54 protein-coding genes, 4 pseudogenes and 1 other annotated feature (1 of these 59 running past the window's edge) are annotated in these 55,221 nt (G+C 58.3%); of the genes and pseudogenes, 33 read left to right on the top strand and 25 right to left on the bottom strand.

Going from position 1 to position 55,221, the window contains the following annotated elements; all coding sequences use genetic code 11:
- The 3 genes from BLJAPNOD_RS25830 to BLJAPNOD_RS25820 form a co-directional block, all read right to left on the bottom strand.
- Window positions 1–1,896, bottom strand: the 5' portion of a protein-coding gene (locus tag BLJAPNOD_RS25830; RefSeq protein ID WP_115421949.1) for an efflux RND transporter permease subunit. It extends 1,281 nt beyond the left edge of the window; only the first 1,896 of its 3,177 coding nucleotides appear in the window; its start codon is at window positions 1,894–1,896; its stop codon lies off the left edge, out of view.
- Window positions 1,893–3,155, bottom strand: coding sequence for an efflux RND transporter periplasmic adaptor subunit (locus BLJAPNOD_RS25825; protein ID WP_115421948.1), 1,263 nt, complete (start codon window positions 3,153–3,155; stop codon window positions 1,893–1,895). The genes BLJAPNOD_RS25830 and BLJAPNOD_RS25825 overlap by 4 nt, the downstream gene beginning before the upstream one ends.
- Window positions 3,156–3,613: 458 nt before the next feature.
- Window positions 3,614–4,009, bottom strand: a complete 396-nt coding sequence (locus BLJAPNOD_RS25820) for a metalloregulator ArsR/SmtB family transcription factor (RefSeq protein WP_115421947.1) — start codon at window positions 4,007–4,009, stop codon at window positions 3,614–3,616.
- A gap of 322 nt (window positions 4,010–4,331) precedes the next feature.
- On the opposite strand from BLJAPNOD_RS25820, the gene BLJAPNOD_RS25815 reads away from it, so the two are divergent.
- The 3 genes from BLJAPNOD_RS25815 (at window position 4,332) to BLJAPNOD_RS35690 (ending at window position 6,104) form a co-directional block, all read left to right on the top strand.
- Window positions 4,332–4,598: a glutaredoxin family protein gene (locus BLJAPNOD_RS25815; RefSeq protein WP_115421946.1), complete on the top strand. Its 267-nt coding sequence runs from the start codon at window positions 4,332–4,334 to the stop codon at window positions 4,596–4,598.
- A 13-nt stretch (window positions 4,599–4,611) separates the two neighbouring features.
- Window positions 4,612–5,643 carry a 2Fe-2S iron-sulfur cluster-binding protein gene (locus BLJAPNOD_RS25810; RefSeq protein ID WP_115421945.1) on the top strand — a complete coding sequence of 344 codons (1,032 nt, stop codon included), beginning with the start codon at window positions 4,612–4,614 and terminating at the stop codon, window positions 5,641–5,643.
- 191 nt (window positions 5,644–5,834) lie between these two features.
- Entirely contained in the window at window positions 5,835–6,104 is a 270-nt protein-coding gene (locus BLJAPNOD_RS35690; RefSeq protein ID WP_343215827.1) for an alkyl sulfatase dimerization domain-containing protein, read from the top strand.
- Window positions 6,105–6,337: 233 nt separating this feature from the next.
- On the opposite strand, the gene xth is transcribed toward BLJAPNOD_RS35690, so the two are convergent.
- Entirely contained in the window at window positions 6,338–7,108 is a 771-nt protein-coding gene (gene xth / locus BLJAPNOD_RS25800) for an exodeoxyribonuclease III (protein WP_077500292.1), read from the bottom strand.
- 258 nt (window positions 7,109–7,366) lie between these two features.
- Here xth and BLJAPNOD_RS25795 point away from each other — a divergent pair, with 258 nt between their 5' ends.
- Window positions 7,367–8,266 (top strand): Ku protein, encoded by a 900-nt coding sequence (locus BLJAPNOD_RS25795; RefSeq protein WP_115421944.1) that lies wholly within the window; start codon window positions 7,367–7,369, stop codon window positions 8,264–8,266.
- A 15-nt stretch (window positions 8,267–8,281) separates the two neighbouring features.
- Complete coding sequence (locus BLJAPNOD_RS25790) at window positions 8,282–9,088, top strand: Ku protein (protein ID WP_077500296.1); 807 nt, start codon at window positions 8,282–8,284, stop codon at window positions 9,086–9,088.
- 52 nt (window positions 9,089–9,140) lie between these two features.
- Here BLJAPNOD_RS25790 and ligD read toward each other — a convergent pair whose 3' ends face one another.
- Window positions 9,141–11,798, bottom strand: a complete 2,658-nt coding sequence (gene ligD, locus BLJAPNOD_RS25785; RefSeq protein ID WP_115421943.1) for a DNA ligase D — start codon at window positions 11,796–11,798, stop codon at window positions 9,141–9,143.
- Between the two features lie 349 nt (window positions 11,799–12,147).
- Between ligD and BLJAPNOD_RS25780 the strand changes: the two genes are divergently transcribed.
- From BLJAPNOD_RS25780 to BLJAPNOD_RS25765, 4 genes are all read left to right on the top strand, one after another.
- Window positions 12,148–13,242: a YihY/virulence factor BrkB family protein gene (locus BLJAPNOD_RS25780; RefSeq protein ID WP_077500300.1), complete on the top strand. Its 1,095-nt coding sequence runs from the start codon at window positions 12,148–12,150 to the stop codon at window positions 13,240–13,242.
- Between the two features lie 339 nt (window positions 13,243–13,581).
- A complete protein-coding gene (locus BLJAPNOD_RS25775; protein WP_115421942.1) occupies window positions 13,582–13,851 on the top strand; it encodes a hypothetical protein in 270 nt (89 codons plus the stop codon).
- A gap of 80 nt (window positions 13,852–13,931) precedes the next feature.
- On the top strand, window positions 13,932–14,129 hold the full coding sequence (locus BLJAPNOD_RS25770) for a hypothetical protein (protein ID WP_115421941.1): 198 nt from the start codon (window positions 13,932–13,934) through the stop codon (window positions 14,127–14,129).
- Between the two features lie 530 nt (window positions 14,130–14,659).
- A complete protein-coding gene (locus BLJAPNOD_RS25765; RefSeq protein WP_077500305.1) occupies window positions 14,660–14,911 on the top strand; it encodes a hypothetical protein in 252 nt (83 codons plus the stop codon).
- 342 nt (window positions 14,912–15,253) lie between these two features.
- On the opposite strand, the gene BLJAPNOD_RS25760 is transcribed toward BLJAPNOD_RS25765, so the two are convergent.
- Complete coding sequence (locus BLJAPNOD_RS25760; protein ID WP_115421940.1) at window positions 15,254–16,783, bottom strand: cache domain-containing protein; 1,530 nt, start codon at window positions 16,781–16,783, stop codon at window positions 15,254–15,256.
- A gap of 406 nt (window positions 16,784–17,189) precedes the next feature.
- Between BLJAPNOD_RS25760 and BLJAPNOD_RS36135 the strand changes: the two are divergent.
- Both BLJAPNOD_RS36135 and BLJAPNOD_RS25750 read left to right on the top strand, forming a co-directional pair.
- Window positions 17,190–17,333 (top strand): annotated as a pseudogene (locus tag BLJAPNOD_RS36135) (sorbosone dehydrogenase family protein); the annotation flags it as partial.
- Between the two features lie 135 nt (window positions 17,334–17,468).
- A complete protein-coding gene (locus BLJAPNOD_RS25750) occupies window positions 17,469–17,921 on the top strand; it encodes a hypothetical protein (protein WP_077500424.1) in 453 nt (150 codons plus the stop codon).
- A gap of 35 nt (window positions 17,922–17,956) precedes the next feature.
- On the opposite strand, the gene BLJAPNOD_RS25745 is transcribed toward BLJAPNOD_RS25750, so the two are convergent.
- The 3 genes from BLJAPNOD_RS25745 to BLJAPNOD_RS25735 all read right to left on the bottom strand — a co-directional run bounded on the left by BLJAPNOD_RS25745 (window position 17,957) and on the right by BLJAPNOD_RS25735 (window position 20,757).
- Window positions 17,957–19,213 (bottom strand): DUF763 domain-containing protein, encoded by a 1,257-nt coding sequence (locus tag BLJAPNOD_RS25745; RefSeq protein WP_115421939.1) that lies wholly within the window; start codon window positions 19,211–19,213, stop codon window positions 17,957–17,959.
- Window positions 19,214–19,469: 256 nt separating this feature from the next.
- Window positions 19,470–20,051: a DNA-3-methyladenine glycosylase gene (locus BLJAPNOD_RS25740; RefSeq protein WP_115422086.1), complete on the bottom strand. Its 582-nt coding sequence runs from the start codon at window positions 20,049–20,051 to the stop codon at window positions 19,470–19,472.
- A gap of 400 nt (window positions 20,052–20,451) precedes the next feature.
- Window positions 20,452–20,757: a hypothetical protein gene (locus BLJAPNOD_RS25735; protein ID WP_115421938.1), complete on the bottom strand. Its 306-nt coding sequence runs from the start codon at window positions 20,755–20,757 to the stop codon at window positions 20,452–20,454.
- A gap of 405 nt (window positions 20,758–21,162) precedes the next feature.
- On the opposite strand from BLJAPNOD_RS25735, the gene BLJAPNOD_RS25730 reads away from it, so the two are divergent.
- Window positions 21,163–21,399 (top strand): hypothetical protein, encoded by a 237-nt coding sequence (locus BLJAPNOD_RS25730; RefSeq protein ID WP_077500313.1) that lies wholly within the window; start codon window positions 21,163–21,165, stop codon window positions 21,397–21,399.
- A 160-nt stretch (window positions 21,400–21,559) separates the two neighbouring features.
- On the opposite strand, the gene BLJAPNOD_RS25725 is transcribed toward BLJAPNOD_RS25730, so the two are convergent.
- Window positions 21,560–21,892: a hypothetical protein gene (locus BLJAPNOD_RS25725; RefSeq protein WP_115421937.1), complete on the bottom strand. Its 333-nt coding sequence runs from the start codon at window positions 21,890–21,892 to the stop codon at window positions 21,560–21,562.
- 195 nt (window positions 21,893–22,087) lie between these two features.
- Between BLJAPNOD_RS25725 and BLJAPNOD_RS25720 the strand changes: the two are divergent.
- Window positions 22,088–22,351: pseudogene (locus BLJAPNOD_RS25720) on the top strand (transposase); the annotation flags it as partial.
- Window positions 22,352–22,562: 211 nt separating this feature from the next.
- On the opposite strand, the gene BLJAPNOD_RS35680 reads toward BLJAPNOD_RS25720, so the two are convergent.
- Window positions 22,563–22,703, bottom strand: coding sequence for an ArdC family protein (locus BLJAPNOD_RS35680; RefSeq protein ID WP_256372339.1), 141 nt, complete (start codon window positions 22,701–22,703; stop codon window positions 22,563–22,565).
- 244 nt (window positions 22,704–22,947) lie between these two features.
- Between BLJAPNOD_RS35680 and BLJAPNOD_RS25710 the strand changes: the two genes are divergently transcribed.
- Window positions 22,948–23,454, top strand: coding sequence for a ferritin-like domain-containing protein (locus BLJAPNOD_RS25710; protein ID WP_115421936.1), 507 nt, complete (start codon window positions 22,948–22,950; stop codon window positions 23,452–23,454).
- Between the two features lie 119 nt (window positions 23,455–23,573).
- Window positions 23,574–25,721, top strand: a complete 2,148-nt coding sequence (gene catE / locus BLJAPNOD_RS25705; RefSeq protein ID WP_115421935.1) for a catalase C — start codon at window positions 23,574–23,576, stop codon at window positions 25,719–25,721.
- 261 nt (window positions 25,722–25,982) lie between these two features.
- Here the strand turns inward: catE and BLJAPNOD_RS25700 are convergent.
- Window positions 25,983–26,803 (bottom strand): annotated as a pseudogene (locus tag BLJAPNOD_RS25700) (IS3 family transposase); the annotation flags it as partial.
- Window positions 26,618–26,730, bottom strand: a sequence feature (AL1L pseudoknot). Its footprint overlaps the pseudogene before it by 113 nt.
- Window positions 26,804–26,884: 81 nt before the next feature.
- On the opposite strand from BLJAPNOD_RS25700, the gene BLJAPNOD_RS35460 reads away from it, so the two are divergent.
- Entirely contained in the window at window positions 26,885–27,028 is a 144-nt protein-coding gene (locus BLJAPNOD_RS35460) for a hypothetical protein (protein ID WP_158556175.1), read from the top strand.
- A gap of 631 nt (window positions 27,029–27,659) precedes the next feature.
- On the opposite strand, the gene BLJAPNOD_RS25695 is transcribed toward BLJAPNOD_RS35460, so the two are convergent.
- Both BLJAPNOD_RS25695 and BLJAPNOD_RS25690 read right to left on the bottom strand, forming a co-directional pair.
- Window positions 27,660–28,274, bottom strand: coding sequence for a hypothetical protein (locus tag BLJAPNOD_RS25695; RefSeq protein ID WP_115421934.1), 615 nt, complete (start codon window positions 28,272–28,274; stop codon window positions 27,660–27,662).
- A gap of 32 nt (window positions 28,275–28,306) precedes the next feature.
- On the bottom strand, window positions 28,307–28,621 hold the full coding sequence (locus tag BLJAPNOD_RS25690; RefSeq protein ID WP_115421933.1) for a PepSY domain-containing protein: 315 nt from the start codon (window positions 28,619–28,621) through the stop codon (window positions 28,307–28,309).
- Window positions 28,622–28,812: 191 nt separating this feature from the next.
- On the opposite strand from BLJAPNOD_RS25690, the gene BLJAPNOD_RS25685 reads away from it, so the two are divergent.
- The 4 genes from BLJAPNOD_RS25685 (at window position 28,813) to BLJAPNOD_RS25665 (ending at window position 31,185) form a co-directional block, all read left to right on the top strand.
- Window positions 28,813–29,058, top strand: a complete 246-nt coding sequence (locus BLJAPNOD_RS25685) for a DUF982 domain-containing protein (RefSeq protein ID WP_115421932.1) — start codon at window positions 28,813–28,815, stop codon at window positions 29,056–29,058.
- A gap of 331 nt (window positions 29,059–29,389) precedes the next feature.
- Window positions 29,390–30,025 carry a hypothetical protein gene (locus tag BLJAPNOD_RS25680; RefSeq protein ID WP_115422085.1) on the top strand — a complete coding sequence of 212 codons (636 nt, stop codon included), beginning with the start codon at window positions 29,390–29,392 and terminating at the stop codon, window positions 30,023–30,025.
- A 461-nt stretch (window positions 30,026–30,486) separates the two neighbouring features.
- Complete coding sequence (locus BLJAPNOD_RS25670) at window positions 30,487–30,690, top strand: hypothetical protein (RefSeq protein ID WP_115421930.1); 204 nt, start codon at window positions 30,487–30,489, stop codon at window positions 30,688–30,690.
- Between the two features lie 222 nt (window positions 30,691–30,912).
- Complete coding sequence (locus tag BLJAPNOD_RS25665; RefSeq protein ID WP_115421929.1) at window positions 30,913–31,185, top strand: hypothetical protein; 273 nt, start codon at window positions 30,913–30,915, stop codon at window positions 31,183–31,185.
- Window positions 31,186–31,781: 596 nt separating this feature from the next.
- Here BLJAPNOD_RS25665 and BLJAPNOD_RS25660 read toward each other — a convergent pair.
- Genes BLJAPNOD_RS25660 through coxB form a run of 5 tightly spaced genes read right to left on the bottom strand, consistent with a single transcriptional unit; the run spans window position 31,782 to window position 37,316 of the window.
- Window positions 31,782–32,831 carry a c-type cytochrome gene (locus tag BLJAPNOD_RS25660; RefSeq protein ID WP_115421928.1) on the bottom strand — a complete coding sequence of 350 codons (1,050 nt, stop codon included), beginning with the start codon at window positions 32,829–32,831 and terminating at the stop codon, window positions 31,782–31,784.
- Complete coding sequence (locus tag BLJAPNOD_RS25655; protein WP_115422084.1) at window positions 32,828–33,466, bottom strand: cytochrome c oxidase assembly protein; 639 nt, start codon at window positions 33,464–33,466, stop codon at window positions 32,828–32,830. The genes BLJAPNOD_RS25660 and BLJAPNOD_RS25655 overlap by 4 nt, the downstream gene beginning before the upstream one ends.
- A complete protein-coding gene (locus BLJAPNOD_RS25650) occupies window positions 33,463–33,840 on the bottom strand; it encodes a hypothetical protein (RefSeq protein ID WP_115421927.1) in 378 nt (125 codons plus the stop codon). Before BLJAPNOD_RS25650 ends, BLJAPNOD_RS25655 begins: the two co-directional genes overlap by 4 nt.
- A 6-nt stretch (window positions 33,841–33,846) precedes the next feature.
- Window positions 33,847–36,366: a cytochrome c oxidase subunit I gene (ctaD, locus tag BLJAPNOD_RS25645; protein WP_115421926.1), complete on the bottom strand. Its 2,520-nt coding sequence runs from the start codon at window positions 36,364–36,366 to the stop codon at window positions 33,847–33,849.
- The gene (gene coxB, locus BLJAPNOD_RS25640; protein WP_244611102.1) at window positions 36,363–37,316 is read right to left on the bottom strand and encodes a cytochrome c oxidase subunit II; all 954 of its coding nucleotides are present in this window, start codon (window positions 37,314–37,316) and stop codon (window positions 36,363–36,365) included. The genes ctaD and coxB overlap by 4 nt, the downstream gene beginning before the upstream one ends.
- Window positions 37,317–37,575: 259 nt before the next feature.
- Here coxB and BLJAPNOD_RS25635 point away from each other — a divergent pair, with 259 nt between their 5' ends.
- The 3 genes from BLJAPNOD_RS25635 to BLJAPNOD_RS25620 all read left to right on the top strand — a co-directional run bounded on the left by BLJAPNOD_RS25635 (window position 37,576) and on the right by BLJAPNOD_RS25620 (window position 40,119).
- Window positions 37,576–38,910: a sorbosone dehydrogenase family protein gene (locus BLJAPNOD_RS25635; protein WP_115421924.1), complete on the top strand. Its 1,335-nt coding sequence runs from the start codon at window positions 37,576–37,578 to the stop codon at window positions 38,908–38,910.
- A gap of 229 nt (window positions 38,911–39,139) precedes the next feature.
- Window positions 39,140–39,349 carry a hypothetical protein gene (locus BLJAPNOD_RS25630; protein ID WP_147294583.1) on the top strand — a complete coding sequence of 70 codons (210 nt, stop codon included), beginning with the start codon at window positions 39,140–39,142 and terminating at the stop codon, window positions 39,347–39,349.
- Between the two features lie 530 nt (window positions 39,350–39,879).
- Window positions 39,880–40,119 carry a hypothetical protein gene (locus tag BLJAPNOD_RS25620; RefSeq protein WP_115421921.1) on the top strand — a complete coding sequence of 80 codons (240 nt, stop codon included), beginning with the start codon at window positions 39,880–39,882 and terminating at the stop codon, window positions 40,117–40,119.
- A gap of 222 nt (window positions 40,120–40,341) precedes the next feature.
- Here the strand turns inward: BLJAPNOD_RS25620 and BLJAPNOD_RS25615 are convergent, their stop codons facing one another.
- On the bottom strand, window positions 40,342–40,677 hold the full coding sequence (locus tag BLJAPNOD_RS25615; RefSeq protein ID WP_244611101.1) for a helix-turn-helix transcriptional regulator: 336 nt from the start codon (window positions 40,675–40,677) through the stop codon (window positions 40,342–40,344).
- 131 nt (window positions 40,678–40,808) lie between these two features.
- Between BLJAPNOD_RS25615 and BLJAPNOD_RS25610 the strand changes: the two genes are divergently transcribed.
- Window positions 40,809–41,006 (top strand): hypothetical protein, encoded by a 198-nt coding sequence (locus BLJAPNOD_RS25610; protein WP_115421920.1) that lies wholly within the window; start codon window positions 40,809–40,811, stop codon window positions 41,004–41,006.
- A 65-nt stretch (window positions 41,007–41,071) separates the two neighbouring features.
- On the opposite strand, the gene BLJAPNOD_RS25605 is transcribed toward BLJAPNOD_RS25610, so the two are convergent.
- The 4 genes from BLJAPNOD_RS25605 to BLJAPNOD_RS25590 all read right to left on the bottom strand — a co-directional run bounded on the left by BLJAPNOD_RS25605 (window position 41,072) and on the right by BLJAPNOD_RS25590 (window position 46,159).
- Window positions 41,072–41,491, bottom strand: a complete 420-nt coding sequence (locus BLJAPNOD_RS25605) for a response regulator (protein WP_115421919.1) — start codon at window positions 41,489–41,491, stop codon at window positions 41,072–41,074.
- The gene (locus tag BLJAPNOD_RS25600; RefSeq protein WP_115421918.1) at window positions 41,488–42,615 is read right to left on the bottom strand and encodes a PAS domain-containing protein; all 1,128 of its coding nucleotides are present in this window, start codon (window positions 42,613–42,615) and stop codon (window positions 41,488–41,490) included. Before BLJAPNOD_RS25600 ends, BLJAPNOD_RS25605 begins: the two co-directional genes overlap by 4 nt.
- 249 nt (window positions 42,616–42,864) lie before the next feature.
- Window positions 42,865–44,637, bottom strand: coding sequence for a PAS domain S-box protein (locus tag BLJAPNOD_RS25595; protein ID WP_115421917.1), 1,773 nt, complete (start codon window positions 44,635–44,637; stop codon window positions 42,865–42,867).
- Window positions 44,638–45,361: 724 nt separating this feature from the next.
- Entirely contained in the window at window positions 45,362–46,159 is a 798-nt protein-coding gene (locus BLJAPNOD_RS25590; RefSeq protein WP_077505573.1) for an SDR family oxidoreductase, read from the bottom strand.
- Between the two features lie 117 nt (window positions 46,160–46,276).
- Here BLJAPNOD_RS25590 and BLJAPNOD_RS25585 point away from each other — a divergent pair, with 117 nt between their 5' ends.
- The 8 genes from BLJAPNOD_RS25585 (at window position 46,277) to BLJAPNOD_RS25545 (ending at window position 53,259) form a co-directional block, all read left to right on the top strand.
- On the top strand, window positions 46,277–47,224 hold the full coding sequence (locus BLJAPNOD_RS25585; protein ID WP_115421916.1) for a GlxA family transcriptional regulator: 948 nt from the start codon (window positions 46,277–46,279) through the stop codon (window positions 47,222–47,224).
- 259 nt (window positions 47,225–47,483) lie between these two features.
- A complete protein-coding gene (locus BLJAPNOD_RS25580; protein ID WP_115421915.1) occupies window positions 47,484–47,900 on the top strand; it encodes a VOC family protein in 417 nt (138 codons plus the stop codon).
- A 291-nt stretch (window positions 47,901–48,191) separates the two neighbouring features.
- On the top strand, window positions 48,192–48,593 hold the full coding sequence (locus BLJAPNOD_RS25575) for a cupin domain-containing protein (protein ID WP_115421914.1): 402 nt from the start codon (window positions 48,192–48,194) through the stop codon (window positions 48,591–48,593).
- Window positions 48,594–48,639: 46 nt separating this feature from the next.
- Entirely contained in the window at window positions 48,640–49,950 is a 1,311-nt protein-coding gene (locus BLJAPNOD_RS25570) for an epoxide hydrolase family protein (RefSeq protein ID WP_077505486.1), read from the top strand.
- A gap of 506 nt (window positions 49,951–50,456) precedes the next feature.
- The gene (locus BLJAPNOD_RS25560; RefSeq protein WP_077505577.1) at window positions 50,457–51,389 is read left to right on the top strand and encodes a LysR family transcriptional regulator; all 933 of its coding nucleotides are present in this window, start codon (window positions 50,457–50,459) and stop codon (window positions 51,387–51,389) included.
- Window positions 51,390–51,531: 142 nt separating this feature from the next.
- Window positions 51,532–52,245, top strand: a complete 714-nt coding sequence (locus BLJAPNOD_RS25555; RefSeq protein ID WP_077505488.1) for an SDR family oxidoreductase — start codon at window positions 51,532–51,534, stop codon at window positions 52,243–52,245.
- 160 nt (window positions 52,246–52,405) lie between these two features.
- Window positions 52,406–52,984: a DsbA family protein gene (locus BLJAPNOD_RS25550; RefSeq protein ID WP_244611100.1), complete on the top strand. Its 579-nt coding sequence runs from the start codon at window positions 52,406–52,408 to the stop codon at window positions 52,982–52,984.
- Between the two features lie 35 nt (window positions 52,985–53,019).
- Window positions 53,020–53,259 (top strand): 4-oxalocrotonate tautomerase family protein, encoded by a 240-nt coding sequence (locus BLJAPNOD_RS25545; RefSeq protein WP_115421912.1) that lies wholly within the window; start codon window positions 53,020–53,022, stop codon window positions 53,257–53,259.
- 495 nt (window positions 53,260–53,754) lie between these two features.
- Here BLJAPNOD_RS25545 and BLJAPNOD_RS25540 read toward each other — a convergent pair.
- A pseudogene (locus BLJAPNOD_RS25540) lies at window positions 53,755–54,324 on the bottom strand (GSU2403 family nucleotidyltransferase fold protein); the annotation flags it as partial.
- 325 nt (window positions 54,325–54,649) lie between these two features.
- Between BLJAPNOD_RS25540 and BLJAPNOD_RS25535 the strand changes: the two are divergent.
- On the top strand, window positions 54,650–55,221 hold a 572-nt coding region (locus BLJAPNOD_RS25535; RefSeq protein WP_244611099.1), incomplete at its 3' end, for a GSU2403 family nucleotidyltransferase fold protein.

Raw genomic sequence — 55,221 nt, 5'->3', positions numbered from 1 at the left:
GTTCGGAATATTGACCATGCCGTTGACGGAAAGGCCCGGGAAGGCGACGACGCTTTCCACGCCCGGTTCTGCAAGCGCGATCTGCGACATTGTCTTGACCACCGCCTCGGTCCGGTCAAGCGAGGCTCCGGTCGGCAGTTGGGCAATGCCGACAAGGTAATACTTGTCCTGGGCCGGTACGAACCCGTTCGGCACCGTCTGGAAACCCATCCATGTCATGCCGACGAGGCCGGCATAGCCGAGCAAGACGATCACGCTGAACCGCACCGCGCGGCGAACCGACCAGACATAGGCATTCGAGGCACTGTCGAAGAAACGGTTGAACAGCCGGAAGAACCAGCCGAAAAGGCGGTCGATCGCGCGGGTCAGGAGATCGCGTTTCACATCTCCATGGTGCGGCTTCAGGAGCATGGCTGCGAGCGCGGGGGAAAGCGTGAGAGAATTGACGGCCGACAGGATGGTCGAGATTGCGATCGTGAGCGCGAACTGCCGGTAGAATTCCCCTTGCAGCCCGGACAGGAAGGCCGACGGAATGAACACGGCCGACAGCACCGACGTAATGGCAATGATCGGCCCGGTCACTTCGTCCATCGCCTTGCGCGCCGCCTCCTTCGGCGTTTCGCCAAGCGCGATGTGACGCTCGACGTTCTCGACCACCACGATGGCGTCATCGACCACGATGCCGATCGACAGGACGAGGCCGAACAGCGACAGCGTGTTCAGCGAAAAGCCGAACATGTACATGAAGGCGAATGTGCCGACCAACGATACCGGCACCGCAACCAAAGGGATGATCGAAGCGCGCCAGGTCTGAAGGAAGATCACCACCACGATCACGACCAGGGCGATCGCTTCGAGCAATGTCACCACCACGGCCTCCAGAGAGGCCTGGACGAAGACGGTCGGGTCGTAGGCGATGCGATATTCTACACCCTCGGGAAATCCCTTCTGGAGTTCTTCCATGGTGCCGCGAATGGCGCTCGCCACGTCGAGTGCGTTGGCGCCGGGGCTCTGGATGATCTGCATCGCCAGCGCCGGTTTGCCGTCGAGAAGACTGCGCAGGGCGTAGGAGTCGGCACCGAGTTCGATGCGGGAAACATCCCGCAGCCGGGTGATCTGGCCATCGGCGCCCGTCTTGAGGACGATGTCGCCGAATTGCGCCTCGCTGGAAAGTCTGCCGAGGGTGTTGACCGTAACCTGAAGCGCTGCCGAGGCATCCGGCTGCTGGCCAACCGAGCCGGCGGCCACCTGAGCGTTCTGCTCCTGAATTGCCGCAACGACCTCGGAGGCGGTCAGACCACGCGCCGCCACCTTGGCCGGATCGAGCCAGACCCGCATCGAGTATTCGCCGGCCCCCCAGACCAAGACATCACCGACGCCCGAAAGGCGCGCAAGCTGGTCGCGCACCTGCAATGTGGCGAAGTTCGAAAGATAGAGAGGATCATAACGATCGTCGGGCGAGACGAGATGCACGACCATCAGGATGTCGGGCGAGGTCTTCTGCGTCACGACGCCGATGCGCTGCACTTCCTGCGGCAGACGCGGGAGCGCGCGCGAGACGCGGTTCTGTACCTGGATCTGCGCCATGTCGGGGTCGGTGCCTTGCTGAAAGGTCACCGTCAGCGTCATGCGGCCGTCGGTTGCCGCCTGGGAGCTCATATAGAGCATGTTGTCGACGCCGTTGATCACCTGCTCCAGCGGTGCGGCAACCGTTTCGGCAATCACCTCGGGATTGGCGCCCGGATAGTTTGCGGTGACCTGTACCGTGGGCGGCGTCACCTGGGGATATTCGCTCAATGGCAATTTCAGGAGCGTCAGGCCGCCACCGATCAACATCAAGACCGACAGGACGACCGCGAAAATGGGACGGTCGACGAAAAACCGTGGAATATTCATCGACGCGCCTCCTGCGCTTCGGCCGCCGCCTGGTCGCCACCGGCCGAGTGGCCGGGAAGCATCGAAATCATCTGCGGATCCACGTGCATTCCGGGCCGGACCAACCCCTTGATAATGATCTTCTCTCCCGGTTTGAGCCCGCTTGTCACAACGCGCAGACCGTCGATGATCGGTCCGAGTTCGACCGGGCGATACTCGGCCTTGTTCTCTGGCCCAAGCGCCAGAACGTAGCGGCGGCCCTGGTCGACCCCGATTGCCTGGTCGTCGATCAGCACGGTTCGGGCCGGCTCCGAGGTCACCAGATTGACCCGCGCAAAGAGCCCCGGCGCGAGCCGACCATCCGGGTTCTGCAAGATGGCGCGGGCTCTTATCGTGCCGGTGCCGCGATCGACACGGTTGCCGATGAAATCGAGAACGCCGACATGGGGAAAGCCGGCATCGGTCATGAGGCCGAGCTGCACGGGCAGTTTCTCGGTTGCGTTTTCGCTCTCGCCGGGGCGGGCGCGCGCAATGAAATCGAGAAAGGTTGCTTCGTCGATATCGAAATAGGCGTAGAGGGGGTTCGTCGAGACAATCGTGGTCAGAAGCGTCGATGCGCCGGCATTGCCGCCGGCAACCAGGTTGCCTTCGGTGACAAGCACGCGATCGACCCGCCCGGCAATCGGAGCCGTGACGCGCGTGAAGGAGAGATCGAGTTCGGCGGCGGCCACGGCCGCCTTGGCGATTTCGACCTGCGCCTGCCGCTGGCGGCGCGTCGCCTCGGCATCGTCATAGGTCTTGCGCGACACCGTGCCGTTCGGAGCCAAAGATTCGGCTCGCCCGAATGCGATGTCGGCGTGATCGAGCAGAATCGTGGCCTGCTTCAACTGGGCCTTGGCGGCATCCAGCGCTACCTGGAACGGTCTGGGGTCGATCTGGAACAGCAGTTGACCCGGACGAACGAGACCGCCTTCCGGCACGCTCACGACGTCGATGGCGCCGCCGACACGCGGGCGCAGCTCAATGGTCTTTGCTGCTTCCAGATGACCCGTGAACTCAACCGAAGGCGCAACTTCGCGCAAGATAACCTCGGCGACCGGAACCTGGGGCGTGGGCGCTCCCGCGGCTCCGGCCGCGACTGCCTCGGACACACTGGCCGACGAGGCAAGTTCAATCAGGCGACTGGCATAGGGTCCCGCTTCGTCGCTGTTGATAAGGGCAAAACTGCCCCCGGTGACGGCGACACCGGCTAAGAACAGGAGGGCGGCTTTCTTACTCATTCTCGTTCACCTTCATTTGTGCGCGCTCCGGGCCCTGCAGACGGCGGCAGCGGTCAATTCGTTGACGAAGGTGCGGTTTCCAACGATGGAAAGGTCAAGGCCCTGAAAAAGTTATTTCCGAAGAGGTGCTTAACGGGTCGGCTGCGGCGACGGCCTCAACCGATTTCGCTCCCGGAGCGTCGGGGCCGGAGCACATTTCGATTGCGCCTGTTCGGCGAGAACAGCGATGCGCTGACCGGTAACGCCGAGGATGCCTGTGACGAGGATCAGTCTTTCAGCGCCAGAACACAGTCTACGGTCTGGTGAAATGATAGCTAGTAGGGTAGCGCGCGAAAACGCCACGAAATGGATCAGGCGAGATGAGGCTGTCGGCTGCCGCTTTTGCGCTGCAAGACCTGAAGAACACCCTCAGGGCTGATTCAATTGCATGCATGGGTAGCCGGAGTTCTTTGGCCGGCTCACTCGTCCGCATGATCTTCCGAGACATGCGTCGCCATGTCCTGCAGCACCTGGCTGACGTGCTGATCGGCGATCTCGTAGAATATCTGCTTGGCCTGCCGCTCGCCCTTGACCAGGCGCGCGCCTCGCAACAAGCGCAGGTGATGGCTGACAAGGGACAGCGACAGATCCAGTCTCTCGGCGATGTCGCCCACCGATATCGGCCCGGCCAGACAGCTCAGGAGGATCTTCAGTCGCGAAGGATCGCCAAGCAGCCGGAAGGTTTCCGCCAGAATTGTGATCTCGTGGTGGGACAGAGAGGAATGATCCAGGGGCTCATCGAATACCGCTGTTCTGACCCGATTTGCGATTTCGCTCTGCTTTGCAGCAACTGCCTTTGGCCTACGAGGGGTCATGCACTTGAACTACCTGTTGCAGGGACGAAGCTCGCGGGCTCTTTCAGAGCGAGAAACAGGTCCACGTTGATATGTCGAGCCCCAATCTAACCAAAGAGTGAGCAATCACAACACACGACGGTGTCGCAACTCCGCATTCCGATGTTCGCTGATCAGTGATGGCCGAATTCGTCCCGCCGAAAAATATCATCGGAATGCAAATCACCCCTTGACCTTACAAGCGCTGGAGGCCGCAGCCTGTCGGCCATGTTGCTCAGCTTGGCCGTTCCCAGGGCCGACCGGCTGCGAGCGAAATCCTGTCGAATTCACAGAGAGGCAAAAAATGACCGAAGCCAAGCAACCGCACATCCTGATCTACACCGCACCCAACTGCCCGGATTGCCGCGCGTTGAAAAGCTGGCTTCTTCGGGAGGGCCTCGCATTTGACGAGCGCGATCTTTCTGATTCCGAGATCGCCAAGGAGGCGAAGGCGCGCACCGGATTGAGGGTAGCACCCATCACGATCGTCAACGATGAGGTTCTCTACGGTACCTTCGACAGCCAGAAGCAAGCGCTCGTAACGGCGCTTTGTCTGTCGAATGACGTCTGAAGGAACCTTTGACATGACAGCCAAATTCGTTGAAGTCCGGACGGCCCGGACAAGCCTTGCAGTCCAGGTCGGGCAGACCATCCTCGACGCAGCACTCAAAGCCGGAATTCCCTATCCGCATGGCTGCAGGTCCGGCCGCTGTGGCGCCTGCAAATCTCGGCTAGTCGAGGGAGAGGTGGAGCTTCTTCAGCATTCCCGCTTCGCGCTGACCGATGAGGAGAAAGCCGATGGACTTATCCTTGCTTGCCGGGCGCTTCCAATAACGGGGACGGCCGTGGCTTGGCTTGGCAGCGACGACGACAATGCCCTCCAGCCAGCGCGTCGATTTAAAGGTATCGTGACCAAACTCGATGATCTCACCCACGACATCAAACTCGTCCGGGTCGCGACGCAGGACGAGGTTCCCTTGCTCTTTACCGCAGGGCAGTATGCCCAGGTCAGCTTCGATGGTGTGCCTGCCCGCAGTTACTCCATGGCAAATGGCCATCGCGAGGACAGTCTGGACTTCCACATCCGCCGCGTTCCACGAGGGGTCACGTCGCAACATGTGCACGGCATGCTGAAGCCCGGCGACACGGTAATCCTTGAATTTCCGCTGGGATCTTCATACCTGCGCCAGCATCATTCCGGACCCATCCTGTGCATTGCGGGCGGCTCTGGGCTGGCACCCATCAAGGCAATCGTCGAAACCGCACTCGCCCACGGCATGAAGCAGCCGATCCATGTCTACTTCGGTGTCCGGGAAGAACGCGACCTTTATCTGGTCGAGCATTTCCAGGCGCTGACCAATCGGCATCCCAATCTCAGCTTCGCGCCGGTGCTTTCCGAGGCGCAGCCCGGGCATTATCGGACCGGCTTGGTGACGCAGGCCGTCGGAGAGGATTTTTCCGACCTTGACGGCTGGAAAGCGTACGTGGCCGGCCCGCCGCCGATGGTCGATGCGGCAATGGCAGTAACTTTTGCACGGGGACTGCGCGCCAAAGACATGCACGCCGACGTCTTCTTTACCCCGCACGCGCAGCTCGCGTTGGCTCCTGGAGTGTGACGCCACGACCCGCGATCCCAAGACGACGCGGCCGCGGCCCCAGGAAATCGGCGCAAGAAGGCAACCAACCGAGCGCGATTACAGCATCGTCATCCGGGCGGGCCAGACGCCCCCCACCGCTTTCCAGATCCTATGTTGCCGCTGCGGCGCAAGCAGCCGCCTGAGCTTGAAGGCCTGGTTTAACAACGGTTATTGCGGGAGCCTTAAGCACAATTCCCGCAGTCTATCAGCGTTATTTGGGTTTTAATGATGCCAGTCCGACAACACTCGACCAATTGCCTCCAGAGGATGCGGCCAAGAAGTACGTCGAATACATGGGCGGCGCTGCTTCAATCCCGCAAATCGCGAGAGCGGACTTCGAGATGGGCGAACACCGCTGGACAGCCGCGGCGCTGAAGCATGTCATTTTCTCCGATCCGCACTACACGGTTGTTCGCGGACGCTATGAACACATAGCCTAGGCCGAGTCCGGACCTGGCGCTCGGTCTAAGTGCAAGGCGCCTTCGAGCTCCGCAACGGCGTACCAGGCGGCCGGCGGCCTGAATACGGCGAGCCCAGACACGATCAAAGCCATGACGCCCCCAAGTGACGTTTGACTACCTTGCAGGGCCGCCGGTGGCGCGCCATACGTTCCGCTCGATACATTATGCGAGCTTTTAGCCCAGCTGAGCGGGCTTTAATCGCGCGAACGAAACTAAGCCAATTCGATCCACACCGGCGCGTGATCGCTGGTGTGATCCCAGCCTCTGACCGATTTGTCGACCTTTGCACGTTTCAGACCGGCTGCCAGCTGCGGACTTAACAGGAAATGGTCTATGCGCAGCCCGGCGTCGCGTGCAAAGGCGTTCCGAAAATACTTCCAGAATGTGTAGATCTGCTCATCGGGGTGGAGGTATCTCAGCGCATCCGTCCAACCCTGGTCCAGCAGGCCAGCGTAGGCCGCCTTCACCTCCGGCCTGAACAGCGCATCGTCGCGCCATCTCTCGGGCTTGTAGACGTCGAGATCCGTAGGCATCACGTTGAAGTCACCAACGAGTGCAACGGGGATTTCGAGTTCGATCAACTGTGCGCCGTAGTCATAGAGCCGCTCGAACCAGCGCAGCTTGTAGTCGAACCTGGGGCCTGGTGCCGGATTGCCGTTAGGCAGATATAGGCATCCGACAATGATGCCATTCACTGCCGCTTCGATGTAGCGGCTTTGGCTGTCGTCGGGATCGCCGGGAAGGCCACGCCGTGTTTCCACCGGTGTTTCCCCGCGGGCGAGAATGGCAACGCCATTCCAAGACTTCTGCCCATGCCAAATCGCACCGTATCCGGCTTTCTCGATTTCCCGGTAAGGAAACCTGTTATCAGGCGCTTTCAGTTCCTGCAGACAAACGACGTCCGGTGCAGTTTCATCGAGCCAGCGCAAGAGCACGTGGAGACGGCCATTGATGCCGTTCACATTGTAAGTGGCAAGTCTCACAGGGTTTGATCCATGCTTGTGCGCCGTTCGCGCCCGGTAGCTCGCTCCATTTCTTCCTCGGTCCGGAGCGAAGCGTTCGGTTCCGTTCTACAACGCGCGCGACGGGGATTAGATGCATTGAATCAGGTGGCTAAGTCCAATTCGAAAGACGGGCGGCCCAAAAGCGCTGGATTCATAAAAAAGGTTTCGCTGTATCGGGGAACGATTTGCCGCCTCATCAGTTGAATGGCGTCGGGTTGCGCGAGGAGAACTGGCGTTATGGCTGCCCCCAGAGCGAATTGGAAAGGCTTCATCAAGTTCGGAGAGGTTGCCTGCGCCGTGGCGCTCTACACAGCAGCATCGTCGTCCGATCGTGTGGCTTTCAACACCCTCAACCGGAAAACCGAAAACCGCGTCAGACGCGAATTCGTCGATAGCGACACGGGCGATCCAGTCGAGCGTGAAGATCAAGTCAAAGGCTACGAGACAGAAAGCGGCCAATATGTGGTGCTGGAACCGGAAGAGGTTGCTGCAGCGGTCCCAGACAGCGACAAGACGCTGAAAATCGAAGCCTTCATTCCCTGCTCGCAAATCGACACGACCTACTTCGACAAGCCCTATTATCTGGCACCGGACAAAATGGGCATGGACGCCTTCATGCTGCTCCGCGACGGCATGAAGAAAGAAAATGTTGCCGCCATCGCCCACACGGTTCTATTCCGCAGGATGCGCACAGTTCTTATCCGCCCGCATGGAAAGGGATTGATCGCATCGACCCTCAACTTCGACTACGAAGTGCGCTCGGCCGTCAAAGCCTTCGAAGACGTTCCCGCCTTGAAGATCGAAGGCGAGATGCTCGATCTTGCCGCGCATATCATCGAAAAAAAGAAGGGCAGTTTCGACGCCGCCGCGTTTGACGACCGTTATGAGGCCGCTGTCGTCGAACTGGTCAAGGCCAAGCTCGAAGGGCGTTCGCTTCCCAAAAAGAAGGCGCCCGCCGCTTCGAAACCGGGCGATCTTCTCAAAGCTCTGCGCGAAAGCGCTCAAATGGGCGCAAAGACGCCAAAGACAAAACGCGCCGCCGCAAACGCCAACAAGGGCGCGGCTCGTGAGAAGCCTGCCAAACCCGCCGCAGCCAAATCGAAATCCGCCTCAGCGCCAAAACGGCGCGCCAGCTAATCGGAGAATGCGTCCATGGCAGTTCGCCCGTACTGGAAGGGCTATCTCAAGCTCTCGCTGGTCACTTGCCCGGTGCAGATGATGCCCGCCATCTCCGATAACGAAAAGGTCCGCTTTCACACGTTGAACCGTGAGACCCAGAACCGTGTCGTCAGCCACTATGTGGATTCGGTTACCGGCGAGGAAGTCGAGGAGGACGATCAGGTCAAAGGTTATCAACGGGGAGAAGACGAATACCTGGTGCTGGAAGATGAGGAACTGGAGAATGTCGCATTGGACAGCACCAGCACGATTGAAATTTCGACCTTCACACCGCGCGATAGCATCGAATGGATCTGGTTCGATACGCCCTACTATCTCTCTCCCAACGACCCCGTCGGCGAGGAAGCGTTTTCCGTCATCCGCGATGCGATGGAGGCCAAGGATATGGTTGGGATCTCCAGGTTGGTCATCACGCGGCGCGAGCGCGCCGTTTTGCTTGAACCGCGCGGTAAGGGCATCGTTCTTTGGACTTTGCGCTACGGTGACGAAGTGAGAGACGAGGATACCTACTTCGCCGATATTGGCGACGCAAAGGCCGATCCTGACCTTATGCCCCTCGTCCAGCAACTCATCAAAAAGAAGACCACGGAGTGGAATCCGAAGCTGGTGGTCGACCCCGTCCAGGACCGCCTACTCGACATCATCAACGAAAGAAAGAAGCACCTGAAAAAGCCGGGAAAGGCCAAGACAAAATCCCCCGAGCCTGAGCCCAGCAACGTCATCAACATCATGGACGCCTTGCGTCGATCCGTTGCTGCCGAAACTCGATCGAAAGAATAGCGCGCAAACGTTCTCCAAGCCTAGCGCTCTTCGCGGCCCCTCCATCCAATTGTCAGGACGTCGCCTTCACCGCTTTCGCCAACCGCTTGATCGCCTGTTCAAGCGAACGCTGGCTATCGCAATATTCCTGCCAGGCCGTACTCGCCTTGATGAGCTTCGGTGCAGTCCGGATGGTAAAACGCTTCGGATCGAGCCCCGCTTTGACCTGGCTCCAGTGGAGCGGCATCGACACCGTTGCGCTCGGCCGAGCCCGCGGCGATAGCGGAGCGACTGCGGTCGACATCCTGTCGTTGCGAAGATAATCGAGGAAGATGCGCCCCTCGCGCTGGTTCTTCGCCATCTTGATCAGATAGAGGTCCGGATTGTCGCGGGCCATTTGCTGACAGACATCGCGGGCGAAACGCTTGGCCTCGTCCCAGCCCAGTTTCCTGCCGGGCGCGATTGCCAAGGGTGTCACCACGTGCAGGCCCTTGCCGCCGGTTGTCTTGCAGAAGCTGATCAGCCCAAGCTCCTCGAGCCGGTCACGGATTTCTCGCGCTGCGTCGACAACGGTCGAGAACTCGACAGCTGGACCCGGATCGAGGTCGAACACAAGGCGGCCCGGCACTTCAGGCTGCCTGGGCTCGCAGTTCCAGGGATGCAGTTCAACACCGCCGATCTGGGCGATGGTCGCCAAGCCCTCGACTCGATCAATCTGCAGATAGGGCTTCTTGTCCCCGAACACGGTGACGAGTTGCAGCAGGTTCGATGTTCCGGGCATGGCATGTCGCTGGAAGAATTGTTCCCCCTCAATGCCATCCGGCGTGCGTATGATCGAACAGGGACGCCCCTTGATATGATCGATCAGCCAGGACCCGACAGCTTCATAGTAGCCGGCCAGATCGCTTTTTGTGACTGGCGCGCCGTCGCCTCCCTCAGGCCATAGCTGTTTTTCCGGGCTGGAGATCATGACGCCCATGACTTCCGCCTTATCGCCTTTGCGCGGACGATTTGCACCCGGCTTTGCAGTTGAGGGATCGGGCAGGTCAGTTCTTGAAGGCGACGCCGGCGTTTGCGCTTCCACATCGGCTGCCGGCTTGTCTTCGCGCAGTCCCTTGAAAGCGGCCTGTCGCACCTGGCCATCGGCCGTCCACCCGGCGAACGCGATTTCGGCAACAAGTTCTGGCTTCAGCCAGACGATATCAGGGTCGTTCCTAGGTGCCCCGATGCCTGTGAAAGGCGACCTGATGGCCTCCAGTTCCTGGAGCTTGGGCAGCAGATTCTCCACAGTCTTGGCGCCAAAACCAGTCCCAACCCGCCCAACATAGACGAAATGCTTGCCGCGGTTGACGCCAACGAGAAGAGAGCGGAACCTACCCTTGGTCTTGGCATAGGCGCCAATGACGACTTCGTGACCGCCCCTGCATTTCGATTTCGCCCAGGTGTCGGTTCGACCGGACTGGTAGGCCGCATCCGCCTTCTTCGAAACAATTCCCTCAAGCGACAGCCGGCACGCCGATCGCAGGACTGCGTCGCCGCCTGTTTCAAAATGCTCGACGAAGCGCAGACGGACATCCCCACCCGCATCACGCAGCGTTTCTTCCAGTCGCTCCTTGCGTTCAGTCAGTGCTATGTCCCGCAGATCCTCGCCGCCGGCAAAAAGAAGATCGAATGCGAAATACACGAGTGCATCGGTTTTGCCTTCGGAAAGCGCTGCCTGAAGAGCGGCAAAATCCGGTGCTCCGCGCTCGTCGAGTGCGCAGATTTCGCCATCGATTATGGCATCAGGAAGGGCGCCTGCGGCCTTGGCGATCGCCGGGAACTTGCCCGTCCAATCCAGCCCCTTGCGGGTCTTCAGGGTTGCCGCACCATCCTGGATGCGCAGCTGAATACGATACCCGTCAAACTTGATCTCATGGATCCAGTCTTCGCCAGCCGGAGGCCGCGCCAGCGTTTGGCAAAGCTGTGGCTCGATAAACGGAGGCATATTAGATTTTTGCCCTTTGGCGGCCCCCGACTTTTTCGGAACCTTGGTCGTGGCGGATTTGCGTTCCGCAGCGGCTAGGCCCTGGTTGCTGTCCCAAACAGCGTCCGCATCGACCGTGGCATCCTTTACCATGAAAGGCTTCGGCTTTCTGCCCTTGCCCGCTGCAATCGCGTCCATCGAGCGTCCCGAGGCGACCGATGTATCATTCTCCTCAAGGATCGCCGCACCGTTCTTTTCCATGGAAAAATCGTCGTGATGTTTGATCAGGAGCCAGTTGGATCGCGTGCCACCGTCCCGATCGTGGCGCATCCGCACGAGCACAAAGCTGCCATTCATCCTTTTGCCGTCCAATTTGAACTTGAGATCCCCCTTGGCGAGCGCCTCCTCTGGCGTCCGACTGCCCTCAGGCTGCCAAAATCCGCGATCCCACACCATTACGGTGCCGCCGCCGTATTGTCCCTTCGGAATGGTGCCTTCGAAATCGCCATAATCGAGCGGATGATCCTCAACCTCCACCGCCAGGCGTTTGTCGTGCGGATCAAGCGAGGGTCCCTTGGTCACGGCCCAGGATTTGAAGACACCATCGAGTTCGAGCCGCAGGTCGTAGTGAAGCCGCGAGGCGTCATGTTTCTGAATGACAAATCTTCGCCGATTGGACGAATTCAGCTTGGCCGATCCGCTCGGCTCTTTGGTCTGATTGAAGTCGCGCTTTTGTTTGTACGTCGACAGTTTGTCACTTGCCATGGCAGTCCCTCACGCCGTTCGCCAGCCGCATCCGCTGTTTTGGGGTGGTTGTCGCGCATCAAATGTCTTCGCCGCTCACGTCCTGTCAGATTTTGAGTGTCCAGCGTAGAGCCTACGCGGGGAAGAAGCGACATGAGCACGATTGGTTCCTTCTCCCTTAAAAAGATGTCACGGCACTCGACGGCGGAAACGGAAGGTTGGACACAAAGGACCTATCCGTGCTGCGCACCGCTTCAGACCGCTTTCCCCTCCATATGGATTTGGAGTGGCGGCTGCTTTTCTCCGACGTCTGCTCACATGCATCCATTCGGGGGCTGGAACGTTAGACCTTCGAACGAAGCGGAGCTTTATGTCGGTGCAACGCAAGACGATAGATCCCACAACTGTGATTGCAATCAGCGGGGTGGCGCTCGCCCTCCTTTGCCTGGTCGTGTCGAAACACCCTGCAGCAAATGCGTGGACTGTGACCCGCCCACATGGCGAAGATCCGGCTCAAGATGACGCGCATGGCCGCTTGGCGATGATCCCAGAAGAAATTCCCGCGCCGGGTTTGCGAGACGTTTTTTGGCGAGTGATGCAGGAACTATCACAAGATCGCGTCGCGTTCGTCGCCGCCGGAGTCGCCTTCTATCTGCTGCTTGCCTTGTTTCCAGCACTTGCCGCTCTTGTTTCCCTTTACGGATTGATCGCCGATCCCGCGGCGGTTTCAGATCACATGCGCGACATGGCCGGCGTGCTTCCCCCCGGAGCTTTCGACATCCTTGCCGATCAACTCCAACAACTCGTTCTAAGACGGGAGACTACGCTTGGAGTTGCCTTCTTCGTCGGTCTCGCCATTGCCATCTGGAGCACCCACAACGGCACTCTGGCAATATTCGACGCGATGAACGTTGCCTATGAGGAAACGGAAAAACGCGGTTTCATCAGGCTAAATATCGTAGCGCTGGCATTTACAGTCTGCGCGATGATCGCTGCAATTGTTACGATCGGCATCGTAGCGTTACTTCCCGCCGTTCTAGAATTTGTCTGGCTCGATCCGTGGAAAGAAACCTTGGCCCTCATGGTCCGCTGGCCACTCTTGCTGGCTTTGGTGTTTTCGGGGATGACAGCGATTTACCGCTTCGGTCCAAGCCGGCAACCAGCCAAGCTCAGGTGGCTGACCTGGGGCGCGGTTCTAGCCACCGCAGGGTGGCTCCTCATGGCGTTTGCATTTTCATGGTACGTCGAGGCATTCGCCGACTACAACGCAGCCTATGGTGCATTGAGCGGGCTCGTCGGTCTTTTGATGTGGATATGGCTATCCATATGCGTCTTGATCGTTGGCGCTGAACTCAACGCGGAACTCGAGCACCAGACAGCCAAGGATACAACAACCGGCCCAGCCAGGCCCTTGGGAACGCGTGGCGCACACATGGCTGATACGATCGGAAGGTCGGTGCACTAATTTGCTTGCTCGAGGCAAGTAGGAACAAAGCCTTCTGGTCGTTACTCCAACCGCCTGCGGTTCAGTCGGCCACAGGCTTGCGGAATGGTGTTCGTCGGTTGACGTCTCCCGAACGCGCAGGTGGGCCTCTGCACCCGTCGAGTGCGCGTGGCTCAGCAGGTTTCCCTAGCATGACATGTCAAAGTTAATTGCGACGTCTTCCGAACGCCTCTTAAATTCCTTGAGGATGCCGGGAGGCCTGAGTTGGCTGGCAACGAGAAGCGGCTGCGCTGCTGCAGGAGCGAATGTTAGCCCGATCTATCGCATGCAGAAGGTATCACACTGCAGGCCGAAATCGCTGTGGCGGTCGAAAAGGTTGTCGTAAAGGCGCTCGCGCGCACGGACCTTGCCACGGCCGAAGCATTGCGACTGTGGTCGAAGGTGGGAGAACTTTTCACCAAGGCACAGACAGTAGGGCGTGACATGGGCAACGGTCAGGCCGACCCGGAATCCATTCGGGACTTCGAGGCCATCAAGGATATCTATCTTGCACTCCATGGGCTGCTTGATGCCCGTCTCTCTCTGATGGCCGGTCTAAGACCGACAGGACCGTCCAGAGGCCTTCACTGACCGCGAAAAGGCTTTTCGTCCCTTATGGCAAATGGTGGAGACGAGGTGAGCGCGTCGAACTCGATAATGGGAGGTGGATCATGTCGCTAACCGATACCAAGAAGAACATCGGCACGGGTTTCCGTGGTTGGAACGCGCGTTACGATCTCGAGGAGTTCATAGAGGACTACCACCTCGCGCCTCTGGAGGCGCGCGAGATTTTTGCTCGCATCGGTCCTTACAAGGTGGACCTGGACCAGGCGATGAAAGCCCGCGCTCAGACGATCGCCAAGAAGTAAACCAGCGCCGGCACCCTCTCCACGCGCAGGGGCTCGGTGTCGCTCTTCCTGCACCTCGACGATGGTGGCGCCGGCTTGTCACCGCAGCCATGCGCCGGTTAAAATCTCCAACCACGACTAAAGCTGGCGGCGACGAAATGACGAAGGCCCGTCCGCTCCCGCGCGCGATATCGATGTCTCGAAAGCGCACGCCGTCAAATTCGCTCCTCATTCTGCCGATCGCAATTCTGCGGGCGAAAGTGGGGATCCATCCGACCGTTCGCGACCGGCCTTAGGAACAATACCCGACCACTCTTGCGACCCGGTTTGAGCGGGCTTCTGTGCGAGTGGGTTTCCGATGTGGACTGAATGGCTGTGCAGTAACTGTGCGACAGCTTCAAAAAAATGAGATGCCCGCCCGGCCGCGGAGCGTGGGCGTTTCTCGACAAACTCTGTCTGAACGGTTGCAAAATGTGGGGAACCGATTGTGCGTTGTGCCGTTCACTCCTTGTGGAAACCGGCATCGTGCCGGCGAATGGAGAACCATCGTTATGTTGAAACCAATCGCTACTCTCGCCTTTGTCGCCGCCTTGGCCTCCCCTGCATTTGCACAGACCAATGTCGTCTGTGACGAGGCGTCGATCATGAGGGCCGAACAGCAGATCGCGCAGATCAACGACGGCACCAAGAAAATCGAGTCTGCCAAGGAGTTGACCATGGCAAAGGACGCCATGACGGCAAATGACCTGGAGAAGTGTAAGTCACACCTGGGCAATGCGATCAAGGGCATGGATGCCATGTAGAACCTGACGCGGGGCGGCGTTCTGTCTCCCCGCGTTCGCTTGTGCAGAACCTTTCGGGAAGCCCTCCGACATGGCGCAAAATATTGCGGCACAACAACAAGAGACACTCTTCTTCTCTGTCAGCGACTGACTTCGAGGCGGTTTATAATCTGAGCGCCAGCCACGCTCTGAAGCTCTGCACCCGCTTCGGGCCGATGCAATCGAAGCTCGATACGTTAACGCACGTTGTTCGCCAGGGAATAAACTCGATGCCGTGATCCGGCATGTGCTTCACCGGATTTCGGGACGCTGGAGGAGAGACACAATGCCCGAGCAAGACTTGTCCGCTTACCGACATTTCAGCTATTCATGGATTTCGATTTCCGCAGTGAAAACCGTGCCGTTTCGGCGCTCATAGAGGAACTCGCCTCGAAGCTGGCCCACGACTCCCTCGACAATACGCATACCCATTCCTTTGACGGCCGCGCCTTTGTCAAATCCGACGCCGTTATCGGCAATCACCAGGCAGGCCCGTTTGTTTTGGAGTGATCGCAACGCCACAGTGATGACCCCACTACGGCCATTCGGGAACGCGTACTTGAGCGCATTTGTAACCACCTCGTTCGTCAGGAGCGCAAGCGGCGTTGCGTGGTCTGCCGCGATGTCGATATTTTCAAGTTCATAACTGACACTAACGCGGTCGCCGCAGGCGATCAGCAGTTTGTCCACTACTGCGGGTATCAACTCCCGGGTGGACACCGTCGTGAACTGATCGCGGCTGTAGATCTGCTCATGGACCGCCACCATCGCTGCAATTCGGTCGAGGAGAGATTGCTGCATAGGCTTGGGGAGTTGCTGGGTCCGGATCAGCGATTGGACGGATTGAAAGTTGTTTTTGACGCGGTGATGAATTTCGCGCATCAAAAGTTGGTTCTCATCCAGCGCCGCAGTAAGGCGCTCGGATTTGGCCGCATCTATGCTCAGCAGATATTTGATCCACGCACCTGCGGCCAACAATCCCACCACTGCAAGCAGCAGCACTGTTCCCGCGATGAAGACATCGTTCCAGAACCGCACCATGCCTGCGCTCCGTTCAGCCGACCCGACCGCTACGAAGTCCGTTCCTTCAACGACCGTATATCCAACGATACGGGAGACGCCGTCGGCGGGAGACACGGCCTGATACGTCCCGGAGGGAGCGTCCGGCAGGAGATCGGTGAAGAGTGTGTACTTGCTCATGTCAAGGGGGCCCGCGGGCGCAGGATACCGGGCGACCAGTTGCCCATCTCGGCGTATGATACCAACTGTCGAACCTTCACCAAGGTCGACCGTTTCCCAGACCGCCGCCAGTACCTTCCCCTGGAAGGCTACGGTCGCTACGCCGGCGAATTCACCCTTCCGATCCAAGCGTCGACTGAAGACGAAAATTTGCTCCCCGGTAAGCCGACTGACCAGTAGGTTGGATACATGTGTCGTTGCCCCCCTTGCCAATTCCGAGAAATAGGGGCGGTCGGTGATGTTCATCGGCTTGATGGCTGGATCCGTCGAATACAATGTATTCCCGTTGCGATCCACGACATAGGCCTGAACCCCGCCCGGGAGGTCGGCGACCGCACCGTTGATGTCGCGAACTGTGTCGGTGGCAATGCCGATATCCGGTCCCAAGGAATCGTCGATGCGTTGAAGTGCCTGCCAGGCGAGCGCGTCGATCCAGGCCACGTTTGTAGCCACGATCTTGGCGGCGGCAGTCGCTCGCTCTTCGATGCGCCTGACCGAAGCCGAGTAACTCTCATGCAGCCAAAGGCCGAGAAGGATGAGAAGTGCGGCAAACATGGCCGCAATTACGGCTGTGGCCGCCGTCGCAACAGTCGGCGTACCCGGTTTGATGATCATTTGACCTCTGCTTCGCACAATCCCCCAGAGCGAGCATTATCCGACGCGTCGGTGGTTGTCACTTGTCGCCGTTGCGCCAGATCAAATCACTTTCCGCGAAGATTTCTCGCAATGGACAGACTGCCTTCCCCGAGACGATGACCGGCGAGGTCGGACCGTAGCAAAGGATGCCGGCACCTGCGCGCAAACGGTGCCGACTTGCTCAGATCTGCCTCCTTGCCGACTGGGCTCTTGAGCGAGGACAGGGTGCTTAAGGTCGGTCAAGCGGGTCTTCGCCCGCGTCCACGATGTCGAGGGCTCGCATCGGACGTTTGCTGCGCTAGGCACCCCTGATTTGGGTTCAAAAGCCCCAGAAGCCCTGTTCGCCGGAGGTTGTATGAGATAAGGCCGCGAGGTCGCCCGGCCCCTTCCCGGACCACCAAAGGACATCCTGACCGGCTTCATCGGAGGTGAAGACAAGGCGCGGGGACGGCCCGTGGGGCTTGCCATCGATCGGCAGGGTGCGCTTTTCGTCGGCAACGTAATCTGGCGGGTGACGCCGGCCAACTGACCTTCCCTCCGCTTCCGCGGACAGGCCGTCGAAAATTTGGAACCGCTTGCCGCGCGCGCCGTTTCCTTCCTGATACGGAAATCCGAGCCGCCTTCCCACGTAATCAATCGCGGCCGAACGCTGAAGGAGATGCCAATGTCCAACAATGTCCAAGATGGCGGCACCGCAAAGTCCACCGGTGAGAGCGAAACGGAATTTGGCAGGTCCATGGAAAGCAAGGCCCAGTTTGCCGACGCGCGTCGCCAGGCCACCGATTTCGTAGGGGAAGGCGGCCCCCTCAGCGTTTACCGCCTGGTTCCGATCGCAGCCGCCAGCGACCCTCGATGGCAAAATGCCCTAAACCAGGGCGAAGTATTGGTCGCCGCCCGTTCATCCGGAGATGCTCGCGTCGTCGCCGCAGGCTGCGAACTCGATTATATGGAAATCGATGCAGCACCTGCCGAAGGCGTGAGCACGCTGGACGCGAGCGCGTTCCGCGACGAAAAGCTCTATACCGTGATCGAAGTCGAGCATGCGAAACCAGGATTGGTCCGTGGCCTGATGGAAGGCAACATATCGGTGGCAACGATCAAGCCGGTACAGATCTGAGCCTCCATCCACGCAGCGATTGGTGGTCGGAGATATTATCGTGAAGGCTCTGGGTCTTTAGGCGGCTCCCATCCGAAGACACTGCGTCCGCCGAGCGACGCTGAGCGGCTAAATTCGCCGGCAACGATTTCCTTGAGATCGGGGCCGGTCACGTAGTGTTCGAGGCGACGCGCCTGCTCATCAAGACGCCGAAGCGCCTCAAGTTCTTCTGTATATCCGAGCTTGCTCTTCGAGACGGCCGACTTCATCACCCTGATGGTTTCATCATAGACCTTCAAGGGAACGGGAAACGGATGACGATCCTTTCCGCCGTGAGCGAGCGAAAAGCGAGCCGGATCTGAAAAGCGGCACGGCGCGCCGTGAACCACTTCAGCGACCATGGCCAGCGCCTCCACCGTTCGCGCGCCGACGCCGGGCGTCAGAAGCAGTTCCGGGAAGTCCTTCGGGCCTCGCTCGGATGCAGCAGCGAGTGCTGCATGCAGACGGCCCATGTTGACGTCCTTTTCCCGCACGTCGTGATGGACCGGCATCAGCAGATGGGGAAGCGGCAGCTGATCTGGAAGACTCTCGACAGCAGGGTCGGTACGTCTGACTGCGAGGACTTCGCGAACGATGCGGTCGGGGCCCATATTTGCAAGCAGATCAAGCTGGCTTTCTCGCGACCGTTCCGCCCGTCGGTCAGCAAGATTGACAATGACACCTTGGGTGTTGCCTTCAATCGCTGCATGTGGGCTGTCGAGAAAGCTCTCCAGGTTTTCCGACAGCCAGTGATAGCGCCTGGCCTGTCGTTGATCGCAATTCATGCCTTGCTGGACGACGACCCAATGGCCATCGTCGGTGACGATGAAGCCGTGCAAATAAAGATCGAAACCATCCTGAACCGCGGCACTGTCTATCTTGGCAACGAGGCGACTGGTGGTCACGAGATGCTGGGCGTCTAGACCGACCCGATCGCCGATGGCAAGCAGCTCTGCCGGAGTTTTGCGCGACTGCGCACCGCGCCCACCGCAAACATGGATTCCGAGCTCCGATGATACTGGCGTAAGGCCGCGCTTCAGCGCGCCGATGACGCTGGTGGTGATGCCGGAAGAATGCCAGTCCATGCCCATGACCGCACCAAACGACTGGAACCAGAAAGGGTGTGCCATCCGACGCAGAAATTCATCGCGGCCGTAGTGCACGATGATGGTTTCGGTGATCACGGCCCCGAGCCTGGTCATGCGATCTCCGAGCCACTTGGGCACGCGCCCGCCGTGGAGTGGGAGATCGGCACTACCCGAACGTTTTGCCATGAGTTTGTCCTGTCGACACACAATGACTGAGGGTGGGCTTTAGCATTTGCGGCTCAGAAGTTCGACCGTGAAACGGACGGTCGCAGGCTGGATGGGTAAGAAGCTCGGCTGCCTTTTCGTTGGCCAAAAGGAGAAAGCGGAAAAATCCTGATGTTCTCCATCCCCATCGCGTCCGCTTGGCACAGCCTGCGACCTTTTTAGGGAACTCAATCGCCGCTGGAATGTTCCGCCTTCAAGTTGCGCGATCGATTGTCGGTCACTCATTTTGCTCGAAATCTGGCAACGGGAAAGGCTCGGGAAATCTGCGGCTCAAATAACGCGAACCCTTTGCGCCGAAGCGCCATGGTCGATCGACCGCCTGGCTGATGCCGACCCGCGGGCCTTGACATAATTCGACCATGCCGCGACCCGCTGAAAGCCGGAACGGCGCAGAAGAGAGCGAAAGCCCATCAAGCTTCTGCGACACCGCGAGAGCCTGGCAGAGCCGCCCCGGGCCGGCACAGAGAAGATAGGCGTTGGCGGTTGCACGCCGCTGACGCATTGTTTCTATGCCAATGGTCGGTTCAAGTGCCCGGATCAGTACTGCGCTGCCTGTTTCGCAGACAAAGTTCAGGCACCAATGCAACCCATAGGACCGGTAGACATAGGCGCTGCTGGCCGGACCGAACATCGCGGCATTTCTTTTCGTCCGTCCCTTATGGCTGTGGGATGCGGCATCTGCCATTGTATAGGCTTCCGTTTCGACGATGATGCCGCCGACGCCGTCGACTTCAAACTCGGTCCCTATCAAGGCCTCGGCAACGCCAACAGCGTCCCGATTGAAAAACGCGGGCGAGATCAACGATGTTCTTCCTTTCCTGAAGCCGCCCCAATTCGAATTCCAAGGGGATTTCGCGCAAACCGGGCGCCAGATCCTAGTGGGGATAAGCAGGTTCTCCGCGCGGACGCGATATGGTTTTGTTCCGTCAGCGTCTGGCTGATGAAAAACTGACGCGCCTGGCTCTAATGATCCGAGAAGCTTTCGGCTCCCATCCGCACCTTCGCACCGGTTTCCGGCAATCTGAAGTGGCGGTAACCGCTGTTCGCGGGCTTCAGCGGCGCTTCGTCCAACGGAGGCCGACGGGGTTGCCGTATAGGTATGCTCCTCATCCACGTGTGAGACTTGATGGTTTCTTGCATACACCCACTGACCTAACTTGCTGCGCCAACGATCGTATTAGGGCCGCGGCTCGCGTTCGCTAGCGTCTCGACGCACCCCAGAGGTATCCGATGACGCCGGCCGCGATCAGGATCGGGGCAAGGTGGCTCCTGATCCTGTTCTGCGTCGTTTCAAGAAGAATGGCCGCCTCCGTTACAGCCAATCGAGACGTTCCTGAAGTAATCGACCCGAGCTCCCCGCGCAGGTTCGCAATTTCTGCTCGCAGCGCCTCGAGCTGAGCCTGTGGGGTCAAAGTGGCATTGCTTTCGGAAATGGTCTCCACCACCTCATCGACAACTCCCGCTTGGGTGACATTGTCACCGGTTTCGTAGCCACTGTGACCCATGAGCCGTCTCCTCTCGCGTGAAGGCGATGCCACCCAACGGTGGAGACATGGCATTGTTCCATCGGCATGGCTCGCTGACGAAATCTGGCATCACAATTTGAGCATTCGTGAGAATACCCTGTGGCTTCCGCAAGCGTTAGCCGCCTTATCAACATGATGTCGGTGACGACGATGCCCAAGCCTTAGCAAAGGTCTGAGAGCGAACCGCGGCTGGGCGCCACAGCCGCACCAGTGCGCGTCTGTGGGGAGAAATCTGCTCCCGCATCACGCACGCAGTGAGGCACGTGGCGAACCGCCGGCTTTGCTCCCGCTCAGCATTTACTTGTCTGGCCACCCATTCCGGCGACGATTTAGGGAACAATGACGCTGGTTCAGACTTTCCTTTCGAGCGGAGGTTGAGTCCAGATGACGCGTTACTTCTTTGATCTTAACAATGGTGACGGCAAGACGGTCGACGAAGAGGGCCAGGAACTCGGTTCGCGCAACGCGATCATGCAAGAAGTCACCCGCATCCTCGTGGATGTTGCTCGGGATGAATTGGCTGTTGGCCAGGGCACTGAAATATCAGTGTCGGTGCGCACTGACGTCGGTAAGGCCGTTTCGGTTGCTACCCTGACTTTTGAGAACGAGTGGCTCGATTGAGGGTCGCGGATTGATGCTGGCGCTCTGCGATCGACAGACCCATGAGCTGGGCGCCTCTGGTCACATTAGTGCGATATGCCCTAATCGGGGACTTCCAGTCCGCTGTCGATCCTGCCGGGCTGCAATCCCGAACGCTTAAGGCAATCAAAGTAGCTAAGCCCTAACTTTCGTCCGGGAGACGCGTCACCGGTGCCGCCACGAGTTTCTCCTTTGCGCCGGAACCCGCGCTCGATGGCGTCGACCCCTTGACGAGAATGCTCGATGTTTGGGCGTCGACCGCCGTCAGCGTCGTGCGCACAGCGTCTTCGATCTTCCGGCTGACTGCATCGGCATCGTCCCCCGGAAATACCGAGATCCTGCTCTTCAACCCGTCGCGCAGTGGTGCGAACTGGAATCCGCCACGCCTGGCGATGCGAAGCGTTTCCTCTCGGCGCCCGGCGATCGAGGCGATACGCCAGAACGGAGGGCCGCAGGAACACGGTTCGGTTGCCATCGTCACGATTCGACCACTTCGAACACGAACGCATCCTCCGCCAAATGCAGGCCATCGGCACTGAGGCATTCGTGTCCCATCGGCCCGGCTCCGGTGCAGACATAACTGTTAGCGACGGTCGACCGCCATGTCTCGGCTGCGATGTTGCGCAAGTCCTGCGTCAGCGTTTCGGCGCTGGTGCGGATCAGCCGCGGATCGCGAGGCAAGAAGCCTGATGCCGGTGAAACGAAGGCGGACAACGTTCGCCGATTCCGACAGCAACATAGCATACCCATCCTGACCGCTCTCAAGGTATGGCTAGACGAAATCGCGCCGAAGGTTTTGCCGGACACCAAGCTGGGCGATGCTGTATCCTACACCCTGAACCAGTGGGAATATCTGACGCGCTACACAGACGATGGCAGGATGCCGATCAACAACCTATTGGAGAGCGACATTCGAGTTTTTGCAACCGGACGCGGAAAGCTCGATCTTCTTCAAGCCCGGCTGATCGGTGACATGAAAAGGATGCATCAAATCTGCGTCAGAGCCAAAATTGGATGCCAAAGCAAAATGGGGCGGCAATACGCCTTGCTTCCGACGTGCCGAATGTGGGCGCTGAGATTGGCGAAAACCCGGTAGCGCTCCGGCAAACCGTCAATCTGATCGGCTTTGAAAACACTGTACCCCTTCATGAACGGGATCCGTCGCTCGATCTGCTCGCTAGCGTCGTCAGTTCCTTGCGCTCGATGGCGTTGACGTAGACGACAAGGGTCGACGTCTTACCCTTGCGCATCCGCGCACCGAGTTCGGCCGCCTGCATGTAGGTCATCCAATAGCGCGAAGACTATCCCTGCTCTGTCGCCGTCATCCAAGTCCAAAGCAGTGGCGAATGGGGCCGACGACGCCGGGCGTAAAACCCAATCCGCTATCGGAAACGCCCCAACGCCAATGGTTCTCTTTTGGAACTAAGTCCGCGCAAAGCTCCCCGGCTCAATTTTTTTTCGAATCGGGGGAACGTCGGCCGCACCCGATGGTTTTGGAAGTTCACATCGATCCAATGAAGGGATACCAACATGGCGACGGAAAAAACCTTGAACGACCTTTTCCTTGACACCCTCAAGGACATCTACTTTGCCGAGAAGCAGATCCTGAAGGCCCTGCCGAAGATGGCGCGAGCGGCTCAATCAGAAGAGGGCAAAGCCGGCTTTATCAAGCACCGGGATGAAACCGAGGCCCAGATTGAGCGCCTTGAGCAGGTCTTCGAAATGCTCGGCAAAGCTGCCCGTGGCAAGACCTGCGAGGCCATCCAGGGCATCATCGCCGAAGGCGAGGAGATCATGGAAGAATACAAGGGCACCGCTGCCCTTGATGCTGGCCTGATCGCATCGGCCCAGGCCGTCGAACATTATGAAATTGCCCGTTATGGAACCCTTATGGCCTGGGCTAAGCAGCTCGGTCTGAACGAAGCGATCCCTCTCCTGGACGCGAACCTTAAGGAGGAGATCGCCACCGACCAGAAGCTGACGGCGCTTGGCGAGGCCGCAGCAAATCCCAAGGCGTCCAAGCAAGCCGCCGAGTAGGCTCGCTTCAATTTCGAGAAGCCGCCGTAAAAGGCGCCGTAAAGGGCGGCTTTTTCATTCCGGAAAGGCAGCGAGGGCAGTTGCTCGTCCAGCCAATTCAGCACAATGGAGTTCGCCCCATGGCCAAGAAATCTCTCGAAACGTCGCCCTTGAAGCAGCGTGAAACAGTGACAATCCATGACCAGAAGCTGCGTCGAGGAGAAGGTGGAGAGCTTCACCAGACGGCAGAAGGCGAAACGCCTCTTCTGACCACCGCGCAAGGTGGCCCCGTGGCCGACGACCAGAATTCGTTGCGTATCGGTGACCGTGGTCCGCTTGTTGTCGACGACTTTCACTTCCGCGAAAAGATCTTTCACTTCGACCATGAGCGCATCCCCGAGCGCGTCGTTCATGCGCGCGGCTACGGCGCCCACGGCTTTTTTGAAACCTATGACTCGCTTGCGGCCTATACACGGGCGGATCTCTTCCAGCGAGCAGGCGAGAGGACACCGGCTTTCGTGCGCTTCTCGACGGTTGCTGGCAGCAAAGGATCCTTCGACCTTGCGCGCGACGTTCGCGGGTTCGCAGTCAAGATCTACACCAACGAAGGAAACTGGGATCTCGTCGGCAACAACATCCCCGTCTTCTTCATCCAAGACGCGATCAAGTTCCCCGACATTATCCATGCGGTAAAGCCGGAGCCGGACCGGGCCTTTCCCCAGGCACAATCGGCGCACGATACCTTCTGGGACTTCATCAGCCTGACGCCTGAAAGCATGCACATGATTATGTGGGTGATGTCGGATCGCGCCATCCCTCGCTCTTTCCGGTTCATGGAAGGTTTCGGCGTTCATACCTTCCGCCTCGTCAATGCCAAGGACGAGGCGACCTTCGTGAAATTCCACTGGAAGCCGAAACTAGGGTTGCAGTCCGTCGCCTGGAACGAAGGGGTCAAGATCAACGGCGCAGATCCGGACTTCCATCGTCGCGATCTCTGGCAGGCGATCCAATCAGGCAATTTTCCGGAATGGGAATTGCAGGTCCAGCTTTTCGATCAGGAATTCGCCGACAGTTTCGACTTCGACGTGCTCGATCCAACGAAGCTTATCCCCGAGGAGATCCTGGCGCCCCAGCCCGTTGGACGCCTTGTTCTCGATCGCATGCCCGACAATTTCTTCGCTGAGACCGAACAGGTCGCCTTCATGACGCAGAACGTGCCGCCCGGCATCGACTTCAGCAACGACCCTCTGCTTCAGGGCCGCAACTTTTCCTATCTGGATACGCAGCTGAAACGGCTCGGCAGCCCCAACTTCACTCATCTGCCGATCAATGCGCCGAAGTGTCCCTTCGCGCATTTCCAGCAAGACGGCCACATGGCTATGCGCAATCCGGCCGGCCGGGTGAACTACCAGCCCAATTCGTTCGACGAGGGCCCAAGGGAATCGCCAATGAATGGCTACCGCCACTTCGCGGCGCAAGAGAATGGCACCAAGGCGCGGCTCCGACCCGAAAGCTTCGCCGATCATTACAGCCAGGCTCGGCAATTCTACATCAGCCAGACGCCGCCGGAGCAACGCCATATCGCGGCAGCCCTGACATTCGAGCTCAGCAAGGTCGAAACCCCGGTCATTCGTGAGCGAATGGTCTCGCATCTCCTCAACATTGACGAGACACTGGCAAACACCATTGCCCAGAAACTCGGATTTCGGTCGATGCCGAAGCCTGCAGATGCCGCCATGCCCACCCGACAGGATCTCGAACCGTCGCCGGCTCTCAGCATCCTCGAGCGCGGGCCCAAACGTTTCGAGGGCCGCAAGCTCGGAATCTTGATCACCGACGGCGTCGATGCGAAATTGTTGAAGGGTCTGACGGCGGCGATTACCAAGGAAAAGGCCGTTTGCGAGCTGATCGCTCCGAAGGTCGGTGGCGTCGTGGCTTCGGACGGCAGCTGGATCGCGGCCCATCACATGATCGACGGAGGGCCTTCCGTCCTCTTTGATGCCGTGGCCTTGCTAACCTCTGCGGACGCAATCGAGGATCTGGTAAGGGAAGCGACCGCCCGTGATTTCGTGGCCGACGCCTTCCAGCATTGCAAGTTTATTGGTTACGATCCATCAGCCACGCCGCTGCTGGAAAAGGCCGGCATCGGCGATACGCTCGACGAGGGGGTTGTCGTTCTGCCGGGCGAGGATGGACTGTCGGCGTTTGTCTCAGACCTCGGTAAGCTGCGCGTCTGGGCTCGTGAACCGTCGGTGAAGCTTGGCAAGGCATCATCACAGGTGAGCTGAAATCACCCAAAAGGCCTCTCTTTTTCTTGGAGCGCGCACGCGCTCCAAGAAAGCGCTTTGAGCAAACAGGATCTGCCCACGTTCTGCATTGGCGTGGTTGAATGAGTTCACTTGAAAGGAACAAATTTTACCAACGCATGTTGATGAATAAGTATCAACCGACGGACGCTCCGATGTCACGCGCGCCCCACACCAACCGGGAAACCGTGGAAGCCGATCCATCAGGACAGTTTGCAAGAGGAATAAGTCGAAGTCACAACAACGCCACGGTACCCGCCGATGAATGACCTCGGCCTTGTAAAGGCCGTTGATCGTTTCAGTGAGAGCGTGCCTCCGCCAGCCGTTCAGTATAGCGAATGGAGACGTATTGCGAACCACGGTCGGAATGGTGAACCAGCCCGCCGCGATGAACGGGCCGCCGATCATCGCCTGGTCGAGGGCATCGAGCACAAAGCCTGCATGGGCAGTCCGGCTTGACCGCCAGCCGACGATACGGCGAGCGTAGGCATCGATAACGAAGGCCACGTGGACGAAGCCCTGCCAGGTCGCCACATAGGTGAAATCCGAAAGCCACAAGATGTTTGGTGCTGGAGCAAAGACCTGACGGTTCACCCGGTCGAGTGGGCATGGGGCGGCCTTGTCGCTGATCGTCGTGCGGATCGGTTTGCCGCGAATAATGCCCTACAGCCCCACTGACCTCATAAGCCGAGCGACTGTGCAGCGGGCGATGTCGTAGCCCTCTCGCAGTAACTGTCGCCAGACCTTGCGCACGCCGTAGACCTGGAAGTTCTCGTTGAATATCCGCCGTATCTCGACCTTCATGGCAATTTCGCGTCGGTTGCGTGCCGACAGACGGTGCACGTCGTTGCGCTTGGCATGACCTCATAATAGGTGGATGGGGCAATCGGCAGCAGTCTGCAGACCGGCTCGACCCCGAGCACCGAGCGGTGTGCATCGATGAAGGTAATCATCGCTTCAGTGGGCGGTCGAGCTCCGCCGCGCAAAGTCTCATTGGGCTGACGAAGCTCGCGGTTCCCCCGCTCCAGTTGCTTCATCCTGGCGGCGACGTCACTTGGCAGACCTGCCGCTTGCCGCTGCGCTGTCCACCTCGGCCTTCTTCACCAACGGTGATCGTCCGCTTCATTGGAGAAGGAAGCATCGCTATGGGAGATAGGCAACTCATCGACCGTGCAAAGGCGATGAAGGTCCAATTGACGGCCTTTAACGCCGAGGACCGCGATGGCGGAATCAACGGCAATTTTGATGCCGAACGCCCCGATAGTGTGCTCGGCAGATGTCAAATTTGAAGTGAAACGTAAACGCTTCGTGTGGGATCTGCCACTCTTCTGATTGCCGACGAGGGAGGGGGTCGGCGTTCGCGGTGTGGGCCCGGGGCGACTTTCTAACGACTGGTGAAACAGTGGAAGATGACGACCGCATGTTTTGGTTTGACCAGGACGAGGCCGAGATAGAGCTGGGTAACTTGGCAAATGCTCCAACTAACCTGGTCCTACGAATTTTGTGTGAAGCGACGACAAACTGGTTAGCGCCGCTCCCAGCGATGGTAACAGATTGGCGCCGGCCTCCCGTCCCTTCGCCGGGTTCGCCAGCTCCATTTTCAAGCCTTAGGAACCCAGCCACGGTAACGGTGCGAGCCCTGTATGGGCTCGATCCATGGTAGAAGTCAGCGAGGTTTCAGAAGCATGAGGGGTTGTCAAGGCCATGGTTCGCGCAGGTCACTCTTGACCATGCTCGAAACGAAGGCAAAGCACTTCGGTCTACCTCTCCAATACCATTTTCAGTATGTTCAAATCCGCAACGCATATTTAAGAGCCCTCCAGAACGGGAAGTCGGAAAGCACGGCTGGATGGGCTCAAAAATGCGTTCCCCGTTGACGGGGGACCGCTATACCACTGGTAGCCAGTACTCGATCTTTTGTCAGATCAACGTCCTACGGCTGGCATATCGTGCCCTCTCTTCTTCGATCTGCGCGGGGCTATACGGATCGAGTGTTTCGTCGAACCGGTTCCAGCCCTGCTCGCGATAAGAAGCGCGCCGCTCCTCAAGGTCGACCCAGTTGGAACGCTTGAGGATGGCCTCTGCTCGCGCGACCTCGTCGTCGGAAACGCGCGCAGTGACAAGCGTCCCGCCACGGCGAACGCCTTCGGCATAGACGTGCGCGTCTTCTTCCGGCACGCCGGAATCTGTTAGCGCACCGATAAGACCACCAACGGCACCACCGGCAATGGCGCCCGCAGCGGCACCCGCAGCCGTTGCAGCCAGCCAGCCCGCGGCCACGACCGGACCAACACCGGGGATTGCCATAAGGCCCAGCCCGGTCAGAAGACCGCCTGCCCCGCCAACAGCCGCACCCAGGCCGGCCCCGGTCCCTGCACCTGCTGCAACGCCCTCCGGGTCGTCAACGCCGTATCGACCTTCGGCGTTGCTCGCGACCATGCTCACGTCGTCATCGGAGATGCCGGCAGCTTTCAGGTCTCGCACGGCCTGCGAGGCCTGGTCATAAGTATCGAAGAGTCCCGTAACAGTTTTCATGGTAGCTAACTCCCTAATTTGTGCTTGCGTGTTCACTTGGCAACGATGTTGCCCTGGTAGTCGAGCGTGACGGTAACCGACTTCCCATCCTTGGTGGCGGAAGCCTGCCAAAAGCCCTTGTCGTCCAGCTTCAGTCCCGTGAGTGCGCTGTAGCCGTTCTCCTCTAGCCGAGCCCGCGCCTGCTCTTCCGTGAAGCTGTTGGCGCCCTCGACAGGAGCTGTTGGATTCGCGGTATCGGGAGTAGCGACAGCTGGCGTTTCAGGGTCCGGCGCTGGTGTTGTCGTCTGGGCGTAGGCACCGAGGGTGCTTGCCGCAAGAAACGCTGTCGCAAAGATCGTTCGTTTCATTGTCACCTCCTTGGAAGGTAATTGATCGATGTGGAAACAACGCGAGAACCTCACAGTGGTTCCTTTGGCGCATATTTACGCACGCCTACAATAGCTTACACACACCGCGCGCCTTGTTTGGAACGAAGGATGATTGCCGACGTTATCCTTTGTTAAAGCTGCGGTACGCCGGTTAAGAGAGGATCAGGTTGGTGATCGAAACATGGAACGAATGTGTCATCATCCAGCTTCCGGACCTCGACGGAGTGCAGATGGTATGGACGCCGGCGCGGGCAACGGTTCTGCTCAGTAACAGCTGGCCGGTGGCCTACGGAGTCGCTTACACCGACGCCCTCAACAAATGCACGGATGCCATGCTGGGCACCTTCCCTTGGGAAAATGCACGACAGGCGTTCCTTGAGGCGATTGCAGAGGCCAAGGTCGCCAAGTTGCACTGAGGCCCGACGCCCGGGCGGCGGGATCCCGCGCCATAAGCCAGCGTTTTTCGGAGCCTACCGTCGAAACCCGTCACACCTGCGTGTTTGCAAAGCCACTCTCGCGGTGAAGGCGTAGACTGCGCGAAAACAAGCGGAGAGGGTAAGAGATGTCGCTGCAACGAAACGCCCTACCCCTAAACGCCTAAGGCGCTGTATCCGGACGGAAGAACAATAACCGCGTCGGGGCTGATGGGCACACCGGCAGGAAAGCCCAGATCCATTATCGACCCGGAAAGCTACTTTGATCGTCCTCGTATTGACGACGCTACCCGACAATCCCATTTGATCGATGATGGCAATGTACCAAGGAAACGAAGCTTCGGAGCTCATCGAGACATGGATTCTATCGCCTGCGGCCACCCTTGGATCGTCGGTCAGGGCAAAAGGAATTCTTCTCGAGATACGTGCTCGGTTGCCGTTCCCCGTGCGCAAATCACTCGACCTTAAAGCAAGTGTATTGACCCTGGCGCTACCCACGAACTCGGAAGATGAGTTTCGCGCCGCGAAGTTGGCAATCAGCAAGGCATTGGAGGGTATTGAAAACCTTCCGATCATCCCTCGAGAAATCGAGGATATTCTGACGATCTCGACCACAGAGAGGCATCGGTGGCTCAAAGAGGGCCGCCTACCAAGCGCTGGAACCCGCACGGTGAAACTAAGGGGACGCGCGAGGAAGATAACCTTTCACGTGTTCGACGCGCGACTGGTGGAGGAGATGCTCAATGGGGATTTGGTCACGATCTGGCGCGAAGAAGACGCGCAAACTGCCGCCGAGAACCGACGCAGGGCTGCGCTTAAGGCGAAGATGACACGTTCTCTCAAAAACAAGCCGAAGGCTCGTTCAGCATCTGAGGACAACCCGGACGAAGGCTTGTATCCGAAGCTAAGGGGGTGGGAGGAGTTCGATCGCGACGGGCTTCTTCGCTAGAGAAAATCGGGTACCCACGACTTCTGGGCTGTTCTTGACGTTCCCCGCCATTGCATCGCGTCACGGTCGAGCAAACAGGAACTCTTGTCTACTCAAAGCTCTGGAACAATTTTCCGACATTTGCGTTTTTTGAAACACCCCATGGACAGTTGGTAGTCCCCAACGCAACTGTCGTTCTCTAGGCCCCTTCTGCGGGGGCCTTTTTTTCACGACCTCCACCTTGTCGATCCACGCCCGCAAGCCTTTGGAAAGTGCTTGTCACCGTGGCACGCATTCGATGAAAAGGTGTGCTTGTTTCAGGCGTCCGCTCTCCTACGATCGCCAGTTTTCGCGGTCTTTTCGTCTTCAAGAATCTCTTTGCCCCCCGCAAAATCCTGCATATAATCTCCTGTCATGCGGTTTTTTAGGGCTTTGGCGGACCTAAGGATCATCGCGCCTAAGCCCGAAAGGAGGGAGTGTGGATGCGCACCGGTGATCATCACATAGGCGCGATTTTGCCCGATCAAGTCGAACTCGTCGAAACCGTGTTTAACGATCTGCTACGAACGCGTCGGCTGGAGCGTTCAAGTGAAGAGGCCGAACTGCTGGCTGCCCGCTTGCTCAACCTCTTCCAAAGTGGCATTCACGATCGCGACGCCTTGAGGCAGATGGCCGAGTACATCTAAGCCTTGATGCAGACATGTCCGATGAGGCCAAACGGTTCCGCCATGGCGCCGTAATCCCCATGCGTATCCAAGCGCCATTTCACCGGGAATTGAGCGACTGCCGAACACCCGGAGCCAACGCACAAGATCCTTGTTTCAACTTTTATTTGCTTGGAGCAGATTGCAAATTTGGTTAGATTTCCAGCTCTGGGTAGAAGCGGTAGCTGAAGAAGGGAGGTCTCAATGGCTGTTCACTTTGACCAGTCAGGCTTAGGTTTGGCACCGGACCAGATCGAAATACTGCAGAGCATCTTTGACCGCATATGTGTTGAGGCACGAATTCCGCGCTACGATCCCCGCGCTGGTCGCCTCGCAAAATTCCTGATGGATGAATTCAGGTTCGGCAATACGGACGCGTTGGCGTTAACCGAGTGCGGGCGTTGGTTCTGCAAACGAGCGAGCCCCAGAAATCGCAGCGTGCCGCCCGAGCATCCGCTGGGCCAAACGCGCCACTGACACCAAAAAGCCCTCACCGCGTGTGGATACAAATCCCCGTGCCGGCAGGCCAATATTTCGCAGACAAACAGCGACCAACGACGTCCGACGCGGCTTCATTGAGCCCGCGCAAGCGCACATCGAGGTAGCTTGCTCCATCTCTTCTTCGGTCCGAAGCGAAGTCTTCGGTTCCGTTCTACAACGCGGACGACGGGGAAAAGATGCATCGCCAGTGTCCACGATGTTGAGGTCTCGCCTAGGCCCTTTGCCGCGCTAGGTACCCTGATTGGGGTTCGAAAGCCCCAGAAGCATTGGTCTGCGCAGGTTGCATGAGTAGGCGGCGATGTCGTCCGAGCCCTTCTGTCCCTTGCCGTAAACCATGGAGGTGAGATTGCAAGACGCTGAAATCGAAAGACGCGCCAAGCAGCTGTGGATAAAAGAGAACCCAAATCGGCCATGGCTACCGCTGTCTCAACGAGCCGAACTCGGGCAGGACATATCCGTTTGCGCTACCGAGGAGGACAGGAGACGCTACATGGATCGGGTCCGGCGAGGGGAATAGGCGAGAAGTCGGTTTCATAACGATGGCCTACACGCCGCCTGAGAGCCATTTTCTATCAACGTGGTGCCTCGGCCGGCCGTATCGACGCATAATGGGCTGCAAGCCGATCGATATCCTCGTCCGACAGATTGCGCACGGCCTGGCTCATCAATCGCTCCGTGGCACTGTCACCCCGCCGATTCTCCCTGAATAGCAAGAGTTGCTGCCGCAAATAGGATCTGGACTGCGCGCCGAGCAGAGGATAGCGGAGGTTGCGGCCATCGTGGCAAGCGTTGCAGCCGGCAATCTTTTTCAAAGGGTCGCCTGTCTGCGTGAGCGCGATGACGCGCTCGTCGGCGACTGGAGTTGTCACCTTTGCCGAGAGTTGCGTAGACAGATCTGCAAAATGACGTGCCGCCGCGGCGATATCGGTTTCTTCAAACTTCGAGACCGCCACCTCCATGAACCCACTTTTGCGCTTGCCGCTGATGTAAGCATGCAGCGCTTGCGTCAGGTAGGGTTCGGTTTGCCCCGCTATGACGGGAATGCTCTCATCGCTGCCCTGCGCACTTTGCCTGTGACAGGATAGACAGGAAGAGAAGGGCGATCGCTCGCTGGCATCGTCACCTGAGAGCTCTTGGTAGCGGGCCGCATTCATGCCGGGAAGCTCCCTTAGGAAAGCGACCATTGCCCACACCTCCTCGTCGCGGCCACCACCCGGCCAGGCGGGCATTCCAGTATAGCGAAGACCGTCCCGCACGATCACGAACAACTCTTCGTCCTTCCAGCCACCAATACTGGCCCTGAGGTCTGGCGGAGCCGGCAACATTGCCAGCACTTCCGCGGACCGACGTCCAACCGGCGACCCATGACATTCGGCGCAACCTTCTTCGAAATGAACGGCCGCGATCTGGATGGAGCTGGCATTTTCGAAACCGAGAGGCTTTTCGATGCCGAGCGCTGCGGTACGCACGGATGAACGCATCGTCCAGTGCAAGAACCACTCTGTCACTGCCCAGTGGCCACCAGTTGCACCGACGTGGATGATACCGAGCCAGGCGATCAGCAAACCGGAAACCGGTAGCACGACAGCAGTGGCGACCAGCCATTTCAGACAGCGCCTCATCGTCGCTGTCCCTCGTTCGGTTGCACAACCGCTGCGCTCAAGTACATCGCGACGGTGCCAACACCGCCTGCAAGGTAGACGACCGCCCCGACGATCAACATGACGATGCCGCCGAGCTGCTGGTCCTGGCTTGCCGTCAAGGAGACCCCGAGGCAGGTTACATCCTCGGCGCCGTAGAGCGGGCGAGGAGCCATCGTCAATAGAACTCCGAGAAGTGTCATGTGCATCGAGGTGAGCAGCAGAGCGACTGCGCCGCCAAGGCCCGCATCCGCTTTCCTGCCGGCTCCTATGCATGCCAGCCAGAGCAGGCTGCCCGAAATCAGAAAGGTGACAAGCTCCAGAAACCTTATGGCTGCCGATGATTCAGCCAACTCTCGTATCGCGGGAACATGCCATGTCCACACGACGACGAACTCTACGAAGGACAACAAAAGAGCGGTTCCAGGATGCCAACTGCGAGACGGGTCCCATCGCGTGCCGGAAATGGCCAAGGCAGCCAGCGGCGCGATGACGGCAACGAGCGCCATATGTGTGCCCATGTGTCCTGAAAAAGCCCGAGGATCAAAAACAAGAAGCGACGTCCACACGGTCGTCACCAGCAATGCCATCATAGCGATGAGAAAGGCCCATCTCATGAGAAGCATCCGTTGATCAACATGATCGGGGTAGCCACGAAGAGCACGGCGACGAAACTCAAGGCGGACAGAAGGAGCGTGGCAAAACCCTGAAAGAGTTTGCGCGCGCGATCTGTCGGTTCGTCATGCGGTGGGTCGGTTGTGCCGAATCCCCACTGCCGCCAGGCGAGGTAGGCAGAAACCGCGATCGTCGCGAGCGCCAGAAAAGTCAGGGCGCCAAGCATCCATTGAAGGCCGACAAAGTGTTGCGCACGTCCTCCTTTTGCGCAGTAGATGGCCACCGTTAGATAACAGGCGAGGAAATGCAGGGCCCAGACAATGGGCGCCGTAAACAGCGTCCAAAGGGTCTCCAGCTCTCGCGGTAAAAGGCGCATAGATCCTCACCTCATTGCCGGGAACAATCCGATAACCCCCAACGTCGTAAACGCGGTGACTGTCAGAAAGTGCCAATAGAGAACCACATTGACGAGATCGATATCGTGGCTCGCGGTCAAATGGCCGAAGAGGCTGCGCGCGAGGCAATAGACTTGCATCACCGCGCCGACGCCTGCGTGACAAACAAGCCAAAGCACCAAGACCCAGACGATCGCCGGATACACATGCTGCGTAGGATCCATCTGCGTCAGCCACGGTCCGGCCAGACCCGCCACGCTACCAAGGAGCGTCAGAAGCAGCGCGCATAAAACCAGCAGGCGCATCGCAAGTGCCTGGTCCCTGCGGTTCACCGATCGCGCCGCGATCATCGCGACCCACGCCCCCAGAAACAGGCAAAGAGACGCCATGGGCCATTCGATACCAGGCCCGACAAGGCCGGCGGTGAAGTCGTCATGGATGGTCCAATAGAAGAAGTAACCGAAAACCAGGCTGCCGAACGCCGTTCCGTCGCCCACCATAGTGATGAACATCGCCCACCACCCGACCGAAACGGGTCCCGAGACGTAAAGGGGCAATGAAAGGCCAAGGCCGACATCCTTTTCCGCCTTCTCCGGCACTCTGGCCGTGCCGGTCCACAGCCAGGCGATGACGAACGCGAGGAAGGCGACGGCAAACAATGCGCCGAGGATCCACCAGTGGAAGGTTGCAGCCACGAACACGCCACCAAGAGCAAGTGCGCTGAGGATTGTCAGATAGGACGTGCCGCCGACGCGCAGACATTGGATCGGTTCGGCATCGAGCACCGATGTGACAAGGGTCTCACGATAGCCCTCGGCAGCGTCTGGCAGATAGAAGCGCCCTTTGTCGATATCGTCGCGAAGTCCCGGCTGATCCCAGAGCGGGTAGCGACTGCTTATGATCGGTATGGAGCGCACCCCCCAGTTTTCCTCCGGCTCGGATATCCATTCGAGCGTGCCGGCATTCCAGGGATTGGCCTCGCCTTTGGGCTGACGATGCTTTGGCCTCAAGACATCGACGACGACAATGAGGATGCCCGAGGCAAAGATGAAGGCGCCTATGGTCGAGATCAGGTTGAACCAATCCCAACCGACATCGCCCGGATAGGTAAAGACACGCCTCGGCATGCCGCGCAGTCCGGCAAGATGCATCGGGAAGAAGGCGATGTTGAAGCCTGAAAACATCAGCCAGAAAGCGATCTTGCCCAAACGATCGGAGAGCTTTCGCGCGTTGATCAGGGGATAGTAGTAGTAGATGCCCGCAACGACGGGAAACAACATTCCGCCGATCAGCACGTAGTGCAGATGCGCGACGATGAAATAGGTGTCGTGGGCCTGCCAATCGATTGGCACGAGCGCGACCATGACGCCCGTAAGCCCGCCAATGACGAAGATCACCAGACCGCCCCCGCCAAAGAGCATCGGTACGGACGGGATGACGCGACCCGCCAGCATCGTTGCGATGAATACGAATATCTGCACGCCGGTCGGAATTGCCACGGCCTCAGAGGCCGCGGAGAAGAAGGCAAGCGAGATCTGCGGCAGACCAGTTGTAAACATGTGGTGGACCCACAGGCCAAAGCTCAGGAAACCGGTTCCGACCGCCGCCAGCACGATCCAGGAGTAGCCGATGATCGGCCGTTGGGAAAAGGTCGGAACGATCATCGCCATCAAGGCAATGGCGGGTAGGAAGATGATGTAGACCTCCGGATGCCCGAAGATCCAGAACAGATGCTGCCACAGCAACGGGTCGCCACCACGCTCGGCATTGAAAAACGGCCAGCCGAACATCCGCTCCATCTCGAACAGGATGTCGCCGGCAATCAGCGGCGGGAAGGCAAAGAGGATCATGCCGGCAACGATCAGCAGATACCAGGCAAACAGCGGCATCATGTTGATGCGCATGCCCGGTGCGCGACATTTCATGATGCCAACGATTAGTTCGACAGCCGCGGCGATCGAGGCCACTTCGATAAAGGATAGCCCGAGCAGCCAGATGTCTGCGCCGATACCCGAATACTGCTTGTCGGTGGCCAGCGGGGGGTACATGAACCAGCCCGTATTGGGGGCCGCATCAAAGAAGATCGAACCGCAAACGAACACACCTCCAAGAAGGAAGCTCCAGAAACCGAAGGCGGAAAGCCGCGGAAAAGGGAGTTCGCGCGCACCGAGCATGGGCGGCAGAAGAAAGATCGCCACAGCCTCGAAGATCGGCACGGCAAAGAGAAACATCATCACTGTGCCATGCAGGGTAAAGGCCTGATTGAAGAAATCTGCCGACAGGAAATCGTTTTCGGGGACGGCAAGCTGCGTGCGCACCAACAGGGCGAGAACACCGGCAAATAGCATGAAGAAGAAGGCCGTGGCCGCATACCAAAGCCCGATCTGCGTGTTGTTGACCGAGGTCCAGTAGCGCCAACCGATCGGATTGGCCCAGACTGCCCGAAGCTGACGCTCTTGCGCATCCTTCGACGCACGTTCACCAGACCGATATTCAGTGATGGTCATGGTTCACCTGCAAGATAGTCGACGATCTTGCGCAGATCGTCCTGCGGGATCATTGGGAAAGCGGGCATCTGGGCGCCGGGTTTGATCGAGGAGGGATCGCGAATAAAGCGGGCGAGGTTTTCCGGAGTGTTAGCCATCGCCCCCGCGCCCAATCGCTTGCGCTCCCTCAGTCCCGTCAGGTTCGGGCCTACCAACCCACGTGCCTCAGTCCCGTCGAGCGAGTGACAACCCGCGCAGCCATGAACGAGGAAAGCGTTTCCCGCGGTCTTTCGCGTGGCTCGCATTTGCACACGGCTCTGGCGCCAGGCTTCAAAATCTTCCCAAGGCAGGACGTCCGCGGACAGGTTCATGAGGGCGTGCGACGTACCGCAAAACTCCGCACAAGGTCCGCGGAAGGAACCGATGCGGGTCGGTTCCAGCCAGAGCGTATTGGTTCGCCCCGGTATCATATCCATCTTGCCAGCAAGCGCCGGGATCCAGAACGAATGGATGACATCATGCGCCTTGAGCAAAATGCGGACGCGGCGATCGACGGGCAGTTTCAGGTCATTTGCGGTTTCAAATACCACGGCGCCCAATGCGTCGAGGTACCGAATCCGCCACCAGAACTGCTCGCCCGTCACCTCGATCGCCACATCCGCATCCTGCCGATCGAACCACGGCCTCGTCGCCGGCATGCTCCACACAGCATAGGAAAGCAATGCAAAGAGAACCGCGGTCGGCGTTATCACGCCACCCCATGTGATAAAACGCTGCGCCTGCTCTTCGCTCAACGGCTCCCGCCGCGCACGAGCGGCATAGACCAGGAGCAATACGACGACGAGCCAGATGAAAGCTGCGCTGACTGCCGTCAACAGGATCAGGTTTTCGATGGCCGAGGCCTCGCGGCCGGACGCATCGAATGTAGATTGGGGGCCGGCACAGTTTGCGAGCAACATCAAAAACGGCAACGCAACGATGCCACCAGCGCCAACGAGAGGCCGATGGCGGCTAAAGCTAATTTTCGGTCGGCAAACGAGACTACTCACTCGCGCCCGACGGCTAAATCGGCAGATCAAATGGCCCTCCCCTCCCTCAGAAAAGGGAAACCGCGACTATGGCGGGAAGTTCCCTCCAAAAATCACGTTTCGGTGCATTCAGCCTCCGCGATGAAACGAAGTGCGAGTTGGCGAGTTAGACGCCAGTCACAGGCGATTAGGGAGCATCAGCATGCGAAAGGTTCTGGTCTCGATCGCGACCTTATTTCTCCTCCTGCTCATCGTCGGAGCTGCCCTCGTTTTCTTCGGTCAGGAGCAAGCGACGCTGACGGCCGAGCAAGGCTATGGGAGCAAGCCGCAATTGCCGAAACCCAACCCTACCCTTATACCGACGGTCAATATTGCCGACGCGTCCGGCTGGGCACCAGGAGAGACACCCACGCCCGGCGGCGGACTTGTTGTCGGTGCCTTCGCCACGGAACTGGATCATCCGCGCTGGCTTCACGTCCTGCCCAACGGCGACGTTCTGGTCGCTGAAACCAACAAGCCACCGAAAGAGGATACCGGCTTTAGCGTGCGCGGCTTTTTCATGGGAATGTTCATGAGCCGCGCCGGCGCCGAGGTCGCAAGCGCCAACCGGATCACACTGTTGCGCGATGCCGATGGCGATGGCGTTGCCGAAACGCGCTCGGTCTTTCTCCAAAACCTCAATTCACCATTCGGCATGACGCTGTCGAACGGGATGCTCTATGTCGCCAACACCGACGCGATCGTAGCATTTACCTACAAGGATGGTGACACGACACTCACGACAGAGGGTGAGAAAATTGCCGACCTCCCGGCCGGCCCGATCAATCACCACTGGACCAAGGACGTCATTGCCAACGCTGAAGGAACCAAGCTCTATGTCACGGTCGGTTCCAATAGCAATGTTGGTGAAAACGGCATCGAGGCGGAAACCGACAGGGCAGCCGTGCTCGAGGTCGATCTGGCAAGCCGGCAGCTACGCCAGTTTGCCTCCGGCCTGCGCAACCCCAATGGCCTTTCATGGCAGCCCGAATCCGGCGCGCTCTGGGTTGCTGTCAACGAACGCGACGAGATCGGAAGCGATCTGGTGCCGGATTACATGACTTCGGTTAAAGATGGCGGTTTCTACGGCTGGCCCTACAGCTATTTCGGTGCCCATGTCGACGACAGGGTAAAGCCGCAAAGACCCGACCTCGTGGAAAAAGCGATAGTGCCTGACTATGCGCTGGGACCTCACACCGCCTCCCTGGGGCTGACCTTTTACACCGGCCAACTCTTCGGTGCGCAATATCGAAACGGAGCATTCGTGGGCCAGCATGGTTCCTGGAACCGCAGACCGCGCAGTGGCTACAAGGTAATCTTCGTTCCATTCGCCAAAGGTCAACCGTCCGGACCACCAAAGGACATCCTGATCGGCTTCATCGGAGGCGACGACAAGGCGCGGGGACGGCCCGTGGGGGTTGCCGTCGATCGGCAGGGTGCGCTTCTCGTCGCAGACGACGTCGGAAACGTAATCTGGCGGGTGACGCCGGCCAACTGACTTTCCCTCCGCTTCCCCGCGATAGGCTGTCAAGAATTTGGAACCGCTTGCCGCGCGTCCCCTTTCCTTATGCGAAAATCCGAACCGCCTTCCCACTCGATTGTTTAATCTCAGCATAAGGCGTTGAAAGGTTCGCTTATTTTGACAATTTGCCCCACAATCCCGACAGCTACGCCTTCAAAAACTTATGCTATTGATTTTAAAGGGAAAATCTCCAGAGATGTGCTACATGAATGCACGCTTCGCAGAAATTACCCGCGTGGTCTTCGCCGCCGATCGTAATGAGGCCGCGGAATACTGCTTCGACTACCGCGGCACATATCCGCTTTTCGCAGAAGTAGCGATTTTTATGGATGGGGCCTTTGAGGTCGTGACCGGCGCAGTTTTGGCGGTGCCTAAACAAATGGCCCCCGGGAGGGGGCAGAGAGAATTGCCGTAACCCTTAATGCCCGCGATGCGGTTGCGATTCTGCTCTTAGCTCGGCGACCTTTCGATCGAGGTCAACTTTGTAAGGGCCGAACTTCATGAAGAGCTCACGTGCGGCCAAAGGTTGGAGCCCGTGGGCACGGATGAACTCTTCGAGGTCGTATCGCTTGTTCCAGCCGCGAACTACCTTGCTGTACTGCTCTCTGGTATCTTCGTGGTGCATGGCAGTGGTCTCGATGTTCGTTGTGACTGCAGCGCCCCGTCGAGGGCCGCTTGGATCACATCAATGGGTTTTCGCGTAAAAAGTTCCAGCGTGACTCATCAACTCTGCTGTTCCTTTAATGGGGGCGGCTAACACCTCGAAAGCGTCCCAATCAACAGTTGCTCTGGGATGAGGACGCTATGCGGCGCGGGCGCCCAACGAAACCCTGGAATGCCGGTCAGGCCCATCTGCCGTTCGATCCGATGCCCGATCGCGTCTCCTCGCTGGGAACCCGGCGCAATGAAAGCTCGTTATCTTGCTGAAGGCTAGAGGAGCCTACCATGTCCGATTCAGGAGACTTGCCTCTTCTTACAGATGACCTCGAGGCCGGACTCGCGGCGTACATGACCGATCCGGACCTTTCGCCGCGGCCCGCCAGCCGAGCCGCCGCGATTGAGAATATATTGCGCGACTGGCTTATCGCACACCGGTACATGGCCGACGTGTCGGGGCCAGCTCCGGTTCGGTTGGATTCCAAGGGAGTGAACAAGGAAGAAGTACAGTATCCGGGTTTTATTTAGTAACTCCCCGCAGGCAAGTCCGCCTCCTGTTGGCTAAAGGTCGGGGCGCGCGGCGAACTTAACCTCGCCGACGGACAGCATATGACCATGGCCGATTTGTTGCCCCCAAATCCCAGGGGGCCGTGGCACAACTTATCGAAGAGTCGAGCCCTCGATGCTAAATTAGCGTTGCTGTGCAATTCTCGGTCAGAAACAGTCGTTGGGAATGGCTGCCGGCCAGCATCAATCCCGCTCGGAGAGGATTTTCTGCACCCGCGCCAGTTTGCCCTCTGCCTTCTCAAGCCGCTGAAGGAGCACGTTAGGTCTCTCTGCGCCATCATCTTCCGGAAAGTCCCCGATGATTTCCATGGGGTGCGCCTTCAATACTTCGCAGATCTGAATCAGTGTTGGCACGGAGATCCGGTTCGTCCCACGCTCATATTTCTGTACCTGCTGAAACGTGATGCCAAGAGCTGTCGCGACCTTCTCCTGGGAGAGCCCGCGCGTTTGGCGTATCGCTCTGAGACGCTCGCCAATCTGCACGGAAATTTCCATCGCTGTTTCCGTCATCTTGCCCATATGCATCTCCTGTCGCTAGAACTCGGACGCTATATGGTCACCATCCCGCGCTCGGCAACTCTCAGATGTGGGGGGCGACAGCTGAGTTTACGGCTAAGCAACACTGCATTCGTGTCAGGGTCACGGGATAGATGCAATCAGGCCGCGCCCAGGATGCCCGCAACGTCCGCACGCTCGCACCCGACTTCAGGGCAATCGCTGCTCTTGATCGACCGGGTGTCTTCGACTTCGCCAATACTCCCATCAATGAGCCGCTGGTGCGGGAATTGGCCACCGGCACCTTCGTCGCTGTCAATCGGCACCCAAGACTGACCCATAAGCCGTTCTGATCATCACTGATTAGCGTCATGCATTAGCGCGACATGGCGGCGACAACGATAGCTTGTGAAGATGATTAATTGCGGACAGGCCTCAGATCGTGCGCAAGCACAAGGCTGGCAGGCGGCGGCGCGCTGTCATCTCCTTGTACCACCGCCGAGATGTATGCTAGCGCGTTCGCCATGCCGTTTATCGTGTAAGGCTTCTCGATTGCCCCGATCGCGCCTGCGAAGTCGTCCGGAAGTTTCTTGATGTTGCCGCTGACAAAGACGTAGGGAATGCGCTTCTCGGCGAGCATACGTCCCACGTTAATTCCCGTTGGGCCGTCCTGCAGGTGGATATCGACGAAAGCAAACTCAGGCGGCGCATCACGGACGATGTCGGCTGCCTGCCCACTGCTTGCCGCAACCCCGACGACCGAATGGCCCGCCGCTTCCACTTCGCTCTCAAGTTCCATGGCGAGCAGCATCTCGTCCTCGACGATCATGACTTTCAATAGGGTACATCCTTTTCGCTTTCCACGAGGAGCGTAACATCAACGATCGTTCGCCTGCCCGCCTGGGTTCGCTCGATCCTTGCCTCAACCTGGCGTGCCGAAGCCTCGAGCAGCATCCGACCCAACTCGGCGCTGGTTTCATCGGGTTCGACCGGTTCGGAGGTATCTTCGACCCGAATGAGGAAATGACCGTTGAGCCGTTTGACGAGGATATGGATCTCCCCTCCACCATGGCTGAGGCCCCGGCGTACGGCATCGCCGACGAGTTCGTTGACTATCAATGATAGTGGAGAGGCCTTTACCGCAGGTACGTAGACCGGGGTGAGATCAAGGGTAAGGTGGATGTCGTCACGCTTAATGGCTCCCACAAGGTCGGTCGCCAGCTCCCGAGCGAAGTCGGCGATGTCGAACCGGGCGACGTCGTCGGTCGTAAACAACTTTCGCTGGACGGTGCTGATCGCCTCAATGCGGTTGAGAACCGACATCAACGCAGACCGTTGCCCCTCGTCCTTTGTCAACCGCGCCTGCATCTTCACGATCGACGCCATGGTCAGAAGGTTGTTCTTAACGCGATGATCGACTTCATGCACGAGCAACGTGCGTGTGGCGAGCGCGGCTCGCAGGTTTCTTGTTGCCTCGGCCACGGCCTCTTCAGCCTGGTGGCGGGCAGCGGCAAGTTCTGCCTCTCTGCTTTTGACGTTGGTGAAGTCGAGTTGCGACGCGAAGAAATAGACGATCTTGTCATTGTCGTCGCGAACCGGGGACAGGAACAGCGCGTTCCAAAACGACTGGCCGTTTTTCCTGTAGTTGAGGATGTCGACTGCGATGTCTGATCCGGCTTCGATTGCCGAGCGGATCCGCGCTACGGTCTCCGGATTGGTATCCGCGCCTTGTAGAAAGCGACAGTTGCGCCCCACAACTTCGACGCTTGAATAGCCGGTGAGCTTCTCGAAGGCAGCGTTGCAGAAGATAATGGGATTGTCAGGCTGGGTCGGATCGGTGACAATCATCGGCATCCGCGTCGCCTTGAAGGCGGCCGCAAAGGGGTCTTCGCGCACGTGTCGCGCAACAAGTCGCTGTCCGGCGTCTCGCGCGTCTGCACGTCTCTGATCATATTCCTGCATGGCGGCCTGGTTGTTTAGTAATCAGACTTAATGCGGCGTGTGCCGTCTAGTTCCATTGCCCAGAATGCGGCTCGTCTCTTTGTATCCCCCAAACATGAGAGATGTCGGGAGAGGCAATTAGGCCGAAGAATTTCGAATTCAAGGATTCACAAATCGGAAGCCAAAGCCTGCTAAGAAGTGCACCTTGAGCTGGCGGTGGACCTCGGGCGAGGCATCGATCGTCGCCATTCAACCGGACTGCTTCCTGGCTCACGCATCTATGTCGAGCACCGCGTCGATTTCGCAGACGACCCCTATAGGATCGTAGCTGATTGTCGACCGGCCGTTCAGCTCGACCGCGAGAAGCCTCTCAACCAGACGCGAACCGAAGCCCTTCTTTGTTGGCGGCTTCACGGGGGGACCACCTTGTTCAGCCCACCTGAAGTGTAACCTGGCATTCGCTCCCTCATGCCTCTCCCCAAGGCGCCAGGAGATCTGGACCTTGCCCTGAGCAGCAGACAATGCGCCATATTTTGCGGCGTTCGTCGCCAACTCGTGGATAGCCAAAGAGAACGAGACAACTGCCTTTTGAGGAAGAAACACGGAAGGTCCCTCAATCTTGAAACGTTCTGGGGGATAGGGCTCAAGCACTTGCCTGACCAGCGCCAAAAGATCGGCGCGCTGCCAGTCCCGATGCGTGAGCAGATCATGCGCCCTCGCCATCGACATGAGCCGTTCCTGGAAGGCCCCCACTTCGTCCTGCCCCGTCCCCTCCCGCCCAAGGGTCTGTTTCGCGATGGCGAGTACGGTGGCAAAGACGTTCTTGACGCGATGATTGAGTTCACCGGTCAAAACCGTCTGCAGACGTTCAGCCTCCTTTCTGGCCGTAATGTCCTGGGATATTTTCGAGGCGCCGATCGTCTTTCCGCTGCTGTCATATATAGGAGAAACGCTGAGTTGGACGTCGACAAGACGACCATCCTTTCTTCGACGTTGCGTTTCGTAGGGCTCTACGACATTCCCGGCGCTGACCTGTCGCAGGATTTCCGGCTCCTCGTCGTGCCGCTCCTCCGGCACAAGCATCAGAACGGACTTTCCGACCGCCTCGTCTCGCGAATATCCGTAGAGCTTTTCGGCGGCGGCGTTCCAGTTTGTGATCGTCATGCTGAGATCGATACCGAGGATCGCATCGTTCGAGGACTCGATGATAGCAGCTAGGTGGCGTTCCGCCTCTTGCGCATCCTTGATCGCCGAAATGTCGATGGCGATGAATCCAATCTGCCGGATCCGGCCATCGTCACCCCTGAGCGCCGAAACCGATATCGCCGTCCATACGAGGGACCCGTCCTTTCGGACGCACCTCATCTCCATGTCGAAGGATTCGCCGGTGTTGACGAGGCGCTCGAACCGTCGCTCGGCTTCTGCGAAGTCGTCTGGATGCGTGATGTCCTGAAACCGAATGCCGACCAGGTCGTCTCTTCGATAGCCGAGCATCTCGCAGAAGCGCTGGTTGACGAGGACCATCCGGCCTGAAAGATCAGTCTGTCCGATACCTGCAGCGGACTGGGAAAAAAGCACCCGCAGACGTTCCTCGCTTTCCTTGAGGGCCTGCTGCGAGCGCACCCTTTCCGTCGTCTCGCTGACGATGCAGAAGACGCCGCGGATTTTGCCGTTCTCGTCTTTGATCGGCGAGTAGGAGATGTCGAAGTAAACTTGTTCCGGATGCCCGTGACGCTCGATGTAGAATTGGCGATCCTTGGCAGACACCGTCTCGCCACTGTGAAGGACCCGATCAAGCAACGGCTTGAGGTCTTCCCAGAGCTCGCTCCAGTTCTCCTTTGCCGGGCGCCCGAACGCCTGAGGATGCCTGAGGCCGATGGACGGAGCGTAAGCGTCGTTGTAGAGGGCGACGTACTGCTCGCCCCAAAACATCACGATCTGGGCGTGCGATGGAAGCATGATGTCGACGGCAGACTTCAAGCAGGCAGGCCATGCCGAGGGCCGCCCCAGGATGGACTCGTCCCAATTCCCGTCTTCAATCATGCGCGCGATCTCAGCGGAAGCCGGATAGCGGTGTTGTCCAAGTGAAGTCACAGAAAACCAAGCCCCCAAGCTCTGTCGTCGCACACGATTTTCCGAGCCCAATTAGTCGTTATTCCAGCGATATCAAGGGCATTGAAAGCTGCAGTCGAGTTCTGCGATTGGTAGAGGGATCGACGAGTTTCACCAATCGCGCAAAAGATCCCTCAGTCAGCAATCCGGCCGGTTGGAGCCGATCATACTTGCTTGTCGGATCGAAATCGCGGCTCTCGGCGGCAGACACCCGCCTTTGTAATACCAACTAGGCCGATGGCTCTGATCTTCTGCAGTCGTAGGGCTTCACCACTCTTGCACGGTGAGTGGCACTCATTGATGACGGAGAAGTAAACGAACACGGTCTGTATCGAGCTGCGCGGAAAGCCGCTGTCACTGCAGGGCGAATTTCACGCCTTGAACGGAATCGAACCGGCGACAGGAGGTTAGCCAGATAGCTTAGGTATCTGAGAATCCAAACTTTGTGGCATCACGCCTATTTATGGAACTTGAGGCGGTAAGATTGTGCGCGGCACGGCAGATGCAACGCTTGCGGGGTTTACGTCTTGGCGATTGAAGGAGCCCGCGTCTTTGTTTGGGCGGACCGATCCAATAGGAAGTCGCCCGATATCTCCGTAGTAGTAATGCCATGACTGCCACTCGATCGGGGCAGCCATGCATTTATAAGAGACGCTTAAGCTGAGTAGCGAGCTGCGGGAATCGCATGCGACAGGTTAGGACTGAGTGCCAATCGCGCAGTATCGAAGGCATTCCAGTCGGCGATGTTCGGCAAGGCGGGGATCGTGACCAGTTCGCCCTGATCGAGCCCGGAAAGTGCTGCGTCGACCATGTCGGTCGCGGACATGACGATCTCGGAGGGCAGATGGCCAATTGGAAGCCCTGCAGCATCCCAGAAGTCGGTTGCGGTCGCGCCGGGAAGCACCGCCTGAACCCGAACGCCCTTGTCGGCGAGTTCGTGATGGAGGGATTGGCTGAAGGCCAGGATGAACGCCTTGCTACCACCATAGACGCCGTTGAGAACCTCTGGTGCAATGGCGACGATAGACGCGATGTTGATAATCGTACCGGTGCCGCGGGAGACGAAGGCAGGAGCGACGGCATAGGTCAGTCGCATTGGGCCGGTAACATTCAACGCCACCATGGCTTCCATTTTCCCGATGTCGGATTGCAGAAGCGGCGCGGTGGCTCCAACGCCAGCGTTGTTGACGAGGAGGGTGATGCTTGCGTCAGTGCGCAGCACTTGCTCGACACGCGCCAGGTCGTCCGTCTTCGTTAGATCGGCGGACAGTGTTTCGACGGATCGCCCGGTTTCGTCAGTGATGCGTCCAGCCAGTTCCTTCAGCTTGTCTCCGCTACGTGCCACCAGAATGAGGTCGTAGCCGCGCCGGGCGAGACGATCTGCATAGACCGCGCCTATCCCCGAGGATGCACCTGTGACGAGTGCGGTTCCGTTGTGTACAATTGTGTTCATTGCCATGCATCCTTCTTTCAGAGCGAGCTTGATTGCTTGCCGTGTACAAAAGTACGCTCTATCCCGTCCGTCTCAAATGTCGTATATGCAACCTTTAAGGCCATAGGGGAATTCGGCATGCAGCGCATCGGATTTGTCCTCGTACCGGGTTTTCAGCTTATGTACCTGGCGGCAATCTCGGTATTCGAGTTCGCCAATGTCTCCGCTGGCGAGAATGTCTATCAGATCGACGTCCTGTCTGAGGAGGGTGGCGCGGTCCGCAGTTCGCATGGCCTCACCGCCGATACCAAGGCTTTCGAAGATCCCAATTTCGATACCGTCATCTTCGGTGGCGGGATGCAGATCACCGAGTCATCGTCCAGAATGATAGACTTCGCCCGTCGGGCAAGTCTGGCGTCAAGAAGAACAGCTTCAATCTGCACCGGTGCTTTTGTACTTGCCCAGGCGGGTCTCCTTGATGGCAAGCGAGCGACAACTCACTGGCTGTCTGCCCGCGAACTGCAGGAGCGCTATCCCAAGGTGAAGATGGAGGAAGATCGAATCTTCATCATAGACGGAGATATTTGGACTTCAGCGGGCATGAGTGCTGGAATCGATCTGGCCCTTGGAATGGTCGAAAAGGATTACGGAACAGAGCTCGCTCGCTCGGTTGCCCAGAAGCTTGTCCTCTATCACCGCCGGGCAGGTGGTCAGTCCCAGCATTCCGAACTGCTCAAGATGGATGCCAAATCCGATCGTATCCAGAGCGCCCTCGACTACGCTAGGAAGAATCTTAAGTCGGCTCTGTCGGTCGAGGAACTGGCCGATGTCGCGCATCTTAGTCCCCGTCAGTTCAGTCGTGCCTTTCGGTCGGAGACTGGACAATCACCTGCCAAGGCAGTCGAGCATCTGCGTCTGGAAACCGCCCGCCTGATGATGGAGCAAAGTCGTCACCCCATCGAGTACATCGCGGCCGAAACTGGGTTTGCTGATAGGGAGCGCATGCGACGGGCATTCCTGCGCGCGTTCGGACAGCCACCTCAGGCTATCCGGCGCAGTGCGCGGGCGGTCGATGAGGGCGAATGACGGCCAATCATCGATGATGTCGGGCGTCAGCGATCGCTGGCTGCCTAAGGATTGTTGATCACGAGCTTCTATTCTCCGTCCGGCTGGCGGCGAAGAAATGGCTCGATTTGTACTGGAGTGTACGTGGCTGTGATTGCGCAACACTGCGTTACAATAGGGCATCGTCCAAGAAACATCCCGTACACATGCCGAGCGCCTTTTCAGCGAGACCGTGAGGCCATCCGGCCTTCGCGACAAACGTGATCGGAAAGGAACAGTAATGACTGAAACGAAAGGTTTTCTTGGGCATACGACCGTTGGTACCAACAACCTCGATGCTGCGTCGGACTTTTACGATAAGATATTTGCCGTCTTTGGGGCTGGCCGAGTCCTCGTCCAGCCGGGAAGGGCGGTCTACTATGGACTGCGGGCACCTGAGTTTGGCGTTATCAGTCCCTTCAACGGACAGCGAGCCAACGTCGGGAACGGCGGAATGGTTGCTCTCCAAGCCGACTCCCGCTCTCAAGTTCGAGACGTCCACGCCCTCGCACTGAAGTTGGGTGGAACAGACGAAGGTGCGCCTGGAATGCGAACTGCTGACCCGGACGGATCCTATTGCGCCTACTTCCGCGATCCGGAGGGAAACAAGTTCTTGGTCTTCCGTGTCGGCCCGGAAGATACCGCGGTATCGGCATAACCTGCGGATCGCAGTCGTAGCCAAGTTTGCTCAACGCACTGTGGGCCGGTTATCCGGCTCACCGAACTCTCGAGGCTCCCTGAAACCACTCCCGAGGGGCGATCCACAAACATCTCGCAACAGATCCGATGATGTCATCGTTCGTGCAATGGCTTACAAAACTGCCGCTTAGTGAACACACACTCGATACACGTGAGGGCGCAAATAGTGGCTTCAATCAGGTCCCCCGCCCCCTGCTTGGGCTTTGCGACAGGGCGAACCTACCAAGCATATCAAACAAAGGATCAGGAAATGAAATTCACTCAAAAAATCGCTGCCGTTCTTCTTGTCGCAAGTGCCAGCGTGTCTGTGCATGCGGCGCACGCGCAAAAGAACGGAATTCAGCGCACCGACTTGGTGGAAAACGATATCAGCGCTCCGGGCCGCGAAGTTCTTCAGGTTCGTGTCGACTTCCTCCCTGGCGCAGTTTCAATCAAGCACTCCCATCCGGGCGAAGAAGTCGCGTATGTGCTCAAGGGTACGCTCGAATACCAGCTTGAGGGTGGCCAAACTGCCACGCTCAAGGAAGGCCAGTCGCTATTCATCCCGGCAGGCGTTGCACACCTCGCTAGAAACGTCGGCGCCGGTGACGCTTCGGAGCTAGCAACGTACATCGTCGAGAAGGGCTCAACTTTAGTTGTTCCCGTCAAGTGAGCAATCTCGCTATTCATTAACTTGTACTCGGGAAAGGGGTGCAATCTTGACTACTCACCAACCTAGTGGAAATTCATTCCTCTCCCGCAGAACACTGCTTTTAAGCGCTGCGGTGATTGGATCATCGGCTCTCCTGGTCTCTGGAGCGCCCGGCTTTGGGACCGCAAAGGCCGAAACATCAAGCGGAGCAATCCATCCTTTCAAGGTAAATATTGCGCAATCATCCGTTGACGACCTCCAACGCCGTCTGGCGGAGACACGATGGCCGGACGTTGAAACGGTCGACGACCGATCTCAGGGCGTACAGGTCGCCGAACTGAAGGCGCTCGTTGAGTATTGGGAGAATGGCTACGATTGGCGCAGTGTAGAGGCACGACTGAACGCCCTGCCTCAGTTTTTGACGAACATCGACGGCCTTGATATCCACTTCATCCACGTGCGCTCCCGTCATGCCAATGCGCTTCCACTCGTAATGACGCATGGGTGGCCAGGTTCCGTGTTAGAAATGCTGAAGGTTATCGGACCGCTTACCGATCCTACCGCTCACGGGGGGGCTGCTGAAGACGCCTTCCACCTAGTGCTGCCATCGATCCCTGGTTTCGGCTTTTCCGAAAAACCAAGCGGCACGGGCTGGAATCCGGGACGCGTGGCAACTGCATGGGACACGCTGATGAAGCGTCTGGGTTATGCAAACTACGTGTCGCAGGGCGGTGACTGGGGAGCGATAATTTCGGATGCCATGGGCCGTCAGGCACCTGAGGGTCTGCTGGGTATCCATGTCAACAGAATAGAGCGTTCCACCACGATCCCACCAGAAATCGGCAAGGCGCTCAGGCACGGTGATCCTGCCCCCGAGGAATTATCTACGGAAGAGCGCGCCATCTTCGACGAGGCCCGCAAATTTCTCAATCAAGGGTTTGGATATGCCGCGATCATGGGAACGCGGCCTCAGACGATCGGGTACGGTGTTTCCGATTCTCCGGTTGGCCTGGCAGCGTGGATTTATGACAAGCTGGCTGACTGGGTTTTCACCCGTGGTGAACCGCAGCGCGCCTTTACCAGAGACGAGATTCTCGACAACATATCCCTGTACTGGTTCACAAACACGGGAACCTCCAGCGGTCGGATATATTGGGAGAACAGTGCTGCAAATGCGAAACTTGCTCCGATCGCCATCCCTGCCGCTGTTACGGTGTTTCCCGGTGAGGTTTATAGGCCCCCAAAGAAATGGGTTCAGCGCGCCTATTCCAATCTCATCTACTACAACACCGTAGAAAAGGGAGGCCACTTCGCGGCGTGGGAGGAGCCAGACCTTTTCAGTCATGAAGTGAGGGCAGCGTTCAGAAATTTGCGGTAGCGCGCCCTTCAAGACTCGAGCCGTGGTCGTCCGGCTGCAAAGTTAAAAAGTTACGACACATAAAACTGACGTTAGATAGGAAAGGCTGTCCCGATAAGGGCAACCTTTCCTCGCCGCGACCAGGTACGTACAGTATGTTCTCTGGCAGGTCAGATTGAGCCACACGCCATGCAGGCATTCTACAGTTCGATCATTTCCCGCTTCAGTCCAACGGTGACCGCGCGAGTACGATCGCTGGCCCTGAGCTTGGCCAGGATGTTTGCGACATGTCCTTTCACTGTATTCTCCGAGATTGTTGGCTCCGTTCCAATCAGCGTGTTGAGCGCCCGGCCTCTATGAGTTTCAGCACACCCAATTCCCCGGGGACTGAGACCCTTGGGTGAATTTCCGTTTGGGGGGAATAAACCGAAAGCGCGGTCGCCATCTCGGTAGATGGTTTGCTTCCTGCTGGGATTCGGGTGAACATAAGCAATTACACACCCGTTATCCCGATGATCGGCAGGCCAATGGACCGGATAGACGCAATGAAAGTGTTCGTTACTGCCGTTGACCAGGGCAGCCTTGCCGCTGCTGCGCGGCAGTTGAAGCGGTCGCCAACAGCGGTCAGCAGAGCGTTGGGCCTGTTGGAAGCCCATGTCGGCGTCGAATTGTTGCATCGGTCCACCCGAGCATTGAAGTTGAGTGAAGCCGGCGAACGGTATGTTGTTGCCTGCCGACGCATGCTTGTCGATCTTGAGGAGGCTGACATGTTAGCGAGCGGTGAACGCTCGGCTCCGCGCGGGCTGCTGAACATTTCTGCTCCACCCGTTCTTGGCGAGGAAGTTCTTCGATCGATCCTGGACAGTTTTCTCGACGCGTATCCTGCAGTTTCCGCGCGGCTTCTGCTTCTCGACCGACTTGTTAATCCGGTGGAAGAGGGAATCGACATCACCTTGCGCATTGGTCATCTACCGGATTCTTCCCATGTCACGACAAGACTGGGTGGCGATGTCAGGCGGGTCGTTGTTGCTTCGCCTCGCTACTTGTCCAGCCATCCTCGGATCGAAGAGCCTGCTGACCTTCAGAAGCACCAGATCATTGCGTTCAGCAATTTCGGCCTCGATTCATGGAGCTTCACAGCGATCAACGGCTCCACTATTCCGCGTACTGTCCATTTCACACCACGATGCATCGTCAACAGCGTTCGGGCAGCCGCCGCTTCAGCTGCCGGAGGGAGTGGTGTGACGAGGCTCTATTCCTACCACGTCGCTGAATGCGTTAGAGACGGAACCCTAAAAATCGTTCTCGCGGATGCGGAGCCCCCACCCCTTCCGGTACATTTGTTGTCACCACATGGCCGCATGACGGTGCCGAAGGTGCGCGCTTTCGTTGATTTTGCAGCTCCCCGACTGCGCGCCGAATTCAAAAGACTGGCCGCCGAAGCCGGAACACTCGCATGATTATCCCGTTTTTCGGTTGAGTGCCCTCCTAGCGGCGGCAATTCACCTGAAACTCGGATGGTTCTAAAACAATTGCACCAGCGCCGAGGGCGTGGGGCGGACGCACCCGTTGCACCGCTGCAATTGAACAAGGAACATTTCAATGAGCATCGAACAGAAGGTTGTTATTATTACTGGTGCCTCGCAGGGTATCGGCGCTGGTCTTGTGAAAGCGTATAGGGACAGGAACTACCGTGTCATCGCCACAGCGCGATCGATCAAGGATAGCGCCGATTCCGGTGTCTTCGCCGTGGCGGGCGATATCAGCAAACGCGAGACTGCCGAGCGTGTAGTCAGTGAAGGCCTTGCACGCTTTGGCAGGATCGACACACTGGTAAACAATGCAGGCGTCTTCCTCGCCAAACCATTCGTCGACTTCACCCAAGAAGACTTCGACACCAACATGGGCGTCAATGTCGCTGGCTTCTTCCATATCACGCAGCGCGTGGCAACTGAGATGCTGAAGCAGGGCTCCGGCCATATCGTCAACATCACCACCAGCTTGGTCAATCAGCCGATCGCCGGGGTGCCGGCAGCGCTGGCTTCGCTCACCAAGGGCGGACTGAACGCCGTGACTCAAGAGCTGGCCATCGAGTTCGCCACGAGTGGTGTTCGGGTCAATGCCGTTTCGCCGGGGATCATAAAGACCCCCATGAACCCACCGGAGACCCACGCGGCACTGTCTGCCCTGCACCCGGTCGGTCGGATGGGCGAAATCCGCGATGTTGTCGATGCCGTCCTTTATCTGGAATCGGCGAATTTTGTCACAGGCCACATTCTCCGTGTAGACGGCGGCCAAAGCGCAGGTCGCTGGTAGCATCGCGCTGCTTGTCGAAAAGTCCTGACGCCAGCATTGATGCGACCGCATGCCGGGTCGGCTGCGGTCGTAGTCAAATCAGCCAAAATGAGGTGATGAAATGAAACTCGTACTTGTGGCCGACCCGATGTGTTCGTGGTGCTATGGCTTCGGAAAAGAAATGACAACGCTCGTCGGTCGGCATCCCGACATTTCCCTTGAGATCATCGTTGGGGGCCTTCGCGCTGGAGCGACGGATGTGCTCGACGATTCCGGCAAGCGGTTTCGCTTGGAACATTGGGCAAGGGTCGAACAGTCAACTGGACTGCCCTTTAACCGCGAAGGGTTGATGGCCCGCAAACGGTTCGTATACGACACCGAACCCGTTTGTCGTGCCGTCGTGGCATCCCGGATTCTCGCCCCGAGCGCCGACCTGCTGAAGGTTTTCCGGGCCCTTCAGCACGCGTTTTATGTCGACGCAGTCGACACCACCAATGGCGAGGTCCTCGCCGAAGTCGGCGCAGCAGCCTTGAGGGCCAACGGCAATCCGATCACTCCCGCGGAATTTCAGACAACCTGGCAACAGAAATACACGATCGAAGCCGCTGCTGCCGAATTCGCCATGGCCCGCTCGATGGGTGTGACGAGCTTTCCTACCCTATTCCTCGAAAAGGACGGGCAGCTACGCCGGGTAAGAAATGGCTATGCCCCTGTCTACCAACTCGAGCAGGACATTAATGCGCTGCTCGCTGCAGCGTGAACAACTTAGTTCAATCGTAAACAAGGAGAAGTTCAATGCCTATCGTGACCGTGCAGGTTACCCGTGAAGGGACCACCGTCGACCGCAGTTCCGTCTCCGCTGAGGAGAAGGCCGCCATCATCAAAGGCGTTAGTCAGGTGTTGCTCGACGTACTCAATAAGCCACTTGAGTCCACGTATGTGGTGATCGAAGAAGTAGATCTGGACAATTGGGGCTGGGGTGGGCTGCCCACGGTCCAGTATCGGCGGCAGCGCGCCGGGGCCGCGAATTCCTAAACCTTGCACAACAACCCGTCCTTTTTTGAACAGCGCGGCGGGGCTACAGCGGACCGGGAAGATAATCGCAAGAGGGATCCTGGTCCGCTTCACCCAAAGCGCTTGAGCGATATGCATGATGCGAAATACCTTGCGTTAACTCTTTAGCTTTTTTGATCCGGGCGCGCGTGCCTTTCGCACTTCTTGCCGCGGGCATTCTCGATATTCCAGTGGCTTCGAAGCGGGATCGAAGCCCGAGTCGCGTTCAGCCCGATAGTAACCTCCCGTTGGACGTGGGCGGAACTGCGAACGACATACTCGAAGCGCTTCGGCAAATTCCGGGAACGATCCGCGACCGATTGCTACAGTGACATCGGTCGGAATTGCTCGCCAGTAGGCTGCGGAGCACAACAGGGAATTGAGGCGCTCCACTTGATACATTATGCGACCCTGAACGCACACATCGGCGCGGGTTTTTGGTCAGAAACGAGCTGCTAATAATAATTCGGTGAAGCCTCACCTATCTTCCTTAAATGGATCGACGCCGAGTTCTTTGAACAACGCCTCCGTCTTCGCCCGATCAGCCCGGCTCATGTGGCCGATCCCGGTCCTGATCGCCGAGCGCCAGGCCACTCCCCTCTCGCATGCCTCGTGCAATGCGTCCGACAGCTCATTGAGCCGATTGGCGACATTTAGTGCTTCGAACAGGAGACCGGCTTGCCTCAAGTCCTTGTCTCGTTTCGCGGAACCAAGCGTGTCAACGGCGCGGCGGCTGGCGACGATCAGCTTGTGGACCGCGTAGCGCTCCGGAGCTGGTACGATTACGCTGATGCCTGACTTGTGCAGCATGACGGCCCTGATCGGCTCATAGATCAGGAAGTCCAAGAACCTCAGGGGTTCTGCCGAGGCTCCACCAAGGGCGGGCATGTCGGTCGGTTTGTCCATGTGGTCATCTGATTCCCTGTTTCCGGTCAGGAACTCAACCTTGTAGCCACTGCGATTGATGAAGCCGGTCGCACGCGGTGACCCGGAGCGATGCATGACCGGCCGGAATGTCGGATCGAGGCCCTTCAGGATATCGAGAATTATGGACTGCCCCTCATATGTCAACCAATGACGCAAGGTGTCGCTCGGCGGCATCGCCGATTGGCCACGACTGCGAGTGGTTCAGTAACATGGTGGACACGGCAGGACTCGAACCTGCGACCAATCAAGTCTCAGTCGACCGCTCTAACGACAGGAAGACCACCTCGACTACTGCCTCGTTCTGGAAGTTGGTCGGGCCATGCTGGCCGCGATACAGATTGCTATTGAAAAAGTGGAAGCAGAGCTATACTAAATATGAGGATTTAGTATAGCTTCGCGTTTTTGGCGATGTACTAAAAACTCAGATTTAGTACAGCGAGGCAACATGAAGCAGATCGATCTCATGTATCGCACCATGACCGCCGAACTTGGTCAACGGCTGCTCGATGCTTCCTTTTCGGCCGACTTCCCGGTTGAAGGCCGCTTCGTCGGGGTCAACAACAAGGGCCGGAAATACTGGTACTTCGACCAGCCGCCGGAAGGAAAGGGGTATCGCCAACAGCGTCGCTATGTTGGACCGGCCGACGATCCGGAGATCAACAAACGGGTCGAGGACTTCAAGGCGATCAAAGACGATGCCAAAGCTCGCCGCAAATTCGTCTCGACGCTCGTTCGTGAGGCTGGCTTGCCGGAACCGGATCGTTTTACCGGTGATGTCGTCGAAGCTCTTGCCAATGCCGGAATCTTCCGCCTGCGGGCCTGCCTCGTTGGATCGGTCGCCTTCTCGACCTACGCGGGACACCTTGGTGTCCGTCTGCCTGCTGCCTCATTCCAGACCGGAGATGCGGACTTCGCCCAGGACTATGCGATCTCGGCCGACGTAGGGGACAGCCTTCCACCTATTCTCGATATCCTGAAGGGCCTCGATCCGACATTCCGGCCGGTCATGCATCGCTC

The sequence above is a fragment of the Ensifer sp. M14 genome (genome assembly GCF_003355565.1).
Taxonomy (GTDB): Bacteria; Pseudomonadota; Alphaproteobacteria; order Rhizobiales; family Rhizobiaceae; genus Ensifer.
This window is presented reverse-complemented; position numbering and strand designations above follow the sequence as displayed.

What these genes read in the sequence shown, in the direction of transcription:
- BLJAPNOD_RS25825 (WP_115421948.1), bottom strand. Translation starts at nt 3,155, where the DNA reads ATGAGTAAGAAAGCCGCCCTCCTGTTCTTAGCCGGTGTCGCCGTCACC.
- BLJAPNOD_RS25820 (WP_115421947.1), bottom strand. Translation starts at nt 4,009, where the DNA reads ATGACCCCTCGTAGGCCAAAGGCAGTTGCTGCAAAGCAGAGCGAAATC.
- BLJAPNOD_RS25815 (WP_115421946.1), top strand. Translation starts at nt 4,332, where the DNA reads ATGACCGAAGCCAAGCAACCGCACATCCTGATCTACACCGCACCCAAC.
- BLJAPNOD_RS25810 (WP_115421945.1), top strand. Translation starts at nt 4,612, where the DNA reads ATGACAGCCAAATTCGTTGAAGTCCGGACGGCCCGGACAAGCCTTGCA.
- BLJAPNOD_RS25795 (WP_115421944.1), top strand. Translation starts at nt 7,367, where the DNA reads ATGGCTGCCCCCAGAGCGAATTGGAAAGGCTTCATCAAGTTCGGAGAG.
- BLJAPNOD_RS25790 (WP_077500296.1), top strand. Translation starts at nt 8,282, where the DNA reads ATGGCAGTTCGCCCGTACTGGAAGGGCTATCTCAAGCTCTCGCTGGTC.
- ligD (WP_115421943.1), bottom strand. Translation starts at nt 11,798, where the DNA reads ATGGCAAGTGACAAACTGTCGACGTACAAACAAAAGCGCGACTTCAAT.
- BLJAPNOD_RS25780 (WP_077500300.1), top strand. Translation starts at nt 12,148, where the DNA reads ATGTCGGTGCAACGCAAGACGATAGATCCCACAACTGTGATTGCAATC.
- BLJAPNOD_RS25770 (WP_115421941.1), top strand. Translation starts at nt 13,932, where the DNA reads ATGTCGCTAACCGATACCAAGAAGAACATCGGCACGGGTTTCCGTGGT.
- BLJAPNOD_RS25765 (WP_077500305.1), top strand. Translation starts at nt 14,660, where the DNA reads ATGTTGAAACCAATCGCTACTCTCGCCTTTGTCGCCGCCTTGGCCTCC.
- BLJAPNOD_RS25760 (WP_115421940.1), bottom strand. Translation starts at nt 16,783, where the DNA reads ATGATCATCAAACCGGGTACGCCGACTGTTGCGACGGCGGCCACAGCC.
- BLJAPNOD_RS25750 (WP_077500424.1), top strand. Translation starts at nt 17,469, where the DNA reads ATGTCCAACAATGTCCAAGATGGCGGCACCGCAAAGTCCACCGGTGAG.
- BLJAPNOD_RS25745 (WP_115421939.1), bottom strand. Translation starts at nt 19,213, where the DNA reads ATGGCAAAACGTTCGGGTAGTGCCGATCTCCCACTCCACGGCGGGCGC.
- BLJAPNOD_RS25735 (WP_115421938.1), bottom strand. Translation starts at nt 20,757, where the DNA reads ATGGGTCACAGTGGCTACGAAACCGGTGACAATGTCACCCAAGCGGGA.
- BLJAPNOD_RS25730 (WP_077500313.1), top strand. Translation starts at nt 21,163, where the DNA reads ATGACGCGTTACTTCTTTGATCTTAACAATGGTGACGGCAAGACGGTC.
- BLJAPNOD_RS25725 (WP_115421937.1), bottom strand. Translation starts at nt 21,892, where the DNA reads ATGGCAACCGAACCGTGTTCCTGCGGCCCTCCGTTCTGGCGTATCGCC.
- BLJAPNOD_RS35680 (WP_256372339.1), bottom strand. Translation starts at nt 22,703, where the DNA reads ATGACCTACATGCAGGCGGCCGAACTCGGTGCGCGGATGCGCAAGGGT.
- BLJAPNOD_RS25710 (WP_115421936.1), top strand. Translation starts at nt 22,948, where the DNA reads ATGGCGACGGAAAAAACCTTGAACGACCTTTTCCTTGACACCCTCAAG.
- catE (WP_115421935.1), top strand. Translation starts at nt 23,574, where the DNA reads ATGGCCAAGAAATCTCTCGAAACGTCGCCCTTGAAGCAGCGTGAAACA.
- BLJAPNOD_RS35460 (WP_158556175.1), top strand. Translation starts at nt 26,885, where the DNA reads ATGGGAGATAGGCAACTCATCGACCGTGCAAAGGCGATGAAGGTCCAA.
- BLJAPNOD_RS25695 (WP_115421934.1), bottom strand. Translation starts at nt 28,274, where the DNA reads ATGAAAACTGTTACGGGACTCTTCGATACTTATGACCAGGCCTCGCAG.
- BLJAPNOD_RS25690 (WP_115421933.1), bottom strand. Translation starts at nt 28,621, where the DNA reads ATGAAACGAACGATCTTTGCGACAGCGTTTCTTGCGGCAAGCACCCTC.
- BLJAPNOD_RS25680 (WP_115422085.1), top strand. Translation starts at nt 29,390, where the DNA reads ATGGCAATGTACCAAGGAAACGAAGCTTCGGAGCTCATCGAGACATGG.
- BLJAPNOD_RS25670 (WP_115421930.1), top strand. Translation starts at nt 30,487, where the DNA reads ATGCGCACCGGTGATCATCACATAGGCGCGATTTTGCCCGATCAAGTC.
- BLJAPNOD_RS25665 (WP_115421929.1), top strand. Translation starts at nt 30,913, where the DNA reads ATGGCTGTTCACTTTGACCAGTCAGGCTTAGGTTTGGCACCGGACCAG.
- BLJAPNOD_RS25660 (WP_115421928.1), bottom strand. Translation starts at nt 32,831, where the DNA reads ATGAGGCGCTGTCTGAAATGGCTGGTCGCCACTGCTGTCGTGCTACCG.
- BLJAPNOD_RS25655 (WP_115422084.1), bottom strand. Translation starts at nt 33,466, where the DNA reads ATGAGATGGGCCTTTCTCATCGCTATGATGGCATTGCTGGTGACGACC.
- BLJAPNOD_RS25650 (WP_115421927.1), bottom strand. Translation starts at nt 33,840, where the DNA reads ATGCGCCTTTTACCGCGAGAGCTGGAGACCCTTTGGACGCTGTTTACG.
- ctaD (WP_115421926.1), bottom strand. Translation starts at nt 36,366, where the DNA reads ATGACCATCACTGAATATCGGTCTGGTGAACGTGCGTCGAAGGATGCG.
- BLJAPNOD_RS25635 (WP_115421924.1), top strand. Translation starts at nt 37,576, where the DNA reads ATGCGAAAGGTTCTGGTCTCGATCGCGACCTTATTTCTCCTCCTGCTC.
- BLJAPNOD_RS25630 (WP_147294583.1), top strand. Translation starts at nt 39,140, where the DNA reads ATGAATGCACGCTTCGCAGAAATTACCCGCGTGGTCTTCGCCGCCGAT.
- BLJAPNOD_RS25620 (WP_115421921.1), top strand. Translation starts at nt 39,880, where the DNA reads ATGTCCGATTCAGGAGACTTGCCTCTTCTTACAGATGACCTCGAGGCC.
- BLJAPNOD_RS25615 (WP_244611101.1), bottom strand. Translation starts at nt 40,677, where the DNA reads ATGGGCAAGATGACGGAAACAGCGATGGAAATTTCCGTGCAGATTGGC.
- BLJAPNOD_RS25610 (WP_115421920.1), top strand. Translation starts at nt 40,809, where the DNA reads ATGCAATCAGGCCGCGCCCAGGATGCCCGCAACGTCCGCACGCTCGCA.
- BLJAPNOD_RS25600 (WP_115421918.1), bottom strand. Translation starts at nt 42,615, where the DNA reads ATGCAGGAATATGATCAGAGACGTGCAGACGCGCGAGACGCCGGACAG.
- BLJAPNOD_RS25595 (WP_115421917.1), bottom strand. Translation starts at nt 44,637, where the DNA reads ATGATTGAAGACGGGAATTGGGACGAGTCCATCCTGGGGCGGCCCTCG.
- BLJAPNOD_RS25590 (WP_077505573.1), bottom strand. Translation starts at nt 46,159, where the DNA reads ATGAACACAATTGTACACAACGGAACCGCACTCGTCACAGGTGCATCC.
- BLJAPNOD_RS25585 (WP_115421916.1), top strand. Translation starts at nt 46,277, where the DNA reads ATGCAGCGCATCGGATTTGTCCTCGTACCGGGTTTTCAGCTTATGTAC.
- BLJAPNOD_RS25580 (WP_115421915.1), top strand. Translation starts at nt 47,484, where the DNA reads ATGACTGAAACGAAAGGTTTTCTTGGGCATACGACCGTTGGTACCAAC.
- BLJAPNOD_RS25575 (WP_115421914.1), top strand. Translation starts at nt 48,192, where the DNA reads ATGAAATTCACTCAAAAAATCGCTGCCGTTCTTCTTGTCGCAAGTGCC.
- BLJAPNOD_RS25560 (WP_077505577.1), top strand. Translation starts at nt 50,457, where the DNA reads ATGGACCGGATAGACGCAATGAAAGTGTTCGTTACTGCCGTTGACCAG.
- BLJAPNOD_RS25555 (WP_077505488.1), top strand. Translation starts at nt 51,532, where the DNA reads ATGAGCATCGAACAGAAGGTTGTTATTATTACTGGTGCCTCGCAGGGT.
- BLJAPNOD_RS25550 (WP_244611100.1), top strand. Translation starts at nt 52,406, where the DNA reads ATGACAACGCTCGTCGGTCGGCATCCCGACATTTCCCTTGAGATCATC.
- BLJAPNOD_RS25545 (WP_115421912.1), top strand. Translation starts at nt 53,020, where the DNA reads ATGCCTATCGTGACCGTGCAGGTTACCCGTGAAGGGACCACCGTCGAC.